49 protein-coding genes, 1 other RNA gene, 1 pseudogene and 1 riboswitch (2 of these 52 running past the window's edge) are annotated in these 57,271 nt (G+C 71.3%); of the genes and pseudogenes, 32 read left to right on the top strand and 19 right to left on the bottom strand.

Annotated elements, in window-relative coordinates:
• Both ACK8GG_RS08930 and ACK8GG_RS08925 read right to left on the bottom strand, forming a co-directional pair.
• A protein-coding gene (locus ACK8GG_RS08930) for an ABC-F family ATP-binding cassette domain-containing protein (protein ID WP_440356025.1) crosses the window boundary here: on the bottom strand, nt 1-1,222 show its 5' portion. It extends 473 nt beyond the left edge of the window; 1,222 of the gene's 1,695 nt are visible here — the first part of the coding sequence; its start codon is at nt 1,220-1,222; its stop codon lies off the left edge, out of view.
• Between the two features lie 212 nt (nt 1,223-1,434).
• Nucleotides 1,435-2,040 (bottom strand): DUF1963 domain-containing protein, encoded by a 606-nt coding sequence (locus tag ACK8GG_RS08925; protein ID WP_440356090.1) that lies wholly within the window; start codon nt 2,038-2,040, stop codon nt 1,435-1,437.
• A gap of 258 nt (nt 2,041-2,298) precedes the next feature.
• On the opposite strand from ACK8GG_RS08925, the gene ACK8GG_RS08920 reads away from it, so the two are divergent.
• Nucleotides 2,299-3,096, top strand: a complete 798-nt coding sequence (locus ACK8GG_RS08920; RefSeq protein WP_440356024.1) for an SDR family oxidoreductase — start codon at nt 2,299-2,301, stop codon at nt 3,094-3,096.
• 53 nt (nt 3,097-3,149) lie between these two features.
• On the opposite strand, the gene ACK8GG_RS08915 is transcribed toward ACK8GG_RS08920, so the two are convergent.
• Nucleotides 3,150-3,704, bottom strand: a complete 555-nt coding sequence (locus ACK8GG_RS08915; protein ID WP_440350540.1) for a TIGR03086 family metal-binding protein — start codon at nt 3,702-3,704, stop codon at nt 3,150-3,152.
• A gap of 115 nt (nt 3,705-3,819) precedes the next feature.
• On the opposite strand from ACK8GG_RS08915, the gene ACK8GG_RS08910 reads away from it, so the two are divergent.
• The 4 genes from ACK8GG_RS08910 to ACK8GG_RS08895 all read left to right on the top strand — a co-directional run bounded on the left by ACK8GG_RS08910 (nt 3,820) and on the right by ACK8GG_RS08895 (nt 6,317).
• Complete coding sequence (locus tag ACK8GG_RS08910; protein WP_440350539.1) at nt 3,820-4,374, top strand: DUF4262 domain-containing protein; 555 nt, start codon at nt 3,820-3,822, stop codon at nt 4,372-4,374.
• A 179-nt stretch (nt 4,375-4,553) separates the two neighbouring features.
• Complete coding sequence (locus ACK8GG_RS08905; protein WP_440356023.1) at nt 4,554-5,033, top strand: DUF6346 domain-containing protein; 480 nt, start codon at nt 4,554-4,556, stop codon at nt 5,031-5,033.
• A gap of 98 nt (nt 5,034-5,131) precedes the next feature.
• Nucleotides 5,132-5,812: a DUF6346 domain-containing protein gene (locus ACK8GG_RS08900; protein ID WP_440350537.1), complete on the top strand. Its 681-nt coding sequence runs from the start codon at nt 5,132-5,134 to the stop codon at nt 5,810-5,812.
• Between the two features lie 28 nt (nt 5,813-5,840).
• Entirely contained in the window at nt 5,841-6,317 is a 477-nt protein-coding gene (locus ACK8GG_RS08895; RefSeq protein WP_440350753.1) for a hypothetical protein, read from the top strand.
• Nucleotides 6,318-6,488: 171 nt separating this feature from the next.
• On the opposite strand, the gene tmk is transcribed toward ACK8GG_RS08895, so the two are convergent.
• The gene (gene tmk, locus ACK8GG_RS08890) at nt 6,489-7,106 is read right to left on the bottom strand and encodes a dTMP kinase (RefSeq protein WP_440350536.1); all 618 of its coding nucleotides are present in this window, start codon (nt 7,104-7,106) and stop codon (nt 6,489-6,491) included.
• A 169-nt stretch (nt 7,107-7,275) separates the two neighbouring features.
• On the opposite strand from tmk, the gene ACK8GG_RS08885 reads away from it, so the two are divergent.
• The gene (locus ACK8GG_RS08885) at nt 7,276-8,433 is read left to right on the top strand and encodes a polysaccharide pyruvyl transferase family protein (protein WP_440350535.1); all 1,158 of its coding nucleotides are present in this window, start codon (nt 7,276-7,278) and stop codon (nt 8,431-8,433) included.
• Between the two features lie 105 nt (nt 8,434-8,538).
• Here the strand turns inward: ACK8GG_RS08885 and ACK8GG_RS08880 are convergent, their stop codons facing one another.
• Nucleotides 8,539-8,736, bottom strand: a complete 198-nt coding sequence (locus ACK8GG_RS08880; RefSeq protein WP_440350534.1) for a DUF8847 domain-containing protein — start codon at nt 8,734-8,736, stop codon at nt 8,539-8,541.
• 112 nt (nt 8,737-8,848) lie between these two features.
• Here ACK8GG_RS08880 and ACK8GG_RS08875 point away from each other — a divergent pair, with 112 nt between their 5' ends.
• Both ACK8GG_RS08875 and ACK8GG_RS08870 read left to right on the top strand, forming a co-directional pair.
• Entirely contained in the window at nt 8,849-11,983 is a 3,135-nt protein-coding gene (locus ACK8GG_RS08875) for an SNF2-related protein (protein ID WP_440356089.1), read from the top strand.
• On the top strand, nt 11,980-12,951 hold the full coding sequence (locus ACK8GG_RS08870; RefSeq protein ID WP_440356022.1) for an SWIM zinc finger family protein: 972 nt from the start codon (nt 11,980-11,982) through the stop codon (nt 12,949-12,951). The genes ACK8GG_RS08875 and ACK8GG_RS08870 overlap by 4 nt, the downstream gene beginning before the upstream one ends.
• On the opposite strand, the gene ACK8GG_RS08865 is transcribed toward ACK8GG_RS08870, so the two are convergent.
• Entirely contained in the window at nt 12,946-13,203 is a 258-nt protein-coding gene (locus ACK8GG_RS08865) for a DUF3040 domain-containing protein (protein ID WP_440350532.1), read from the bottom strand. The two genes, ACK8GG_RS08870 and ACK8GG_RS08865, sit on opposite strands and share 6 nt — an antisense overlap.
• Before the next feature lie 493 nt (nt 13,204-13,696).
• Entirely contained in the window at nt 13,697-14,158 is a 462-nt protein-coding gene (locus ACK8GG_RS08860) for a bifunctional DNA primase/polymerase (protein WP_440356021.1), read from the bottom strand.
• Between the two features lie 460 nt (nt 14,159-14,618).
• On the opposite strand from ACK8GG_RS08860, the gene ACK8GG_RS08855 reads away from it, so the two are divergent.
• The 6 genes from ACK8GG_RS08855 (at nt 14,619) to ACK8GG_RS08830 (ending at nt 22,729) form a co-directional block, all read left to right on the top strand.
• A complete protein-coding gene (locus tag ACK8GG_RS08855; protein WP_440350530.1) occupies nt 14,619-15,848 on the top strand; it encodes a helix-turn-helix domain-containing protein in 1,230 nt (409 codons plus the stop codon).
• A 7-nt stretch (nt 15,849-15,855) separates the two neighbouring features.
• The gene (locus ACK8GG_RS08850) at nt 15,856-16,434 is read left to right on the top strand and encodes a flavoprotein (RefSeq protein WP_440356020.1); all 579 of its coding nucleotides are present in this window, start codon (nt 15,856-15,858) and stop codon (nt 16,432-16,434) included.
• A gap of 170 nt (nt 16,435-16,604) precedes the next feature.
• On the top strand, nt 16,605-17,471 hold the full coding sequence (locus ACK8GG_RS08845) for a Nif3-like dinuclear metal center hexameric protein (protein WP_440350528.1): 867 nt from the start codon (nt 16,605-16,607) through the stop codon (nt 17,469-17,471).
• A 3-nt stretch (nt 17,472-17,474) separates the two neighbouring features.
• Nucleotides 17,475-18,215: a zinc ribbon domain-containing protein gene (locus ACK8GG_RS08840; protein ID WP_440350527.1), complete on the top strand. Its 741-nt coding sequence runs from the start codon at nt 17,475-17,477 to the stop codon at nt 18,213-18,215.
• Complete coding sequence (locus tag ACK8GG_RS08835; protein ID WP_440356019.1) at nt 18,212-19,420, top strand: bifunctional RNase H/acid phosphatase; 1,209 nt, start codon at nt 18,212-18,214, stop codon at nt 19,418-19,420. The genes ACK8GG_RS08840 and ACK8GG_RS08835 overlap by 4 nt, the downstream gene beginning before the upstream one ends.
• 390 nt (nt 19,421-19,810) lie before the next feature.
• Entirely contained in the window at nt 19,811-22,729 is a 2,919-nt protein-coding gene (locus tag ACK8GG_RS08830; protein ID WP_440356018.1) for a beta-glucosidase, read from the top strand.
• Nucleotides 22,730-22,886: 157 nt separating this feature from the next.
• Here ACK8GG_RS08830 and ACK8GG_RS08825 read toward each other — a convergent pair whose 3' ends face one another.
• Nucleotides 22,887-23,834 (bottom strand): EamA family transporter, encoded by a 948-nt coding sequence (locus ACK8GG_RS08825; RefSeq protein WP_440356017.1) that lies wholly within the window; start codon nt 23,832-23,834, stop codon nt 22,887-22,889.
• 45 nt (nt 23,835-23,879) lie between these two features.
• Between ACK8GG_RS08825 and ACK8GG_RS08820 the strand changes: the two genes are divergently transcribed.
• The gene (locus ACK8GG_RS08820; protein ID WP_440356016.1) at nt 23,880-24,419 is read left to right on the top strand and encodes a MarR family winged helix-turn-helix transcriptional regulator; all 540 of its coding nucleotides are present in this window, start codon (nt 23,880-23,882) and stop codon (nt 24,417-24,419) included.
• 96 nt (nt 24,420-24,515) lie between these two features.
• Here ACK8GG_RS08820 and ACK8GG_RS08815 read toward each other — a convergent pair whose 3' ends face one another.
• On the bottom strand, nt 24,516-25,286 hold the full coding sequence (locus ACK8GG_RS08815) for a sulfite exporter TauE/SafE family protein (protein WP_440356015.1): 771 nt from the start codon (nt 25,284-25,286) through the stop codon (nt 24,516-24,518).
• 197 nt (nt 25,287-25,483) lie between these two features.
• On the opposite strand from ACK8GG_RS08815, the gene rnpB reads away from it, so the two are divergent.
• From rnpB to ACK8GG_RS08795, 4 genes and pseudogenes are all read left to right on the top strand, one after another.
• Nucleotides 25,484-25,898: RNase P RNA component class A (gene rnpB, locus ACK8GG_RS08810), an RNA gene on the top strand.
• A gap of 747 nt (nt 25,899-26,645) precedes the next feature.
• The gene (locus ACK8GG_RS08805; RefSeq protein WP_440356014.1) at nt 26,646-28,727 is read left to right on the top strand and encodes a hypothetical protein; all 2,082 of its coding nucleotides are present in this window, start codon (nt 26,646-26,648) and stop codon (nt 28,725-28,727) included.
• A gap of 428 nt (nt 28,728-29,155) precedes the next feature.
• Nucleotides 29,156-29,404, top strand: a pseudogene (locus tag ACK8GG_RS08800) (tyrosine-type recombinase/integrase); the annotation flags it as partial.
• 83 nt (nt 29,405-29,487) lie between these two features.
• Complete coding sequence (locus ACK8GG_RS08795; RefSeq protein WP_440356012.1) at nt 29,488-30,174, top strand: HNH endonuclease; 687 nt, start codon at nt 29,488-29,490, stop codon at nt 30,172-30,174.
• A 169-nt stretch (nt 30,175-30,343) separates the two neighbouring features.
• Here ACK8GG_RS08795 and ACK8GG_RS08790 read toward each other — a convergent pair whose 3' ends face one another.
• The gene (locus tag ACK8GG_RS08790) at nt 30,344-30,727 is read right to left on the bottom strand and encodes an MmcQ/YjbR family DNA-binding protein (protein ID WP_440356011.1); all 384 of its coding nucleotides are present in this window, start codon (nt 30,725-30,727) and stop codon (nt 30,344-30,346) included.
• Nucleotides 30,728-30,912: 185 nt separating this feature from the next.
• On the opposite strand from ACK8GG_RS08790, the gene ACK8GG_RS08785 reads away from it, so the two are divergent.
• Complete coding sequence (locus ACK8GG_RS08785; protein WP_440356010.1) at nt 30,913-31,608, top strand: hypothetical protein; 696 nt, start codon at nt 30,913-30,915, stop codon at nt 31,606-31,608.
• The gene (locus ACK8GG_RS08780) at nt 31,605-31,961 is read left to right on the top strand and encodes a transcriptional regulator (RefSeq protein ID WP_440356009.1); all 357 of its coding nucleotides are present in this window, start codon (nt 31,605-31,607) and stop codon (nt 31,959-31,961) included. Before ACK8GG_RS08785 ends, ACK8GG_RS08780 begins: the two co-directional genes overlap by 4 nt.
• Nucleotides 31,962-31,976: 15 nt before the next feature.
• Here the strand turns inward: ACK8GG_RS08780 and ACK8GG_RS08775 are convergent, their stop codons facing one another.
• Together ACK8GG_RS08775 and ACK8GG_RS08770 are read right to left on the bottom strand one after the other, a co-directional pair.
• Nucleotides 31,977-32,438, bottom strand: coding sequence for a hypothetical protein (locus ACK8GG_RS08775; protein ID WP_440356008.1), 462 nt, complete (start codon nt 32,436-32,438; stop codon nt 31,977-31,979).
• A gap of 33 nt (nt 32,439-32,471) precedes the next feature.
• Nucleotides 32,472-33,776 carry a YncE family protein gene (locus ACK8GG_RS08770; RefSeq protein WP_440356007.1) on the bottom strand — a complete coding sequence of 435 codons (1,305 nt, stop codon included), beginning with the start codon at nt 33,774-33,776 and terminating at the stop codon, nt 32,472-32,474.
• A gap of 181 nt (nt 33,777-33,957) precedes the next feature.
• Here ACK8GG_RS08770 and ACK8GG_RS08765 point away from each other — a divergent pair, with 181 nt between their 5' ends.
• Nucleotides 33,958-35,118, top strand: coding sequence for an RsbRD N-terminal domain-containing protein (locus tag ACK8GG_RS08765; protein ID WP_440356006.1), 1,161 nt, complete (start codon nt 33,958-33,960; stop codon nt 35,116-35,118).
• A 61-nt stretch (nt 35,119-35,179) separates the two neighbouring features.
• Here the strand turns inward: ACK8GG_RS08765 and ACK8GG_RS08760 are convergent, their stop codons facing one another.
• Entirely contained in the window at nt 35,180-35,710 is a 531-nt protein-coding gene (locus ACK8GG_RS08760) for a GNAT family N-acetyltransferase (RefSeq protein WP_440356005.1), read from the bottom strand.
• A 167-nt stretch (nt 35,711-35,877) separates the two neighbouring features.
• On the opposite strand from ACK8GG_RS08760, the gene ACK8GG_RS08755 reads away from it, so the two are divergent.
• Complete coding sequence (locus ACK8GG_RS08755) at nt 35,878-36,549, top strand: enoyl-CoA hydratase-related protein (protein ID WP_440350515.1); 672 nt, start codon at nt 35,878-35,880, stop codon at nt 36,547-36,549.
• 53 nt (nt 36,550-36,602) lie between these two features.
• Here the strand turns inward: ACK8GG_RS08755 and ACK8GG_RS08750 are convergent, their stop codons facing one another.
• Entirely contained in the window at nt 36,603-37,613 is a 1,011-nt protein-coding gene (locus ACK8GG_RS08750) for a YihY/virulence factor BrkB family protein (RefSeq protein ID WP_440350514.1), read from the bottom strand.
• 219 nt (nt 37,614-37,832) lie between these two features.
• Nucleotides 37,833-37,915, top strand: a riboswitch (ZMP/ZTP riboswitch).
• A gap of 12 nt (nt 37,916-37,927) precedes the next feature.
• Here ACK8GG_RS08750 and ACK8GG_RS08745 point away from each other — a divergent pair.
• The 5 genes from ACK8GG_RS08745 (at nt 37,928) to ACK8GG_RS08725 (ending at nt 43,036) form a co-directional block, all read left to right on the top strand.
• Complete coding sequence (locus ACK8GG_RS08745) at nt 37,928-38,815, top strand: bifunctional 5,10-methylenetetrahydrofolate dehydrogenase/5,10-methenyltetrahydrofolate cyclohydrolase (protein ID WP_440350513.1); 888 nt, start codon at nt 37,928-37,930, stop codon at nt 38,813-38,815.
• Nucleotides 38,816-38,922: 107 nt separating this feature from the next.
• Nucleotides 38,923-40,761 carry a thiamine pyrophosphate-requiring protein gene (locus tag ACK8GG_RS08740; RefSeq protein WP_440356004.1) on the top strand — a complete coding sequence of 613 codons (1,839 nt, stop codon included), beginning with the start codon at nt 38,923-38,925 and terminating at the stop codon, nt 40,759-40,761.
• A gap of 72 nt (nt 40,762-40,833) precedes the next feature.
• A complete protein-coding gene (locus ACK8GG_RS08735; RefSeq protein WP_440350511.1) occupies nt 40,834-41,259 on the top strand; it encodes an NUDIX hydrolase in 426 nt (141 codons plus the stop codon).
• Nucleotides 41,260-41,498: 239 nt separating this feature from the next.
• Complete coding sequence (locus ACK8GG_RS08730; protein WP_440350510.1) at nt 41,499-41,705, top strand: hypothetical protein; 207 nt, start codon at nt 41,499-41,501, stop codon at nt 41,703-41,705.
• 83 nt (nt 41,706-41,788) lie between these two features.
• Complete coding sequence (locus ACK8GG_RS08725) at nt 41,789-43,036, top strand: hypothetical protein (RefSeq protein WP_440356003.1); 1,248 nt, start codon at nt 41,789-41,791, stop codon at nt 43,034-43,036.
• 67 nt (nt 43,037-43,103) lie between these two features.
• Here the strand turns inward: ACK8GG_RS08725 and panB are convergent, their stop codons facing one another.
• Together panB and ACK8GG_RS08715 are read right to left on the bottom strand one after the other, a co-directional pair.
• A complete protein-coding gene (gene panB / locus ACK8GG_RS08720) occupies nt 43,104-43,955 on the bottom strand; it encodes a 3-methyl-2-oxobutanoate hydroxymethyltransferase (RefSeq protein WP_440356002.1) in 852 nt (283 codons plus the stop codon).
• Between the two features lie 97 nt (nt 43,956-44,052).
• A complete protein-coding gene (locus tag ACK8GG_RS08715) occupies nt 44,053-45,840 on the bottom strand; it encodes an NAD+ synthase (protein ID WP_440350507.1) in 1,788 nt (595 codons plus the stop codon).
• A 221-nt stretch (nt 45,841-46,061) separates the two neighbouring features.
• Between ACK8GG_RS08715 and glnA the strand changes: the two genes are divergently transcribed.
• Nucleotides 46,062-47,411 (top strand): type I glutamate--ammonia ligase, encoded by a 1,350-nt coding sequence (gene glnA / locus ACK8GG_RS08710; protein ID WP_440350506.1) that lies wholly within the window; start codon nt 46,062-46,064, stop codon nt 47,409-47,411.
• 69 nt (nt 47,412-47,480) lie between these two features.
• Here the strand turns inward: glnA and ACK8GG_RS08705 are convergent, their stop codons facing one another.
• The 3 genes from ACK8GG_RS08705 to ACK8GG_RS08695 all read right to left on the bottom strand — a co-directional run bounded on the left by ACK8GG_RS08705 (nt 47,481) and on the right by ACK8GG_RS08695 (nt 52,325).
• A complete protein-coding gene (locus tag ACK8GG_RS08705; RefSeq protein WP_440356001.1) occupies nt 47,481-48,074 on the bottom strand; it encodes a hypothetical protein in 594 nt (197 codons plus the stop codon).
• A 73-nt stretch (nt 48,075-48,147) separates the two neighbouring features.
• A complete protein-coding gene (locus tag ACK8GG_RS08700; protein WP_440356000.1) occupies nt 48,148-49,029 on the bottom strand; it encodes a S66 peptidase family protein in 882 nt (293 codons plus the stop codon).
• 143 nt (nt 49,030-49,172) lie between these two features.
• On the bottom strand, nt 49,173-52,325 hold the full coding sequence (locus ACK8GG_RS08695; protein ID WP_440355999.1) for a PQQ-dependent sugar dehydrogenase: 3,153 nt from the start codon (nt 52,323-52,325) through the stop codon (nt 49,173-49,175).
• A gap of 184 nt (nt 52,326-52,509) precedes the next feature.
• On the opposite strand from ACK8GG_RS08695, the gene ACK8GG_RS08690 reads away from it, so the two are divergent.
• The 3 genes from ACK8GG_RS08690 to mptB form a co-directional block, all read left to right on the top strand.
• A complete protein-coding gene (locus ACK8GG_RS08690; RefSeq protein ID WP_440355998.1) occupies nt 52,510-53,280 on the top strand; it encodes a type 1 glutamine amidotransferase in 771 nt (256 codons plus the stop codon).
• Nucleotides 53,280-56,354: a bifunctional [glutamine synthetase] adenylyltransferase/[glutamine synthetase]-adenylyl-L-tyrosine phosphorylase gene (locus ACK8GG_RS08685; protein ID WP_440355997.1), complete on the top strand. Its 3,075-nt coding sequence runs from the start codon at nt 53,280-53,282 to the stop codon at nt 56,352-56,354. Before ACK8GG_RS08690 ends, ACK8GG_RS08685 begins: the two co-directional genes overlap by 1 nt.
• A gap of 74 nt (nt 56,355-56,428) precedes the next feature.
• On the top strand, nt 56,429-57,271 hold the 5' portion of the coding sequence (mptB, locus tag ACK8GG_RS08680; protein WP_440355996.1) for a polyprenol phosphomannose-dependent alpha 1,6 mannosyltransferase MptB. Its footprint extends 600 nt past the window's final position; 843 of the gene's 1,443 nt are visible here — the first part of the coding sequence; it begins with the start codon at nt 56,429-56,431; the stop codon falls past the right edge of the window.

Genomic DNA, 57,271 nt, shown 5'->3' with positions numbered 1-57,271 from the left:
TGAGCAGCGTCGACTTGCCCGTCCCGTTCGGCCCGGTCACCAGCAGGCGGTCCCCGCCGTTGAGGGCCGTCGTCACCGGCTGGTGCAGCCGCCCGGTCACGGTGACGTCGTCACAGCGCAGGAGCGGTATTCCCGTACGCGTCTCCAGCGGCGGCCAGCGCAGCGGCTGCGGTGGCTCCGGCACGGTGATCCGGTGCGCTTCGAGCTCCTCCTGGCGGCGCCGCAGCGCCTGGACCACGCCCGGGGCGCGGGACTGGCGCTGGTGTTTCCCGGTTCCCTTGTCCGGGCGCCAGCCGGTGCTGAGCCGGCCCTGCGCCTCGCTCACCGAGTCGGCGAGCCGCTGGTGTTCGGCCAGCTGCGCCTCGTGGTCGCGTACCCAGTTCTCGTAGTCGCGCCGGCGCCCCTCCTGCCAGCCGGCGTAACCCCCGGCGTAGCGGCGCGGGAGTCCGTCCGCGCTGGGGTCGAGGTCCAGGAACTCCGTAGCCACGTCCTTGAGCAGGGCGCGATCGTGGGTCACCAGCACCAATCCGCCCGGATGCTCCCGCAACCGCGCGGTGAGGAACGCCAGGCTGGCGGCGTCGAGGTGGTTGGTCGGCTCGTCCAGCATCAGCAGGTCGAAACGCGCCCCCAGCAGGCACGCCAGCCGGACCCGGTACCGCTGCCCGACCGAGAGCGTCGCCAGCGGGCGGTCCCGGTCGGTGCAGGCGTCGAGGCCGGCCAGCGCCACGTCGATGCGGCGCTGCGCGTCCCACGCGTCCAGCCGGGTCGCGGCATCCAGGGCCGCGGCGTACGCGTCGTCGGCGCCCGGCCTTTCCTCGGCGAGCGTGGCCGTCGCGTCGTCGAGCGCCCGGAGGGCGCGGTCGGACTCCCGCATCGCACCCAGGACCAGGGTGCCGACGGTCTCCCCGTTGCGCGCCTCCAGGTTCTGGCGGGCGACGCCGATGGTGCCGGTGCGCTCCACCACGCCCTGGTCCGGCGTGATCAGGCCGGCCAGCACGTGCAGCAGCGTCGTCTTGCCGCGGCCGTTCTCGCCGACGAGGGCCAGGCGCGCGCCGGCGGAGACGGTCATGCTGACGTCGGAGAGGATCACCCGCCCGCCCAGTACGACGCGTACGCGGTCGGCCCGCACGTGTGCGCGGCGGCCGGCGGGGAGCGGATCGCCCCAGGTGAAGTCGGGCTCGATGGCCGTGACGGATGACAGAGACTTTTCGAGGTTTTTCAAGGTCTGCTCTTCGGCTCGTGGTGGAGCCGGGCAGCGCGGAAACACCGCCCGGCGGGAACGCCAGGACGGCGGAGCAGAGCCGTTACCTCAGAAGCCGGTGAACCCTGCCGCCGTCAGCGGAGGGACCACGGCTTCAGGATGCCGATGCCTTGATACATGTGGATCACCGTACCCGATTCGGCGCATCGGCTGCAGGCGATATCCGCCGGCGTTCACGGCTGCCACAGGAACGATGCGGTGTCGCAGGGGCGGCACCGGAACCCGTAGCCGCATCCGCCGGCGAAGTTCAGGGACGTACGGCGATCGTGGCCCTCTTCCAGCTGCACGACGAAGGTCATCGGCGCGTCGCAGCCGCCGCAGGTCGGCGTCTCGTCATCCTGCAGCCACTGCGGCGCTCCGCCAACCTGCCCGAGTACGTGGCGCAGTGGGCCGCCCGTTTCGCTGTGCCATCGCTGGCGCGCCCGTTCGTAGTGCACCTCGGGCGTCGCGGCGTAGGCGATCGCGGATACCTCCGGCAGCAGGACGACACCATCCGAGGGCACGGCGGCCGGGACGAGGTCGGACCGGAATACGAAGGCCCGGTTGCCACCCGAGTCGGGTTCCCACTCCAGGCAGAGGCCGGGTTCGTTCTCGCACATGAAGATCGAGAAGAGCCCGTGCTCGGCCGGGTCGATGTCGTCGAGCCGGATCTGGGCCTGGAACTGCATCGGCCCGTCGAACTCCGCGCACTGTGGCCACTCGAAGCCGGGCGGGGCGAGCGGAACTCCGCCGGTGCGGGTGCGGGGTGCGCCCGCGTCGGCCGGGCCCTCATAGATCATCAATTTCACCGGGGCAGGTTATGAGACCAGGGGCCGACCAGGTCCGGCGGCGCGCCAGATGACGGGCGCGCAGCTGCGGTGGTCCGCAAGGCAGGCAAGCCGCGCCGGTTTCCCGCTGCGAAACATCTTTCCACGTATGGATCCGGGGCGTAGGCTGCCTGTCGATATGCGTACGCCGGCTGCTGCCCCGGAGCCGGCGGTCCTGGGCCGGTGCGTGCGACGGACCCGCCCCCTCTCCGACCCTCTCCAGGAGCAGCCATGCGGAAGGCAGTCATCACCGGCAGCACCAAGGGCATCGGCTTCGCGCTCGCCCGCGAACTGCTCACCCGCGGCCACAGTGTCGCCGTCACCGGACGCACCCAGGACGCCGTCGACGACGCCGTCGAGCGACTGCGCCCGGCCGCGACCGGCGGGGCGGCCGTGCACGGATTCACTGTGGACGTCACGGACGCCGCGCAGGTCGAGAAGCTCTGGAGCGCCGCCGTCGATGCGATGGGCGGTGTCGATCTCTGGGTCAACAACGCGGGCGTCGCCAACACCACCCGCCCGATCGTGGAGACCAGCCTCGAAGACGTCCGCACCATGGTCACCACCAACATGCTCGGCACCGTGTACGGCTCGCAGGTCGCCGTCCGCGGCATGACCGCAGCCGGTGGCGGGCAGCTCTTCAACGTGCTCGGCGGCGGCAGCGACGGCCGGATCCGGCCCGGCATGGGCGTCTACTCGGCCACCAAGCGCGGCCTCGACTCGTTCACCCGCGCCCTGGTCAAGGAGGTCGAGGGGACTTCCGTACGGGTCGGGCAGATCAGCCCCGGCATCCTCATCACCGACGGTTGGCTGCGGGAGGCCGCCGCCGCCCCGGAGCAGGTGGCCAAGCAGCGAAAGATGCTCAACATCCTCTGCGACCACGTCGACGAGGTGGCGCCGTACCTGGTCGAGCGGATGCTCGCCAGCACCAGGAACGGCGACGCGATCGCCTGGCTGACCACCGGCCGGATGACCCGCAAGTTCCTCGTGCCCCGCAAGGACGACGTCCTCGCCCGCTACGGCCTCTGACCCCCGCCCGGCTTTCGGCCCGGTGTGGGCCGGAAGCCGGCTCCGCGGCAGGGTCAGGGGCGGCGGCCGATGAAACCGAGCAGGCGGGTCTGGACGTCGGCGTCTGCGGGGACCTCGACGCGCGCGCCGAACTGGCCGTTGCCCCGCATCGCGGCCTCCATCGGCTCCATTCCGGCCAGCAGTTGCGCGCACTTGTCCGGGTCTAGGCGCTCGTCCTGGCCGGTCGCCCGCGCCAGGTCCCAGGTGTGCATGAAGACGTCGGCGGTGTAGAACTGGTCGATCGCCCGGTCCAGCGGGATCTCGCCGAGGTGCGGGTTGTTCAGGGTGCGCTCGGCCGTCGCGGGGTCGTCCAGCAGCGCCTGCACGGCGTCGCGCTGCACCATCCACGCCCCGGCCGGATCCTCGTCGACCGAGGGGCCCTCCGGCAGCTTCACGTCCGAGCCGGCGGCGAGGAAGCCCGGCAGCCACTCCACCAGGTGCCGCACCACGTCGCGGGCCACCCACCCGTCGCAGGGCGCCGGGTTGTCCCACGCATCCGGGGCGACACCGAGCACCCGGTCGGTGAAAGCCTCCGCAGCCTTGCGATGTTCCTCTGCTTCCCGGCTCATCTCCGTGTCCCTCCCGCGCGATGAACATTCGCCTGTCAAAGGTCGCCGTCGATGCTAAGGGTGCTTGGCCGCCGTACGCGGCAAACGCGCCCGCGCGTCTCTCTAGACTGCGTGGGTGCCCGCCGACCTGACCCGTCCCTGCCACTGCCGTCTCTGCGAGCCCGCCGGCGGTGATTCCGACCCGCGCGCCGTGTCGCTGCGCGACCACGTCCAGCAGCACGGGTGGCAGGTGACCGGTGTCATCGAGGAGGACGACTTCCCGGGTTGGGCGTACACGGTGGGGCTCTGGCACAGCTACCGCAGCCCGGAGATCGCGGTGCTCGGCCTGCCGACGCGGACCTGCATGTCGATCGCCAACCTGCTCGCCGCGAAGGTCCGCGACGGCGCGGAGCTCGCGCCCGGCCGGCGGCTGGAGGACGTGCTCAAGGGGCACGCCGTGGAACTGCGCGAGGTACGCGGTGAGTGGTTCCCGGCGCTCTTCGGCCAGGCCACCGCCTTCTACCGCACGCCGCCCCTGCCGATGCTGCAGGTCTGCTGGCCGGACCCGAACGAGCACTTCGTCTGGGACGCCGAGGCGAGCGACTCCCTGCACTCCCTGCACCCGCAGCTCTGGCTGCCCCCGGCCGACCACCCTGCGAGCCCGTGGACGACCCTCGCCAAGGGGAACTGACCAGTACGCAGGCGCCGACTGTGTCCTCCAAGGACGCAGGGGGGTGCCCGTTGACAGCCGGCCCCATGATGTTTCGAGGCGCTGGCTCCGTTGAACGGGCGTGTCGGGACGTTCGCCCCGGCCAGGCGACGCGGCCTGGACAAGGGGTGCCGGTGAAATCACATCGAGATGCCGGACCTGTGGTCGGCACTCTCCGGGAACTCGCGGTCGGCATCTTGATCGCGGTCACCGCCGCCGTACTCGCACTGGGGACCAGGACGGCGGAGAGCACCTACAACGGCACCGGCCTGGGGTTCGGCGAAAACCGGGAGAACGGTTCTGCCACGCCGGATGAATGTCGGAAGACCGGTCCGCTGTCGTTGAACGGTTTCGGCTACTGGTGGTCCTGCTCCGCTCGGGTGACGATGGGGGACGGGCGGGTGGTCCACATCGAAACCCGTGCGTCTGCGCTTCGTCCGGGCGATCGCGACGTTCCGATGGTCGAGTCCTGTCAGAAAAATCTGCCGTCGAAGTGCACGTACACACGCCCTGGAAACTTCGCTCTCGCGTTCGGTGTGAGATTACTTCGACCGGTGACGGGAGCGGCGGCGCTCTTCGCTGTCGCGGCAGCGGTTGCGGTGATGGTTTCCCCCATGCTGACCCGCCGGCGACGCCGTTGATCCGTCACCGTTTTAGGGATCGGATCAGCACGTGGCCACCATGAGTTCGGACCAGATCGCGCAGATCCAGCGCGAGCAGATCACCCCGTACGAGCGGTGTGGGCCGATACTGCGTACACTGCCGTCCCGCAGATTGCCGGTGGGATGTTGGGAGGTGGATTCTAATCTTCGACAATCCGGAGCTAGCCCGTGCCGAGCGTGAAGGCAGGGCACGCGAAACGCTGGCTTGGCAACGGTACGGGCCAGTCGTTTACCGGCTCCGTCAGTTGTTCTTCATGACAATGACCCTTTTGGGGGCATGTGTGCTGGTGCTGGTATCCCAGTCGGTCCTCAGCCTGTACCCAGGCACCGGTGCGGTCCGTCCAGGGGTGACCGAGCAGCCAGTTCGGGCGAATGTGCAAGAGTGCCGTCGTGTCGGCCCGCTCAGTGGCTACGGACTGGGCTATTGGTGGGAGTGCCAGGCCGTGGTGCGGCACGACGAGGAACCCGAACGGCAGGTGGTGCTGGGCCGGTCCATCGTCGACCCGGGTGATGTCGGGCAGGTCGTCGAGCTGCGTGCAGCCTGCCGCGGGCAGGGAGAGACCGACTGCCACTACGGGAGGCCGATGGCCGGCCTCTGGGTGGCGGGCTATGTGATCGTCGAAATGGTCATCAAGGTGGTGATATTCGGCCTGCTGTTTTTAGTCGTTATCTACCTGCTCACGGCGGTCATGGGATGGCCGAGGTATTCGGCGTTCATCGATCGGTGGCTGAGAGTAAGCGGGATGAGGTATCGGTGAAATGATTTCAAGTATTGGTTATCTGGACATCATTCGGCAGCGGATGTGCGCCGACCAGTGTGCGGTGACTGATGAAAGAATCGGTTCCATGCCTGGTGTGGTCGGCTACCGGGCACAGATGCGGGCTCTGGCTAAGATGCACATCTTCGCCGTCGCCGCGCAGGCTGACCGGGTGGACGAGAAGTGCCTGAGGGGCTTCGTTGACGACGTGGTCAATCTGGCGTTGGCCCGCAAGGGGACGTGGCGCGGCATGCAGACCGGGCTGATTGTGCTGCCGATTCTGGTGACGAAGTCAGCGGATGCCGCCGCCACGGCCCTGACACAGAAGGCGTACCGGCTGAATCTCGCCGGCTTCGCGGCTATGGCCCAACCCGCCGTTGTTGATGTGCAGGCCAGCAAGGTCTGGACCTTCCGCGGCACCCGGTTGTGGGGTTACGCCTACAACTCCCTGATCAAGCAGAAGTACAACAACTACCTTCCGGATCCCACCCTGCTTTCGGACTGACTGTCGGCACAACTCCGGCTTGGCGGTCATTCGGAACGCCCGGCTGACACACGGCGCGGTGGACGGTCCGGAGGGGACGGTCCACCGCGGCGTGGCCGTGGGCCGCCCGCGCCTGTCGGCGGCGCGCCAGCTGCACCCGCTCCGCAGCCCCGCCATGGGGCACGGAGGGATTCAGGGACGGGACTTCAGGGTGGTCAGCACCAGATCGGTGGCCTGGGCCACCAGTTCGGGGACGGTCCGGTCGCCGTCGAGGAGTTCGATGCGCCAGCCCAGGCCCGTGGCGTAACCGATGGCGCGCTGGTAGGCGGCGGAGGTCTTCTGCAGCTTCGTCTCGAAGAGTTCCGGGGCGCCGGCGCGCTGCCCGATCCGCTCGGCACAGACCTCCGGGCGGGTGTCCAGGAAGATCGTCAGGTCGGCGGCGGGGACGCGGGAGTTCAGCGCCGTCAGCCACTCCAGCTCCAGCCCCTGCATGCCCTGGTACGCCAGCCCGGAAAGCAGGTGCCGGTGCGAGACGATCACCGCCGGCTCGGGGTTGTCGAGCACCGGGCGTACCCGGGTCAGGTAGTGGTCCAGACGGTTCGCGGCGAAGGTCAGCGCGAGCACCTCCGGGGCGGGCGCGGCGCGGCGGTGGCGCAGGATGTCCTCGAGGACGTCGCCGGCGAAGGACTCCGGGTCGGGCAGGCCGGTTACCTCGACGGCGACGGACCCGCTCAGCGCCGCGGCCAGTTCGGTGACCAGCGTCGTCTTGCCCGAACCGTCAAGCCCCTCAACCGCCACATGGATGCCCACGCAAAACGCCCTTCAGCCGCCGCAGATGCACTGGTCATCCTACGAACCGCGCCCCGCCTCGCCGACTCCAACCGTGCCGTACCCGGTTGTCCGGTTCCAATGGGTCGGCATGAGCAGGCGGGGCAGCGGGTAGCCAGCAGGCCGCACGCACCTGGGGAGGAGCGGCTACATGGTGGATCGCGACGGGCCGAGGGTCGGGGTACTGGGCTCCTACGGGGGACGAAACCTCGGGGACGAGGCGATTCTCGTCGCGTTGCTCGACGGAATCCGGCAACACCGCCCGGACGCCCGGCTGACGGTCTTCTCACGCGAACCGGCCCACACCCGGCGAACGCACGCCGACGTGGACGTCGTCGCGTGGGAGGGGGTCAGCCGGTCCGACTCCGGGCAGGTGCTCGACGGGCTCGACCTGCTGGTGCTCGGCGGCGGCGGAATCCTCTACGACAACGAGGCCCGCCGGTATCTGCGCCTGGTGCTGGCCGCCCAGGAACGAGGGCTGCCCGTGGTGACGTACGCGGTCGGGGTCGGCCCGCTCACCGACGCGGTCGACTGTTCGATGGTGCGCGAGGCGCTCGGCGCGTCGGCGCACGTCACAGTCCGGGACAACGAGTCGCGGCAGGCGCTGGAGGAGGCCGGTCTCACCGTGCCGATCACCGTCACCGCGGACCCGGCGTTCCTGCTCAAACCCGAGCCCTTCGAGCTGGATCTGCTCTACGCCGAGGGGGTGCCGCGGGACAAGCGGCTGATCGGGATCAGCGTGCGGGAGCCGGGCCGGGCCGCCGAGCACCTCGACGAGGACGGCTACCACCGGCTGCTGGCGCAGGTGGGGGACTTCCTGGTGCAGCGCATCGACGCGTACCTGGTCTTCGTGCCGATGGAGCGCGACGACATCCGGCACTCGCACGGGGTGCTGGCGCACATGACCGCCGCCGACCGGGGCCGGATCCTGCACGGCGACTACCGGCCCGGTCAGATCCTCGGGCTGATGCCGCACCTGGACATGGCCGTCGGGATGCGCCTGCACTTCCTGATCTTCGCGGCGCTGGCGAACATCCCGTTCCTGCCCCTGCCCTACGCGGGCAAGGTCTTCGACCTGGCCAAGCGGCTCGGCGCGCCCGCGCTCAAGGGCGTCAACCGAGAGGTGGAGGGGCCGCTGCTGGCCGAGGTCGACCGGATCTGGGACGAGCGCGAGCAGCGGTTCGCCCCGATGAGCCACCGGGTCGCCCATCTCCGCGCGGAGGCCCAGGGGACCTCGGACGCGCTGAGACCGCTGCTGCAGGCGCTCGACGGCCGGATCCCGGCCGGCGCGGGCAACCGGGCCCGCTGAGCGCCGACACCGCCCGGGTGCGCGTCACCCGGCGTCGCGTGCACCGGCGCCGCGTGCACCGGCGGCGGGTCACCAGCGGCGGGTGCACTGGCGGTGCGGCGCCGGTCAGGGGACCGGGCCGCGCCAGCGGTAGATCCAGCCCTCCGGCTCGACGGTCGTCTCGATCTCGTAGACCGTGGCGTCGGCCAGTCCGTCGCCCTGCTGATGCACGGTGAGCGGCGGGCGGCCGGAGGGATCCAGCTCCACCACCACCGAGTTGCCGTCATCCGGGCCGCCGACCAGCAGGATCTCCACGTTCGCCATGGCCCCATCGTGCCCGCTTCCGCCCCCGGGCCGCAGCGGATACGCCGGTGCGGCCAGGCGGCGTGTGCCCGCACTATCCTTGGCCGGCGGGTACGCGATCGAGGGGGCGACAGTGCTGGTCATCCACGCGGTGTGGCCGGCCGACGACGCGCCGGCCCTCTGGGCCGAGGACTCCACCCGGCCCGTCACCGCGTCACGCCGCCGTATCCGGCCACACCCCGGCGCGGCGAGCCGGGACGCGCTCGCGTCGGCGCTCGGGCCCGGGGCGGCCGAGGCGACCGCAGTCACCCTGGACCTGCTGCTCCCCACCCGGGCGGGCGTACCGCTCGACTCGCCGGAACTGGTCCGCGACACCGTCGCCGCCGCCTCGCGCGCCCCGGTCACCCTCGCCGGCTGGCAGGTGCCGGCGCTGCGGTTCGACCCCGATGCCGCGTACGTCCTGCTCCGCGCCCTCGGCGATCTGGGTGTGACCGCCGGCGCCGGGCTGCGGCACCTGGCCGCCGTCGCCGAGTTCGCCGCCGACCTGGTCGGGCGGGGCCGGCTGCTGCCGGTCGTGCGTCCCGAGCCGTACGGCGGCCGGGCGCTCTGGCGTCCGCTGCTCACCGGCGCCGACGCGCGGTGGGCACGCGCCCTCGCGCTGGCGCTGCCCCCGGCGGTCCGCGCCGCCGCGCCCGAGCGGGAGGCCGGCTCGCTCGCCGCCGCCCTGCTCGACACCCTCGTCGACGCCGCCGCCCGGGCGGCCCTGGCCGGGGTCGATCTCGCCGCCGAACCCCTCCCCGGCACGGCGACCACCGGGTGGCTGCGGGCGCTCACCGGTGAAGAGCGCACCTTCACCGCCGACGCGGCGGAGGTCACGGCGCTCGCCGCGGGGCTGGCGCAGTGGCAGCGCGACGCCGCCGGAGCCGCCGTACGCGGCTGCTTCCGCCTCATTGAACCCCCGGAACCGGCGGACCAGATGGCCGCGCAGGCCGACCGGATCGCGACGGACCGGAGCGGGGCCGACCAGCCCAATACCGGGACCGAGAGCGAGACCGAGACCGGGACCGAGAGCGAGACCGGGACCGGGACCGGGACCGGCTGGCGGGTCGAGTTCGCGTTGCAGCCGGCCGACGAGCCGGGCGTCGTCGTTGACGCCGCCGAGATCTGGGCGACCGCGGGCGTGCCGAGCGCCCTGGGGGGCCGGGTCGGCGACGCGCAGGAGACCCTCCTGGCCGAACTGGGCCGGGCGAGCCGGCTCTGGCCGGAGCTGGACGCGGCGCTGCGCACCGCGACCCCCCGCCACCTCGAACTGGACACCGAAGGGGCGCACCACTTCCTGCGCGATGGTGCGCCCACCCTGCACGCCGCCGGGTTCGGGGTGCTGCTGCCCGGCTGGTGGCGGCGGCCCGGCGCCCGCCTCGGCGCCCGGGTCCGCGCCACCAGCCGCAGCGCGCCGGGGGTGGTCGCCGCCGCGAGCAGCGTCGGGCAGTCGGCGCTGCTGGACTACCGCTGGGAGCTGGCGCTCGGCGACGAAGCGCTCAGCGCCGAGGAGCTGGCCCACCTGGCCGAGCTGAAGAGCCCGCTGGTCCGGCTGCGCGGGCAGTGGGTCGAGCTGGACGCCACCCGCCTCGCCGCCGGGCTGCGGCTGCTGCGCCGACCGGGGCAGATGACCGTCACCGACCTGCTCCGCCTGGCGCTGGCCGAACCCGACGACCCGCAGACCCTGCCGGTGCTGGAGGTCAGCGCCGACGGCGCGCTCGGGGATCTGCTCGCCGGCCGGGCCGAGCAGCACCTGACACCCCGGCCGGCGCCGCCGGAGTTCGCCGGGACGCTGCGGCCGTACCAGCAGCGGGGCCTGGCGTGGCTGGCGTTCCTGGAGTCGCTCGGGCTCGGCGGGGTGCTCGCCGACGACATGGGGCTGGGCAAGACCGTGCAGCTGCTGGCGCTGCTCGCCGGTGACCCGCCGGGGACCGGCCCGACCCTGCTGGTCTGTCCGATGTCTCTGGTCGGCAACTGGGAGCGGGAAGCGGCCCGCTTCGCGCCGACGAGACGCGTACACGTGCACCACGGTGGCGAGCGGACCCGGCGGCGCCGGTTCACCGACGCCGTCGCCACGGCCGACCTGGTGCTGACCACCTACTCGACGGCGGCCCGGGACGCGGAGCTGCTGCGGGGGGTCGACTGGCACCGGGTGGTGGTCGACGAGGCGCAGGCGATCAAGAACGCGGCGACCCGGCAGGCCGAAGCGGTGCGGACACTGCCGGCCCGGCACCGGATCGCGGTCACCGGCACCCCGGTGGAGAACCGCCTCGCCGACCTCTGGTCGATCATGCAGTTCGCCAACCCCGGCCTGCTCGGCTCCGCCGCGACGTTCCGCAAGCGCTACGCCGAACCGGTCGAACGGCACGGCGACGCCGACGCCGCGCAGCGGCTGCGCCGCATCACCGGCCCGTTCGTGCTGCGCCGGCTCAAGACCGACTCGTCGATCATCACCGACCTGCCGGCGAAGCTGGAGATGGAGGTGCTCTGCAACCTCACCGCCGAGCAGGCCGCGCTCTACCGCGCGATCGTCGACGACATGCTCGCCAAGATCGAGTCCAGCTCCGGCATCGAACGCCGCGGCCTGGTGCTGGCCACGATGACCAAGCTCAAGCAGGTCTGCAACCACCCCGCGCAGCTGCTGCGCGACGGCTCGGCGCTGCCGGGGCGCTCCGGCAAACTCGCCCGGCTCGAGGAGATCCTGGAGGAGGTGCTGGCGGCGGGGGAGCGGGCGCTGCTCTTCACCCAGTACGCCGAGTTCGGTCAGCTGCTGCGCGCCCACCTCTCGGCCCACTTCGGCCGTGAGGTGCTCTACCTGCACGGCGGTGTGGGCCGCCGGGAGCGCGACGAGATGGTCGCCCGCTTCCAGGCCGGCGCCGACGGTGCATACGCGGCCGGCCCGCAGCTCTTCGTGCTCTCCCTCAAGGCCGCCGGCACCGGACTGAACCTGACCGCCGCCAACCACGTGGTGCACGTCGACCGCTGGTGGAACCCGGCCGTGGAGGACCAGGCCACCGACCGGGCCTTCCGCATCGGCCAACGCCGGCAGGTGCAGGTACGCAAGTTCGTCTGCGCCGGCACCGTGGAGGAGAAGGTGGCGGAGCTGATCAGCGGCAAGCGGGAGCTGGCGGCGCAGGTCGTCGGCGCGGGAGAGCAGTGGCTGACCGAGCTATCCACCGACCGGCTGCGGGAGTTGTTCACCCTGGACGCCGAGGCGGTGTCGACATGAGCGCCCCGTTCCACGAGTACGGCCGCCCGCGCCGCGTCGCCGGTGGGATCCGGGCGCGCAGCGCGCGCGGGCCGATCGGGGAGTCCTGGTGGGCACGGCGCTTCCTGGCCGTGCTGGAGTCCTTCGCGCTCGGCACCCGGCTCACCCGCGGCCGGTCGTACGCGCGCGCCGGCCAGGTCCTCGACCTGACGATCGCCCCCGGGGTGGTCACCGCGACCGTGCAGGGTTCCCGCGCCCGGCCGTACCAGGTCCGGATCGGACTGGCGCCGTTCCCGGCGCAGACCTGGGAGCGGATCGAGACGCAACTGGCGGCGCAGGCGTTCTTCAGTGCCCGGCTGCTCGCCGGTGACCTGCCCCCGGAGCTGGAGCAGCTCTGCGTCGACGTGGGGGCGCCGCTCTTCCCCGCGGCGCTCGGTGAGCTGACGCAGCGCTGCGACTGCCCCGACGCCGCGGTGCCCTGCAAGCACCTGGCGGCGGTCTTCTACCTGCTCGCCGAGGCGTTCGACGCGGACCCGTTCGAGCTGCTGCACTGGCGCGGACGCCGGCGGGCGGAGCTGCTCGAGAGACTGCGGGCGCTGCGCACCCCGGACCCGGCCGATCGCGCCACGGCCGGCGCGGCTACGCCCGCGTCCGGCGGTGCGGCGCCGGATCCTGGTGCAGCCGGGGCCGAATGTGCCACGGCGAATCCCGCGGCTGTACCGGAACCGCTCGGCGCGCCCGCGCCGGGGTCGCCAGGACCGGCGGGCCGGGCCGTCGCGCCGGCGGGGCTGCCCGCCGGCCCGCTCGCCGAAGCGGACCGGTTCTGGCACGCTCCCGTGCCGTTGCCGGACCGCCGCCCGCCGACCCTGGCGACCGAGGCGGATCTGCTGTTGCGCCAGCTCGCCCCACCGGGCCGTGACCTCGGCGGCCCGGGCCTGCTGCGGCGGCTGCGCCCGGCGTACGAGCGCTTCGGCGCGGCCGGTTCATGACCAGCGGCGGCGGAATCGCCACATGAACATGGCGTTGGCGGCGATCAGCACGCCGCAGACGGCTGCCGCCGGTGGACCGCCGATGACGGCCGCGGCGGGCAGCGAAGCCCAGAGCGCGATGGCCAGCAGAATCAGAATTCGACCCCGCCGGGCCTGTGCCCGTCTGCTGAGGCGGGCCACGAAGTTCGGGTCGCTTTCTCGCAGATGTCGGATGATCTGGTCAAATCTGCGCTGATCTTCCTTGCTGAGCATGGCGATGCCTTCCCCTCAAGCGTTCAGCGGTCCGGCGGCATACCCGCTTGCGGGGCGGCTCACGCTCCTGGTTCGGCTGCTGGTTTCGCCCCCGTTCCCATCCGGGCCACCCCGGTGATCGGCTGCCCGGTAAACCGGAATGGCTTAGCGAAACCTTAAATTTCGGTACGGCAGGGGTGGGTAATGTGTGTCGCCCGCCGGTGTCCCTTGTCGTGATCACCGGTTGATGACTAGCGTCGGCGTACCAATTGCTGTCGTCAATGTCGTGTCGTGCCGGTCGTCCGCGTCCGTACGGCGGAAACGGATTTGATCTGTCATGGCCCACGCCGGGGCGTCGAGGGCCCGAGCGGGCGTCTTCGCGGCCGATCGTCGCCGTTGTCCGGCTCAGCTCCGCGTGGCCCGGCGGCGGTCAGCGGTGACCCGGCGGGGATCAGCGGTGGCCCGGCGGGGATCAGCGGTGGCCCGGCGGGGATCAGCGGTGGCCCGGCGGGGGTCAGCGGCCCTGTCGGGGCAGGGGCAGCCGCCCGGGCGTCGACAGAGCCACGGCCGGTCTCGGGGAGTTCAAGGCGTCGACCAGCAGGTTCTGCACGGCGTAGGAGTTCGGCAGGCGCCAGTGCGCGTGCTCCGGGGCGACCGCCCAGCGGACGGTGCCCTCCGGCAGCTTCGTCGGGGGAGCGGGAATCCACGAGCCGAGGCCGTGGCGGACCACGTGGAAACAGTGCTCCAACTCGGGGCGGAGCGGATGGCCGGGGCGGACCAGGAACATCCACCGGCCGGCGGGGGTGACGGCGACCGGCCCCGGCAGCTGCCCGTCGTCGTCGCCGGTGCCGCCGGCGAAGGGTTTCATCCGATCCGTCGCCCGTTGTCCGAGGTAGGCGGGCGCCTCGATGACGTCGAAGGTGCGCCCGGTCGGCAGCAGCACCGAGTGCGGGCGGCTACGCCACCAGGTCGCCACCCGGGCCGGATCGCAGCTCGCGCCCCCTGCCAGTTCTCCAGCGCCGGATGGCAGCCAACGGTCGGGCAGCCGGGCCGGCCGCAGACGAATCTGCTCCGGGCCAGGCAGGCGCCGGGGGTGACGTCCCAGCCGTGGGTGGCGTACCGGACGGCGACGCGCCGCAGCCGGACCCGGTCCAGTGGTGCCAGTTGGCCGACCCTCGGCCCGACATTTGCCCACATGGCGCCAGCTCCCTCCGGTTCATCGATGATCACCGCTGTCGAGGCGTCACCGGCGTGTCCCGTGGTCGTTTGACCGGACGAAAGGTTCGTGCAACTTGCACGAAGGTACGAGCCGGGGTCCTGGAACAGACGTACAGCAAGTGCGATCGGCCCGCCTGACCGGCCGATCGGCCAGCAAACCGCCGGAGGGCCGCCGGCGCAGACCGAGCAGCCGCGCCGGCGGGGACGAGGGGAACGACGTGGACGAACTGCCCATCGGACGACGGGTGGCGTACTGGCGCGGCCGGCGCAAGCTGTCGCAACAGGTCTTCGCCGACCGGTTGGGCAAGTCCAAGAGCTGGGTCGACAAAGTGGAGCGGGGCGTCCGCCGGCTCGACAAGTTCTCCGTGCTCTACGAGATCGCCGACATCCTCGAGGTCGACGTCCAACTGCTCGTGGGCAAGGACCCCGAGCGGCGCACCGACGCGCTCAACTGCATCGACCAGATCGAGGTCGACGAGATCCGGGCCGCCCTGGAGCGCTACGACTCGATCACCGCCTACTTCCACGCCGCGCCCTGCCCGCCGCCGCTGCCGGAGATGCGCAAGGCGGTCAACCACGCCTGGCTCACCTACCAGTACGCCCGATACGGGGTGCTCACCCGCGCCCTGCCGAAGCTGCTGCGCGAGGCCCAGGCGGCCGACGCGGCGTACCAGGGGGAGCAGGGGGCCACCGCCGCGCACCTGCTCGCGCAGGTCTACCAGATCGCCTCCTCGGTGCTGCGCAAACTCGGTGAGTGCGACCTGGCCTGGCTCGCCGCCGACCGCTCCCTCGGGGTCTCCCAGCGCGCCAACGATCCGCTGCTCGCCGGCATCGCCACCTACCGGGTCGGCAACGCGATGCTCGCGCTCGGCCGCGGCCGACCCGCCCTGGAACTCAACGTCAACATCGCCAACCGGCTCGCGCCCGGTGGCGTGAACGAGGCGACCCCGCAGCGCCTCTCCGTCTACGGGATGCTGCTGCTGCAGGGCGCGATGGCCGCCGCCCGCATCGGCGACGCCGCCACCGTGCGCGACCTGATCGGCGGCGCGGAGGAGGCGGCAAACCTGCTCGGCGCCGACCAGAACCACTACTGGACCTGCTTCGGCCCCACAAACCTGGAGCTGCACCGGGCCGCCGCCGCCGTCGAGCTGGGCGAGGGGGGCCGGGCGGTCGAAACCCACCTGCAGATCATGGGCAGCCCCGGCTTCGACGCGCTGCTGCCGGAGCGCCGGGCCCACCACCTGCTCGACACCGCCCGTGGGTACGCCCAGATCGGCGACCTCGCCAACGCCGGGGAGATGCTGCTGCAGGGCGACCGGCTCGCCCCCTCGGAGATCCGTTGCCGTCCCATCGCCCACGAGCTGATGGCGGACGTGCTGAGGCGTACCCGGGGCACGCCGCCGGCGCCGGTCGCCGAACTCGCCGCGCACATGGGCGTGGGCATATGAGCCGCCGGTGACCCGGCGCGACACCGTGGCCCGGCGCGGGGTGCTCTACGTGGTGGCGTGCGGCTCGCCCGTCAGCCGGCACGTCGGGCAGGGAGTGCGGTTGGCGCAGTGCGACGGCTGGGAGGTCTGCGTGATCACCACCCCGGCCGGGCGCAAGTTCTGCGACCCGGCGGCGCTGCGGCGCCAGACCGGCCACCCGGTGCGCAGCAGCTACAAGGAACCGGGCGACCCGGACGTGCTGCCGGCGCCGACCGCGCTGCTGGTCGGCCCGGCCACCTTCAACACCATCAACAAGTGGGCCGCCGGGATCGCCGACACCCTCGCCCTGGGGCTGGTGCAGGAGAGCCAGGGGAAAGGGCTGCCGATCGTGGCGATGCCCTTCACCAACACGGCGATGGCCGCCCACCCGGCCTTCCGGGCCAGCCTGGCGCGGCTGCGCGACTGGCAGGTCACCGTCCTCTTCGACGACGACATCAGCCCTGCCCACGCCCCGGGCACCGGCGAGGCGGTGCTGCACCGCTTCCGCTGGGACGTCGGCGTGGCCGCCCTGCGGAGCCGGACGTGCCGGGCGTACCCGGTGGTCTGAGAACCCGCCGCCGCGCCCGGCCCGCGGACGGGCCGGCCGGCTCCGGCACGGGCGCCGGACGCGATCCGGTGGCGCAGCCGGGCGGCGGTGTGGTGCGGCCCGGACCCGATCCGGTGGCGCAGCCGGGCGGCGGCGTGGTGCGGCAGCTCACGCCGGTAAGCTGAGCCGCCGTGGACACCACCGGATTCCCGCCACCCACCGTCGCCGACGTGGTGGCCGCCCTCGAACGGCGCTTCCCGCCCGCCTGGGCCGAGTCGTGGGACCGGGTCGGGCTGGTGCTCGGTGAGCCCGGCGCGCCGGTGACGACCGTCGCCTGCGTCGTCGACTGCGTCCCCGAGACCGTCGCCGAGGCCCGCGCCGCCGGCGCCGACATGATCGTGGCGCACCATCCGCTGCTGCTCAAGGGCGTCTCCTCGGTCGCGCCCGTGACGTACAAGGGGCGGATCATCCACGACCTGATCCGCAACGACATCGCCCTCTACGTCGCCCACACCAACGCCGACACCGCCAACCCCGGCGTCTCCGATGCCCTCGCCGACCGGTTCGGCCTGCTCAACCTCCGCCCGCTGCACCCGGCCCCGGCCGGCACCCCCGCCGCCGGTGACGGACGCGGCCTGGGCCGCGTCGGCGAACTGCCCCGCCCGATGACCCTGGCCGAACTGACCGAGTACGCCGCCGCGGTGCTGCCCGCCACCGTCTGGGGCGTACGCGCCGCCGGTGAGCCGCAGCGGGTCATCCGTACCCTGGCGGTCAGCGGCGGCTCCGGCGACAGCTTCCTGGCCGACGCGACGGCCTCCGGCGCTGACGCCTATCTCACCGCCGACCTGCGACACCACCCGGCCGGCGAGCACATCGCCGGGGCCGGACCGGCGCTGCTGGACGCCGCCCACTGGGCGACCGAGCGCCCGTGGCTCGACCCGCTCGCCGCCTACCTGCGTGAGACGGTGGGCGTGCGCACGACCGTGTCCGATCTGGACACCGATCCGTGGACGGTGCACGCCGCCGCACCCGCACCCCCCGAGGACAAGGAGTCCTGACAAGTGAAGGCCGACCCGCAAGCTCAGCGCCGCCTGCTGGATCTCCAGGCGATCGACACCACCCTCAACCAGCTCGCCCACCGGCGCCGCAACCTGCCCGAGCTGGCCGAACTGGAGGCGCTGGCGCGGGAGCTCTCCGCGCTGGAGGACGAGCGGGTCCGCGCCCAGGTCGCCGTCGACGACCTGGACCGGGACATCGCCCGGCTGGAGAAGGACGTCGATCAGGTCCGGGCCCGCAAGGAGAAGAACGAGAACCGCCTCGCCGCCGGCAGCGGGCCGGCCCGGGAACTGGAGGCGCTCCAGCACGAGCTGACCTCACTCAAGCGCCGGCAGAGCGACCTGGAGGACAGCGAGCTCGAGTTGATGGAGCAGCGCGAAACCGCCCAGGCGGTGCTCGACGGGGTGCAGACGCGGCTGGTTGCCGCGCGCGACAAGCGTGAGCAGGTCGAACGCCGCCGCGACGAGGTGCTGACCGACATCGCCAAGGAGGAGCGGTTCAAGACCTCCGCCCGGGTGCCGCTCGCCAACGACCTCCCGGCCGACCTGGTCGCCCTCTACGACAAGATCCGGGAGAGCTCCGGCGGGCTCGCCGCGGCGCTGCTGACCGGCGGTCGCTGCGGCGGCTGCCGGCTGGACCTGGCCGCCGGCGACAAGGCCCGGATCAGGGCCGCCGCCCCGGACGAGGTGGTGCGCTGCGAGGAGTGCCGGCGGATCATGGTCCGGACCAACGAGTCGGGCCTGTGAGCGCCGGACTCCGGGTCGTCATCGAAGCCGACGGCGGATCCCGGGGTAACCCGGGCCCCGCCGGATACGGCGCGGTGGTCCGGGACGCGGCGACCGGCGCGGTGCTCGCCGAACGCTCCGAGTCGATCGGCGTCGCCACCAACAACGTCGCCGAGTACCAGGGGCTGATCGCCGGGCTGACGGCCGCCGCCGAACTCGGCGCCACCGTCGTGGAGGCCCGCCTCGACTCCAAGCTGGTCGTCGAGCAGATGGCCGGCCGCTGGCAGATCAAGAACGCCGGACTGCGGCCGCTCGCGACCGAAGCGGCGGCGCTGGTGCGCCGCTTCGACTCGGTGACCTTCGGCTGGATTCCGCGCGAACGCAACAAGCACGCCGACGCGCTGGCCAACGCCGCGATGGACCGGGCCGCCGGCAAACCGCCGAAGGCCGCGCCCGCGCCGGAGGCACCCCGCCAGGTCGCCGCCGTCGACTCGCCGGCCCGCGCCGAGGCCCGGGCGGCCGCCGCGCGCGCCTCGGCGCGGACCGCCACCGCCGAGGAGCCGGCCACCGGCACCGGATCCTGGACGCCGCGCCCCGCCTCGACCGCCACCCGGCTGGTCCTGGTCCGGCACGGCGAGACCGACCGTACCGCGCAGCGGCGCTACTCCGGCCGCGGCGACGCCGCTCTCACCGACCGGGGGGTGGCGCAGGCGAAGGCCGCCGCCCGCCGGGTCGCGCAGCTCGCCCCCGACGCCGCAGCGGTGGTCAGTTCGCCGCTGTCGCGCTGCACCGGGACCGCGGCGACGATCGCCGCTGCGCTCGGTGGCCGGCCGGTGCTGCACGACGAGGAGCTCATCGAGTGCGACTTCGGCGTCTGGGAGGGGCTGACCTTCGCCGAGGTGCAGGCACAGTGGCCGCAGGAGATGACCGACTGGCTCGCCTCGCCGGAGGTCGCCCCGCCCAAGGGCGAATCGTTCGTGCAGGTCGGGGAGCGGGTACGGCACGCGCTGCGGCGGCTGGTCGAGGCGTATCCGGCGGAGACGGTGGTGGTGGTCTCCCACGTCTCGCCGATCAAGCTGCTGCTGCGCGACGCGCTCGCCGCCGGTGATGGCTTCCTGCACCGGCTCTTTCTCGACCCGGCCGGCATCTCGGTGGTCGACTTCTGGCCCGACGATCAGGTCGCGGTCCGCACGGTCAACGACACCGCCCACCTCGCCGGTCTCTGACGTCCGGCCCCCGCTGCCCGGTGTCGTCGATCGTGTCGGCGCCGGGCGGTCACTGCGGGCGATTTTCACCCGCCGGCTGCTTGCTGGGGTGTTTCCAGCAGGTCGTTGCGTCTTGTCCTCGTTGTCCCGTATGCCGCTCGGCGCAAGAATCGGGCATGTACCCAACTATCAGGATCTTCTCAGGCTTACCACCTGAAATCGGTCAACAGCCATATGGTGACCCCAGAGCTGATTAGTCCCAATAGGGCATCGCTGCCCGCAAGGGGGTCAAATATGTCTGTACTTCATGATTCTGGGGTGTCCCACCCCGGCCGGCGCAGACGGCAACGCCGTCGCCGGCCGGTGGTGTGGGCACTCGCGGTCGCGCTCTGCGCGTCCACGCTCGTCAGCGTGAGCCCCGCGTCGGCGCAACCGCCCGCGGACGCGCCATGGCTGGACACCAGCCTCTCGCCCGACGAGCGGGCCGACCTGCTCGCCGCGGCGATGACGCTGGAGCAGAAGGTCACGCTCCTCTCCTCCGGCGGCAGTGAAGCCCAGGCCATCCCGGAGGTCGGCATCCCGGCCCGCCGGGAGATCGACGGCGCCACCGGCGTCATCACCGGCGGGCAGCCCACCACGGCGTTCCCGGCCGGCAGTTCCATCGCCTCCACCTGGAACCCGGCGCTCGCGCGGGCCTTCGGCCGGCAGGCCGGCCAGGAGGCGTACCTGCTGGGTTGGTCCGGCTGGGCCGGCCCCGAGGCCGACATGGTCCGCAACCCGTTCTTCGGCCGCCAGTACGGCAGCTACGGCGAGGACCCGCTGCTCGGCGGCATCATGCCCGCGGCGGTCGTCAACGGCGTCAACCAGAACTCGGGCGTCTACTCGCTCTCCAAGCACTACGTGGCAAACACCCAGGAGACTCAGCGCCGCACGTTGAACAACGTGATGGACGAGCGCACCCTGCGGGAGATCTACGTCCGCCAGTGGGAGCCGATCGTCGCCGCCGAACCCGGCGCGGTGATGTGCGCGTTCCCGAGATTCCGGGGCGAGTACACCTGCGAGAACGAGCACCTGCTCCAGGACATCCTGAAGGGTGATCTCGACTTCGAGGGCTGGGTGTCGTCGGACTTCAACGCCTGCACCTCCTTCGAGGCGTTCCTGGCCGGCGCCGACGTCTGCGGACCCGGTGAGGAGTTCTCCGGGGAGAACCTGCTCAACGCCGTGGAGAACGGCACCATCCCGATGGCCCGCTTCGACGACATGATCCACCGGGTGCTGCGTACCTACTTCGCGCGCGGGCTGATCGACAACCCGCCGCCGGGCAGCCTGGTCAACCCCAGGCCGGTCCCGGACCCGCTGCCCGACGACGTCGTGCAGGCCGGCCGGGACACCTCCTACCGGATCGCGGTGGACGGCTCGGTGCTGCTGCGCAACCAGCGGCGCGCCCTGCCGCTGAACCCGCGCCGGCTGGACTCGATGGCGCTGATCGGCGAGGGCGCCGACCGGTACATCACCGGCTTCGGCAGCGACATCGTGATCAACCCGACCTCGGTGACGACCGTCCTGGAGGGGCTGCAGGACCGCGTCGGCGACGACGTCGACATCGACTACGTCGAAGGCATGGACCCGGTCCGCATCGGTGACACCCTGCCCGGCCCGCAACCGGTGCCGTCGTCGGTGCTGCAACCTGCCGAGGGGACCGGCAACGGCCTCACCGCGCAGTGGTTCACCAACCCGGACTTCGCCGGCACCCCGAACACCACCCGCGTCGAGGACCAGGTCAACTGGGGCCAGGGCCTCGGCGGCACGTTCGCCACCTTCGGGTACGACCCGTCGCCGGCGCCGAAGCTGCCGGACGCGTTCCTTGGCACTCCGAACCCGTCGGTGCGCTGGACCGGCACGATCAACCCCGTCGCGGGCGGGACCTACCCACTCGGGGTCACCTACCTCGGTGAGGTGACCGTCTTCATCAACGGTGCGGAGGTCTTCAGCGGCTCGACCGACACGGTCACCAGCGAGACGTTCGACGTCGACCTGGAAGCCGGTGAAAGCTACGACGTGCGCATCGACTACATCGCCAACGCGCCGGACCAGTGCTGCCCGGCGAGCACGAACATCGGCCCGGCGATCCGCTTCACCTGGGACCCGCCGGTGAACAACGCCTCCCCGCAGATTCAGGAGGCGGTCGAGGCCGCTCGCAACTCCGACGTCGCGGTGATCGTGGCGAACGACTACCTCGGTGAGTCCCTGGACCGCGGCAGCCTGACGCTGCAGCAGAACCAGGACGATCTGATCCGGGCGGTGACCGCAGCCAACCGGAACACGATCGTGGTCCTGACCACGGGGGCTCCCGTGCTGATGCCGTGGCTCAACCGCACCGCCGCGGTCTTCGAGTCCTGGTACCCGGGCCAGGAGCAGGGCGCTGCCATCGCGGCGCTGCTCTTCGGTGACGAGAACTTCTCCGGCCGTACGCCGCTGAGCTGGCCGCGCTCGGAGGAGCAGGTCACGCAGGGACCGGGCGTCGGTGAGGGGCTCGGCATCGAGAACCCGTACTTCGACGTCAACAAGCCCAACCCGGAGGTGGTGTACCGCGAGGGAGTCTTCATCGGCTACCGCGGTTACCAGCAGTTCGATCTCGACCCGCTCTTCCCGTTCGGGTACGGCCTGTCGTACACCAACTTCCGGCAGACCCGCCTGCAGATCCAAGACCCGGTGCTCGCTGTCTCGCGCGGTGGGAACTCCACTGCGGAGACCGTCACCGCCGAGGGAGACCGCGGTCGGGACAAGTGCAAGGACCGAGGTGGCAAGGACCGGGGTCGGCACAAGGACAAGTGCAAGGACCGGGACAAGAAGTGCACCTGGGGCAAGGGCGCGGGCCATGACCGGAAGAACGGCATGGGCTGGGACAAGGGCGCGCACCGGGACAAGTGCAAGGGCCGGGACGGCTTTGTGCGGGTCAAGGTGCGTAACACCGGCCGGGTGACGGGTACCGAGGTGGTGCAGGTCTACAACGGCCGGCTCCCCACCGACGAGGTCGACACCCCGCCGCGTCAGCTGCTGGGCTGGGAGCGGGTCACCCTGCGCCCGGGCCAGAGCCGCTGGGTCACCATCCCGATCCGGCTCAACACCCCGGAGCACCGCCTGGCGTACTGGTCGGAGGAGCAGGACCGCTGGGTGACACCGACCGGACGGGTTCGCATCTACGTGGGTGAGAACTCCGAGGATGTCGAGCTGCGGGGCACCATGACCGTCCGGCAGGCCCGGTACGTCCCGGGCCGGGGCCACGGTCACGGCAATGGCCACGGCCACTGGTACGGGCATCAGATGTAGCAGCAGCTAGCTGCCGCCGCCCGGTGTCGTCATCTGCTGACGGCACCGGGCGGCGTCTTTCTGAAGATCCGCGCAGCTCCCCAACACCTGCCCGCACTTTCAAGATCCGCGCAACTTCCCTGAAGTTGCTGTCATCAGCGGACCGGATGCCGCAGTTTCAGGGAAGTTGCGCGGACTCTGTGCGGGCGCGGCCCGGAGAAGTGGGCTCGGGAGAGGGCTTGCGGTGGCGGCGCGGTGGGCGGTGCGGGGCGCAGCGGTGGGCGGTCTGGGCGGTGAGCAGCGCGCCGAGGACGACGGCCGCGCCGATGCCCTGGGCGAGGGTGAGGCGCTGGTCGAGCGCGAGCCAGCCGATGGCGGTGGCGACCAGCGGGCTGAGCAGCCCGAGGAAGGAGACCTCGGTGGGGGAGAGGGCGGCGATGCCGCGGAACCAGAGGGTGTACGCCAGCGCGGCGCCGATCAGCGACAGGTAGGCGTACCCGGCGAGGTTGCCCGTGGTCATCGCCGCCGGCGGTGGGCCTTCGACGACGAGCGCGATCGGCAGCAGGAAGAGGCCGCCGGCGACCAGCTGCCAGCCGGTGGTGACCAGCGGCGGCGCCGGGGAGGGCCAGCGCTTGCTCAGCACCACGCCGAGCGCCATCACCGCGGTCCCGCCGAGGGCGGCGGCGACGCCGAGGCCGTCGAGGCGGGCGTCGGCGCGCAGCACCAGCAGGCTCACTCCGGCGACGCCCGCCAGTGCGGCGAGAACCGTCCGCAGGGTCATCCGCTGCCCGAGCAGCAGTTGGGAGAGGCCGGCGACCAGCAGGGGACCGATGGCGCCCATGGTGGCCGCGACGCCACCCGGCAACCGGTACGCGCCGACGAAGAGCAGCGCGAAGAAGGCCCCGATGTTGAGCACCCCGAGTACGGCGGCGCGCCACCACCAGTCGCCGGTCGGCAGCCGGTGGGTGAGCGCGACGAGGAGGAGGCCGGCCGGCAGCGCGCGGATCGTCCCGGCGAGAAAGGGCCGGTCGGGCGGCAGGAGTTCGGTGGTGACGACGTAGGTGGTGCCCCAGATGGCAGGGGTCAGCCCGGTGACCAGCAGGAGTAAGACTCGATTTCTTAGCACTAAGAGAAATTATCTCAGCGCTAAGGGATTGGCTAGAGTTGCGGCATGGATCACGGCAAACAGGCGGAGCGCGCCGACCAGACGACCGAGGTTGGCCGGGTGGATCACGTGGACCGGGTGCTGGCGCAGTGGGCGCGGCAGCGGCCCGACCTGGACGTCTCGCCGATGGCGGTGATCGGGCGGCTCTCCCGCGCCACCCGGCTGATCGACGCCGAACTGCGCCGCACCTTCGCCGCGCACGGCCTGGACGCCGCCTCCTTCGACGTGCTCGCCACCCTGCGCCGCAGCGACCCGCCGCACCGGTTGACCCCGGCCGCGCTCATGCGTTCGGCCATGGTCACCTCGGGGGCCGTCACCCAGCGCCTGGACCGGCTGGAGGAGCGGGGTCTGGTCACCCGTACGCGCAGCGCCACCGATGCCCGCAGCGTCGAGGTCACCCTCACCGCCCAGGGGCGGGACCTGATCGACCGGGCGCTTCCCGATCACGTCGCCACCGAGGAGCGGCTGCTCGCCGGGCTCGACGCGCAGGAGCGGACGGACCTTGCCGCCGGCCTGCGGCGACTACTCGAATCGCTCGACGGCTGAGGCGCCGCCCATCGCCGTGGTGCCCCGGGCAGCCGGCGGTACACGGGCCCCGGCCGGTCCGTACACGCTGGTCCTGGCTTCCGGGCGGGGCCGACGCTAGCCGCGGCCGGTGATCGCCGACCAGAGCAGGTAGAGCCCGATCGTGGTGCCGAAGACGACGATCGCGGCTTTGAGCACGCCGCCAGGCACGCGCCGGGCGATCCGGGCGCCGACCTGCCCACCGACGATCGTGGCGGGGGCGACCACCAGCGCGGCGAGCCAGTCCACCGGCCCGAAGAGCGCGAACACGACAACGGCGGTCACCCCGACCACCGCCGAGATCAGGTTCTTGAGGGCGGAGACCCGGGCCATCGTCTCGTCCAGCACCAGCGCCAGCCCGGCGACCAGGATGACGCCGAGGGCGGCGTTGAAGTAGCCCCCGTAGAGCGAACCGATCGCCACCATCACGTGCGCCCGCACGGCCGGCCGGCCGCCGGCCAGCGCCCGGGGTTGCCCGACGACCCGGCGCAGGCGTACCTGGAACGCCAGCACCGCCGTGGCGCCGAGGACAAGGAACGGCACGACGAAATCGAACGCGTCCTCCGGCGTGACCAGCAGCAGTGTCGCCCCCGCGAGCGCGCTGACCGCGGCGGTCGGCAGCAGCGGCCAGAGCGTACGGCGCTGCGGCAGGTCAATCCGGCTGGCCGCGACGCTGGATAGGTAGCCGGGCAGCACGCTCACCGAGTTGGTGACGGTCGCCGAGATCGGGGGCAGCCCGACCGCCAGCAGCGCCGGAAAGCTGATCAGGGACCCACCGCCGGCGATCGCGTTCACCGTCCCCGCCGCCAACCCGGCAGCGATCAGCAGCACAACGTCACTGAACCCCACCGCCCAGACCCTAGCCCCACCACCGGCCCGATTCGCCCCCCACACCCCACTGCCCTCCCGGCCCAGGCCCAGGCTCAGACCCAGACCGCGATCATGGCGTTGTGTGCACGACACGCCGTACGGGATGGCAATAACGTCATGATCGACGGCGTTGGGATGGGTGGACGGCGGCACCGCTAGACTTGGCGGGCGACGGACGAGTTGGCTGGGCGGTCGCGTCGGCGGGTCTTGTGCCCGTCGCCGAGGAACGTCCGGACTCCGTAGGGCAGGGTGGTTGCCAACAGCAACCCGGGGTGACCCGCGGGAAAGTGCCACAGAAAACAGACCGCCGGGCTTCGGCCCGGTAAGGGTGAAACGGTGAGGTAAGAGCTCACCAGCATTCCGGGTGACCGGAGTGGCTCGGTAAACCCCACCCGGAGCAAGGCCAAGAAGGGCCGCCACCGCGAGGTGACGGTCCGCGCAGACGCTTGAGGGCTGCCCGCCCGATGTCTGCGGGTAGGCCGCTCGAGCCTGCCGGCAACGGCAGGCCTAGATGGATGACCGCCGCCGGCGTTGTGCCCCCAGACGGCACGGCGTCGGAGACAGAATCCGGCGTACAGGCCGACTCGTCCGTCGCCCTGCAGCTCAGAGCCGTGGTCAAGGCTCTGAGCTGGCCGTTTATCTCGTGCTGTTGGTTGACCTTGGTCATCGTTGGGTGGCGTTTGACGGCCTAGGCACGGCCTGAGACGGCCTGGAGATGGCCTGAGCGAGGGCCAGCGGAACCCGAATACGGCCGCGTGCCCCGCCTCGTCCTGAGGGCGTTCCGGTGGCGGGTGGCTCTGCCGCTGTTCCGCCGGCTGTCGCGGATGCGGGGCACGTCCTGGCGGTGGAACTGCTGGGTGACCCTGCGACACGGTGGCAAGCCAGTCCCGGGGTTGGGGCTGGCGCGGCAGTCGGAAGCCCCGACCACCCGACCAGAGCGACCCACAGGCGTCCGTCACGGCCTCGCTGGAGCTGCTTCCTCTCCCTGTGGGGGCGGTATCCCGGCGGCTGTCGGTGGCTCGCCGCCGGCCGGGCTTGCCGCCCTGCACCGCGCGGAGCGCGGTGCCTTGATTCTTAGTAGAACGATTCGGCAGATGCAAGCCAAGACGCCTAAGGGTGCAGGGTTTTATTCCCGCTGGGGTGTACGACGGTGGCATCAGTGGCCATGGCTCGCTACAGTCATGACGGTCGCTAGCTCGCTGCCTTGGTGGATATGACCAGTGAAATCGCTAGCGACACCCGTAAAATTGCGATACCGACCTGGGGTGGCGTCGATTGCGAAATCGCTTTCTTAGTGGCTCGTGGCTGACGCTCGTCGGCCTCCTCGGATTGTTATTAATGGCGATCTTCTTGCCCGTCAAATCGTGGATAGTTCGCCACAACCCAGAAGAATTCAATGGCCAAGTGGGTTGGGCGAATATTTTGGCGTTCTCTGTCGGTGTGATTGGGGTAGTCCTCGTCATTGCCGATAGGCGTAAAGTAGATTCCAAGCCAACTGCGGAGCGACTGCAAGAGGTGGCGGAATTTCTTTCGATGGAGATTCTCCGGCGAGAAGGTCGCCAATTGGCGCATCTCCTGAGCACTGATGGTCTTGAGTCGCGCTCGGCCGTCCTCCGATTTTCCGTCAGCCGTAGACCCGACAATGGTAAGAGGAAGAGGGTCCGGCTACCTAGGAGTGGGAACACTGATGAGATAGTGCCGTACTTCCTCGAGCATACGCGTGGGCGGCTTTTGATTCGAGGGAGCGGGGGTAGCGGAAAGACGGTGCTCGCCTTAGCGCTACTCGTTGGGCTAATACAGGAGCGGCAATCCAAGTCGGGCAATTCCGATTCACTGCGAGCGCTCGGGGTGCCTGTCTATTTCAACCTTACCTCGTGGGATGTTGAAATCGAGCTAACTGATTGGATGATCGGCCAGCTTTCTGAGCGATACCGCCTTGCCTGGGGTATCTGTGCCCGGCTAGTTCATCACGGCATGGTGATTCCAGTACTCGACGGCTTGGATGAATTGCATGTGGCTGGCTCAGAACGTGCTTATTTGGCCGCTCGTGGTATCAATGATTTCATAGCGCAGACTCCAGGGGTAAAGATTGTAGTCGCTTGTCGATCGGGGGAGGATGTCTACGATCAGGTGGTGCGGTCCATCCGAGACGCAGACGAAATTACACTTTTGCCGTTAACGGCTTCAGAGGTAGTTAAGTACATTACAACCCAGTGTTCAGCTGAACCGAGCATGGAGGAGTGGTCGCCGGTTTTCGAGCGGCTGCGGCGGGGAGCCGGATCAACCGCTCTGCTTGCCGCACTCAGTACTCCCTGGCGGCTGACTGTGGCTGTGGCTTTTTATCGTAGTGGTGGTTCTACACGTGAGCTTCTACCCGCTGCTGACGTTGATGAGGATGGGCAGCTCAGGGTTGAACCACGCACGGCCTATGGGCGCCGCCTTGAAAACCTCTTGATTGGCAGCTTCGTCACGGCTAAAACTTCCATCTTCAAAGTCGGATGGATGAATCCTGTTTCGGCTGAAGTTTACCTACGTCGCCTCGCGCTTATGCTTGGCGTCGCAGAGCGACCAAGGTCTGAGATCATGTTGCACGAACTGCATGTTCTAGTTGATCAAAAGAGCTACCTGCGGGCACATAGATGGGTTTTCTGGATGATAGCTCACATCCCTTTCACTCTCTATGGGTTGATAACCTTCCTTGGTTACGAGGAGCGAAAGTCCGAGGAGTTCGTCGGGTGGTGGTGGGTGGGGACGTTCTTTCTGAATTTCATTTTGCTCGTCATGCTGATCTTGCGCCGCAGCTCCATTATGGGGCGGACTCCCCATCGACTAAGCGTCGGACGCTTCAGGTCTCGGCGCGCTCTATCTAGGATTTCTGCAGGATTGCTAATCGGTGCCGTTCTTAGCTTCTATGGCTGGAAAGTAATGGGATGGTACGGGTTGGGTATGGGTGCAGCCGTGGCGATTGTTTTCTTTGTGTCGGCAATGGGAGAAAGGTTGGAGGATGCCGATGTCCTTGAGCCTCGTGATGTCGTTAGGTATGACGCCGTTTATACGGTAATTGGAGGGGTGGGGGTCGGATTTTTCTCCGCCTTATACATCGGTGAATTGCTCGGTTTTTCCGCTGGCTTCATGCTGGGTGGGCTGGCTTTCATTGGCTGGCTCTACTCCTCCTCGGCTTCTCGCTATTTGGTCGCGGCATATGTCGCGGTAAATCATCATCTCTTGCCATTTCGGCTGGGGAGGTTTTTGGAATGGGGGCGTGCGGCGGGTTTGATCCGGGTTGCTGGCCTTGGTTACGAGTTTCGTCACGTCGAACTACAGCGCTTCCTTGCGAATGACGCAGTCTCGGTAAAGGGTGTCGACCATGACGAGTTGTTGACGGACGCAAACGTTATGCCCGTCAAGCCATCGGGTTAGGGTCGCTTCATAGCTCTGTTGTTGCGCTCATGCCTGGAGCAGCGGCATGGTGAACGTCAGCCTACTGATACGTATTACTTTCTACGGGAACGGCTAGACCGTATTTCAGTTCGCTGATTCGCACCCCTTCCTTCTGGGCGAAGACAGTTCGTCGGGCGGTGGCGTCGCCTTTGCGGTCGAGTTGGTAGCCGTCGAGCCATACCCAGTGGTCGTAAGTGACGTCCAAGTACGTCGACTGCGTCGAGCCTCAGCGCCCTTTGGCTCCTCACGCGCACTTCGCCATCCTGGGGACCATCCCCCGGGACATCCTGCGCACCGTGGCGGCGGCGACGTATCACAAGGTGTGGTGGCCCTCGGTCGACGTTCAGCGGTACACCGCTGACCGACCCCCGGTGTGGGAGGAGGACGCCTCTGCGTGGGTCGACCCCACCTTCGACGGCAAGAGCTGGCGTCCAGCGGTGGAAGCGGCCGGCATCGTCCCCACCCGGGCGACCGGGATGCACGCGCTGCGCCACTTCTACGCCTCCGCGCTTCTCGACGCAGGGGAGAGCATCAAGGCCCTCGCGTCGTACCTCGGGCATTCCGACCCCGGCTTCACGCTCCGGGTCTACACCCACCTCATGCCGTCTAGCGAGGAGTGGACACGCCATGCCATAGATGACCTGCTAGGCCGCTAGTGCTGCCAGCAGGCAGTAGCTGGATGGTTTAGCACGCTGATTCGAACGAAAGTCGCGCCGATGGTCGGCCTGGAGTGTCATAGGTGGGCGTTACTGTGCGTGCCGCGGTTGGTTTTCGTGAGGAAAGGATGAAGCTGGTGGGCGGTAGCCGTCGCGGCATGCCAACTCTCTACGGCATCGTGCAGTACTGGAGGGGCAGGTACGGTGAGGTCTTCCCAAACCTGCAAGCCTCCTACATCGGCTGGGGCGAGCCGTTCTGTTTCAGATGTGGCTGGTTGGCGCCGGTGGACGATACCCAGACAACCCTTGCTGCCGTTTGGAACTCCGCCCGAGGCTGGCTTGACCGCGCACACTTGCAGGACCTGGCCCTCGGTGGCTCCAACGGGCCGGAAAATCTCGTTCCGCTGTGTCGACAGTGCCACGACATCATGGACCCCTGCGAAAGCAGGGCAGAAGCGATCGCATACGTCAATGACGGGATTCTGGCCGATAGCTGGTGGCAGATACACACCGATGCCGTCTTCGGCTCTGAGGCGAATCTCGGCGTTCCCCGCAAGACGAAGATCATGCGGGACACGTACACCCGGTGGGTCGAGCAGATGCGCGTGATGGAAGCTGCCAAGCGTGGCGATCCGCAGGCGGTGAAGCGGCTAGAGAACATCCTGGAGTCGGCTAGACGCAGGGCGGAACACGAGGGCCGGAGCTTTGCGGTCACCATCGATGACCTGAGGGCAGCCAACCTCGTTGGAGATCGGACCTCGACCGGGTGACGGCCTGGAAACGGCCTGCACGGCACGTCGGCAGGCTCCACCCCTGTTCAGTGAGTGTGCGTTGATCTTAATCCGGCGTACAGGCCGACTCGTCCGTCGCCCTGTAGCTCAGAGCCGTGGTCAAGGGCTGGTCGCCCATCTGGTGCCGTTGGTCGACCTTGCGGAGTGCTCAGGGCCGTCGGGCGTCGAGCAGCGCGATCCTGCGTGCCCCGGCCGTATGTCGGTAGCTGGCGTCGAGTAGCTCCTCGACCTCGTCCCAGCCGTTGTCATCACTGAGGTCCACCCCGACCCATCCAGATGGGCCCAGGTAGGCCGGCGCGAAACAGCGGTCTTCCGCCAGCAGTGCCGCGCGCTCCTCGTGGTCAACCAGCACGATCACCGACTGGTCGTGCTGGTGATGGGCGCCGTCGACTTTCACCGATGCCCCGTAGTAGGCGAAGACTTTGGTGGTGTAGAAGGCGGGGCGCCCATGGGAGATCTTCTCGGCCGCGTCGGGGAAGGCCAGGGCGAGCGCCCGCACCCGTCCCAGAAGTGGGTCTGCCTCGTCAAACATGATGGGATGCGGCATATCAGAAGGTAAGCACATTCTGGGTCGCCACGGTGCCCTGCGCCCGCCTACGACGCCGTCGAGGGGGGCGGTGGCGATCACCGCCGGGCTCGCCGGCGCGGAAATCAGCGATCGATGCAACCTCGGCGATTTTACTAGCGCCAATCGGTTTGTCGTGCAAACCTATCTGCATGACTTCCGATGCGGTTCCTGCCGGCGGCGATCCCCGCCGGCTACTGGCTGATGTGCGCGGCCTCGCGCGCCGGGTCCGTCTTGCCCAGCGGGTGACCTGGCTGCCGTTGCTCGTGCTGGCCCTGGTGACGTTCGGGGCGATCCTGGTGTACCGGTCTAGCCAGCCGGTCCTCAGTGACTGCCGTGCGGTGGGCGAGGGTCAGGTGTGCAGGGCCTGGTACCAGACCGCACAGCTCTACTGGTGGTCGGCGCTGGTGCTCGCGTACGTGGTGATCAGCGCCGGGTACCTGCGGGTCGCCCGGGCCCGGGGGCTGGGTGCCCGGGTGCTGCCGTACGTGCTCACCGGTGTGGCGCTCGTCGTGCTGTCCGCCGCCGTCTCGGTGGTGTGGATGGCCCTCGGTGATCCGCATTACCCGGACGAACCGTCCACCTCAGCTCAGTTGCTGCTCCGTTTGCTCGATCCGACCGGCGTGATCGGATTGGCTCTGCTGATGCTGGCCTGGCTGGAGCGTCGCCGCGCGCTGCTGCTGTTCGCCCTCGGGTACCTGGCGGTGGTGCTGGTGCCGATCAACTTCGGGTGGGGGGCCGGCTGGGGGGACAAGTGGGGATTCGCGCCACAGTTGGTCATCAACGGCGGTCTGCTGCTGGGCAGCGCAGGCTTCGCGCTGGCGTCGCGGCTGAGGCGGCCCCGGTGAGCGGCGCCTTGGACAGCCCGGAGCCGGACGAGACTGATTCCCCGCATCCGGTCACCGGACTCGACGAACGGGTGCACCAGCGGGTTCGGCTCGGCATCCTCACCATCGCGCACGAGGCGCGCCGGGTCGAGTTCGGCTACCTGCGCACCCAGCTGGAACTCACCGCCGGCAACCTTTCCCAGCACCTCGCCGTGCTGGAGACGGCCGGCCTGGTCGAGATCGAGAAAGGCTACGCCGGCCGGCGCGGGCGTACCTGGATCACCCTCACCGCAGCGGGGAGCGCCGCCCTCGCCGAGGAAATCGCACGACTGAAGCTGCTGATCGCCCGGGTCGAGACGGCCGGTGGCCAGTAGTAGGGACGTTGCGGCTCACCTGCCGCCGGTGAAGGACTTCGCCGGTACGAAGAGCCGGTGGCCGGTCGGATAGTCCAGCCAGACGCCGTCACTGGTCCACAGGACGGTCAGCTGCGTCGGATCGGCTCCGCCCGCCTCGATGCGGATCGGGTGGCCGTACCCCGCGCCCGGGTCCCGGCCGATGACGATCTCGTAATGGTCGAGGGCCGAGGTGCCGTCCCCACCCAACCCGAGGGCGGCGATCGGCGCGCGTACGCGTTGCAACACGACGTAGTGCGTGCCGCCGTCGGCGTAGGTGACTTCCGCCGCCTGGGGGAACGACGCGACAGTGCTCCGTTGCGGCGTCCAGAGGAAGAGTCCCAGGACGACGAGGAGCACTGTCGCGCCACAGATGGCGATGACGGCGAGGCGCGAGGTGCGGGTGCGCGGCGCGGTCGCAGGTGTGTGCCGGCCGGCCGGGGTTGGCACGTGATTCATAGCCGGCAGCATCCACCCAGGAGTCAAACTCGGTCAGGGCGCGGTCCACCCCTCGCGGACGTGGCCGACGCGTACGCGCTGCGGGTGGTCGCCGACGGCGATGCTGGCGACCCGCTCGCCGGTGGCGAAGCTGATGGCGCTGACCCGGTCGGCGGCGGACTCGGAGATCACGCAGTCTCGGCCGTCGCCGCTGACGGTGGCCCAGTAGGGCTTGGCGGCGCTGACCAGCGGACCCTCCTGCAACGACGCGCGGTCCACGATGGTGGCGTAGTTGTCGACGGTGCCCGCCACGCAGAGCTTGCTGCCGTCGGGGCTCATCGACATGCCGTGGTGACGGGAGTCGTTGACCCAGGTGGTGCGGTCCGGGTTGGTGTCGGGGTTCATCGGCAGCGTCTTGACCCGGGTGATCCGGTCGGTGGCGATGTCGTACTCGAGGAAGCCGTTGAAGAACGACACCTGGAAGTAGAGCTTCGACTCGTCGGGGGTGAAGACCGCCGGCCGTACGGCGTCGGAGAGGTCGTTGCGCCCGTACGCGTCGAGCCGGTCCCGCATGTCGATCACGCGCGTCTGCCAGGTGGTGGTGTCGGCGACGGTGATGCGCCGGTCGCCCTTGGTGAAGTCCCAGAACGGGTCGTCCAGGTCGGTGGTGACCTCGCCGATCGACATGTTCCACAGGTAGCGGCCGTCGGCGCTGAAGATGTTCTCGTGCGGCTTGTCGCCGGTGGCGAAGTTGCCGAGTTCCCGGCCGGTGAAGATGTCGAGCACGTGCACCTTGTTGGAGGTGGAGGCCGAGATCGCGACCCGGGTCCCGTCGGGGGAGACGGCCATGTGGTCGGCGCGGAAGCCGGAGACCGGGAAGCGCCACTTCACCTTGCCGGTGGCCAGGTCGATGGAGACGACGTCGGCGAAGCTGGGCCGGGAGGCGACCAGGGCGCTGCCGTCCGGGGTGCTGTAGAGGTCGTCGACGAACTGGTCGTGCCCTTCGCCCGGGCCGAGCCGGATGCCGAGGAAGAAGGCCAGCCGGATCGGGTTCAGGTAGATCTCGGCGAGCCGCTTGTTCTTGTCCGGGATCACGTTGATCCGGCCGATCCTGGCGTAGTCGCCGCTGGATTCGATGACGTCGGCGGTGCCGTCCCAGTTGTTGCCGACGAACATCACCTGGTGCAGGCCGGCCGGCGCGGCGGCGACCGCCGGGACAGCGGCGACGGGAGCGGGAGCCGCGGCGGCAGCGACCGGGACGACGGCGACGGTCAGTGCGGTGAGGACGGCGAGCAGGCGGCCCCGGGCGCGGGCACGAGCGGGAACGGCGGGGACCGGTGGTGGGGAAGCGGGGACCATGGTGCGCTCCTGACTGCCGTGATGATTGGCGTTTCTCGATGCCGTCGGTGGTGTTACTTTGCGGTAACGGCAGCAAATCAACGCCGCGAGCACCCCTGATAGAGCACGAGAGCCAAAAACCCCACAGGTTTGTTGTGCCCCGGCCACAACCTCCACGGCCACGACTCGGAAGGGGCGGCGGATGGCGGTCACCGATCAGCGGGCCACCTTCGAGGCACTGCTCTGCGAGCTGCTGACCGACCCGCAGGTGGTCGAGGAGATCGTGGCGGCGGCCCGGTCACACGCGCCCGAGATCGCCCGGCTCTCCCCGGCCGAGAGTCGCCGGCACGTGACAGCGGTGCTCGCCGCCGGTCGCGGATCGGTCGGGGCGCGCCCGGGTACGCGGGAGCCGGACTTCGCCGCCGCCCGGCGCCTCGGTGCCGACCGGGCGGACCAGGGCATCTCGCTGGCGGGTCTGCTGCGCGGCGTGCAGGCCGGCCGGCGGCGGGCGGTGGAGACGGCCGTCGCCCGCGGCCGGGACGCCGGGATACCGGACGCCCTGCTGCTGGAGGCGCTGCTCGACCTCGACCGGTACGCCGACGCGCTGCAACGGGCGCTGGTCGAGGGCTACCGCCGTGCCGAGCAGGAGCTGCTGCACTCCCGGGAGGCCGCCGGTGGCCGGCGGCTGCTGCACCGCCTGCTGCTCGGTGAGGCGGCCGCACTCCGTCCGGAGGAGCTGGCCCGGTACGGGCTGCGTCCCGACGGCCTCTACCACTGCCTCGTCGCCGACGCTGCCGATGCGGTGGCGGCCCGGCTGCTGGAGCGCCGCCTGACCGGGCGCGGGGCACTGGCCGGGGTCGTCGAGGGCCGGCTGGTGGCGCTGGTGGCGAGGCTGCCCGCCGACGGGCTGGCGGACGCGCCGATGCTCGTGGTCGCCGCGCCGGCGCGGCCGCTGGACCAGGCGCCGCTGCTGCACCAGCTCTGCGTGGCGGCCCTGCGCGCGGGGCCGTCCGAGCCGGCCGGGCTGCACCGGCTCGTCGACCTGGCAGCCGAGACCGCGCTCGCCGCGCAGCCGGTCCTGGCCGAGCTGCTCGGCGACACCCTGCTCGGCGACCTCGACCCCGCCGACGAGTTCCACCGCGAACTCGCCGCGACCGCACTGGCCTATCTGGACCACGGTCAGCGCCTCGACCACACCGCGGTCGCGCTGCACGTGCACCCCAACACCGTCCGGTACCGGCTGCACCGGATCCAGCAGATCACCGGCATGCCGCCCACGCCCGCCGAGCCGGGCGCGCGGTGGAGCGTGCCACAGACCGTACGGTGGTGGTGGGCGCTGCGGACCTGGGTGCGGCGAACCTGACGCCGGCGCCGGGGCAGGCGGTTCGCCGCGGGCCTGTCCGTCTGCCCCGCGCCGGCCCGCGTTACGCGGACAGGTCGATCCAGTAGCGGCGGATCAGGCCGATCTCGGTCTCCCGGACGTCCTCCAGGACGCCACCGTGGTGGGCGATGACCCGCGCCGAGGCGGTGTTGTCATCGGCGCAGGTGACCAGTGCCCGGTCGATTCCCCGTCTGCGGGCGTGGGGGAGCACCGCGCCGAGCGCCCAGGTCGCCACCCCGCGCTTGCGCGCCGAGGGCCGTACGCCGTATCCGATGTGGCCGCCGGCGCGGAAGAGGAGATCGTTGAGGTGGTGCCGCAGTGCGATCGCCCCCAGCACCTCGTCGCCCTCGGTGATCCACCAGTACGTGGCGTGCACCCGGCCGTCGGGGGCCGGGAAGGACTCGTCGCCCTCGCGGCGCAGCCGCTGCACCCAGGCCTCGAACCCGGCCGCCGAGTCGACGTCGTCGGTGGCGAGCAGTCCGCTGCCGTCCTGGTGGGCGTCGCGGCCCCAGTCGTCGCGGGCGGCGAGCCAGGCGTGACGCAGCCGTACGGTCGGGGTGATCAATTCGGGCATGGGGTGACGGTAGCCATGGGCCGGCGGTCGTGGCCAGCGGTTTTAGCGGTGCGCGGGCGCTGCGGCGTATCGTGTCCGGCACCCCTCGCCCGAAAGTTACCAGTGAGTAATATGGTGCCGGTCACCCCGCGACCGCGAAGGTCACGCCACCGCACGAAGGAGCAGCAGTGCCCACTCTTGAGCGCCAGGACGACGTCTTCATCCTCGACATCGGTGACGGGGAGAACCGCTTCCACCCGGACTGGGTGACCGCCGTCCACCAGGCGCTCGACGAGGTGGAGCAGGCCGACGGCCCCCGGGCGCTGGTGACCGCCGCGACCGGCAAGTTCTTCTCCAACGGCCTGGACCTGGACTGGCTGATGGCCAACGCCGACCGGACCAAGGAGTACGTCGGCTCCGTGCAGTCGATCTTCGCCCGGGTGCTGACCCTCCCGGTCACCACCGTCGCGGCGCTGCAGGGGCACACCTTCGCGGCCGGGGCGATGCTCTCGCTGGCGCACGACTTCCGGGTGATGCGCGCCGACCGCGGTTTCTGGTGCCTGCCCGAGGTGGACATCCAGATCCCGTTCACCCTCGGCATGTCCGCCCTGATCCAGGCCCGGCTGGCCCCGCAGAGCGCCCACGAGGCGATGACCACCGGCCGCCGCTACGGCGGGCAGGAGGCGCTCGCCGCCGGCATCGTCGAACACGCCGTCGACGAGCAGAGCGTGCGGCGCACCGCCGTCGAGATCGCGCAGGCCCATGCCACCAAGGCCGGCCCGACCCTCGCCACCATCAAGACCCGCATGTACGCCCCCGTGCTCGAGGCGCTGGCCCGCAACGACGCCTCGCTGACCTGAGCCCGTCCACCTTCGGGTGCGCCGCCCCGGCGGCGGCGCACACCTGAACCGTCCTACCCGGCGTCGGGGGCGGTGGTGGCCGGAATGCGGTGGCGCATGCGCTGGATCTCGGCGTTGAGCACGCCGCCGGCGAGGATGACGATGCTGCTCAGCCAGAGCCAGAGCACCCCGGCCAGCACCGCACCGACGGCCTGCGCGGCGGCCCGTACCGCCTCGTCGGCCTGGCCCACGTCGATGCCGGCCGGGCCGGCCACGTCCAGATAGAACCGGAAACCGACGGCGATGCCGATCAGTCCCGCCATGCCCGTCACCGCCCCGGGCAGACAGTGCCGCCAGGTGGTGTCGATGTTCGGCCCGTACCGGTAGAGCACGGCGAGGAACGCGACGCAGACCGCGACCACCGCCGGCCAGCGCAGCACCCCCCAGAGCAGTTCGAAGCTCTCCTGCTGACCGACCTGGCGGGCCAGGGACTGCGCGCCGCCCAGCAGCGGCCCGACCACCACCATCGCGAGCAGCACCACCAGTGTCACCACCGCGGCGAGCGCCAACGCCAGGCCCAGCCCCCACTGGGCGAACAACCCCCGGCGCTCCGGAACGCCGTACGCGTCGTCGAGGGCGCGGATCGCGGCGCGGAACATCCGGCTCGCCAGCCAGAGGGCCACGGCCACACCGCCGAGCGCCACGCCCGCCCGTTCCTGGCTCAGCAGGCCGCGGACCAGCGGCGCGAACACGTCCTCGGTGAGCTGCGTGTCGAAGACCGCGGCGAGCGAATCGATCAGCCCGTCCTCGATGTCACGCACCTTCGCCGGGCCGATGAGGCGTTCCAGGAAGCCGAGGGTGGCGGCGAGCGCGGTCAGCAGCGGCACCAGGGAGATGAGGGCGTAGTACGTCATCTCGGCGGCCAGCCCGGTGATCCGCACGTCGACGATCCGGCGGACACTGCGCACCGCCAGCAGCGGCAGGCCGTACCGGCGGATCCGCGGGCCCAGTCCGGCCGATACGGACTCCAGCCGGTCGAACCACATCTCACCGGGGGCGTCCTCGAGTTTGACTGCCCGGATCATCCTGCGAACGGTGTTCACGCCCACGTGCCGGTCGCCGACCGTGCTGCCTGCTGCATGTGCGGGACGGTAGTCGCCGCGTGCACCGCGCCCGGCACCGGCCGGACGCCGGGACACCCAGCGACGGGTCGAGCAGGGCCACAGAGAGGCGGGTGCCTGCGGCGCCGGGGCGCCCCGGCAAGCGGGGGCGGTTGGCGTCGGGGCGGCGCCATCGGGCAAGCTTTCACCCGACGCGACTGGCGGCACCGAGGATGGCATTGACCATCGGGGAGCTTCCGTGGGGGTCGACCGCCTGGGCACCCACGCGGAGGAGACGTATGTCCGTCGCGCCCGAACACACCGCCACCCTGCTGCCCGGCAAGCCGGTCGCCGAGGCGATCCTCGCCGACGTCGCCGAGCGGGTCGCCCGGCTGAAGGCCGCCGGCGTGCAGCCCTCGCTCGCCACCGTCCTGGTCGGCGACGACGACGCCAGCGCCGGCTACATCCGCATCAAGCAGCGACAGGCCGAGGAGCTGGGCTTCGTCTCCCCGCACCGGCACCTGCCCGCCGACGCGACCCAGGCCGACCTGCACCGGGTCATCGAGGACTTCAACGCCGACGCGGGCGTGCACGGGCTGCTCGTGCAGTACCCCGTCCCGGGACACCTCGACTACGACCTCGCGCTGGCCGCCGTCGACCCGGACAAGGACGTCGACGGCATGCACCCGCTGAACATGGGGCGGCTCGCCCTCGGTCTGCCGGGGCCGCTGCCCTGCACCCCGGCCGGCATCGAGGCGCTGCTGGCGCACTACGAGATCCCGGTCGCCGGACGGGAAGTGGTGATCCTCGGCCGGGGCGCGACCTTGGGCCGGCCGCTGTCGATCCTGCTGGCCCAGAAGCGCCCCACCGCCAACGCGGCGGTCACCGTCGTGCACACCGGCGTACCCGACTGGGACCGCTACACCCGCCGCGCGGAGATCCTGATCGCCGCCGCCGGCGTACCCGGGATCATTCAGCCGGAGCACGTCAGGCCCGGCGCGGTGGTGATCGGCGGGGGAGTCCGCTACGAGGGCCGGCGGCTGCTGCCCGATGTGGACGAGTCGTGTGCGACGGTCGCCGGTGCCATCACGCCGCGCGTCGGCGGGGTCGGCCCGACCACGGTCGCGATGCTCTTCCGCAACGCCGTCGCCGCCGCCGAACGGCAGACCGGGCGGCGCTCCGGTTAGCCACCGCCTGAGGTGAATCCGCGCCGTGCGGTTTTGCCGATCCCGCACCCGGGCGCTGGTCCGGTTCCCAGAATGAGGGGAATCGTCCAGCGCACCGGGGGTTAGCGATGAACGCGGAAGGTCACGTCAGCGAGGACGGGAAACTGCGCCGCGGCGCCACCGTCGCCGACCACGTCGTCGCCCGGCTGGCAGCCTGGGGTGTGCACGACTACTTCGGTTACCCGGGCGACGGCATCAACGGCATGACCTCGGCGCTGCAACGGGCGCCGGGCCGCGCCCGGTTCATCCAGGTCCGCCACGAGGAGACCGCCGGCTTCGCCGCCTGCGCCCACGTCAAGTACGGCGGCGGCCCGATCGGCTGCGCCCTGGTAACCAGCGGCCCCGGCGGCGTCCACCTGCTCAACGGCCTCTACGACGCCAAACTTGACCGCCAGCCGGTGGTGGCGCTGGTGGGGCACACAGCGCTCACCGCGGAAGGGGGCAGCTACTACCAGGAGGTCGACCTGCTCGCCCTCTACCGCGACGTCGCCGGGGCGTACCTGGCGAAGCTCGACGACCCGTCGCAGGTGGGCCACCTGGTGGACCGGGCCTGCCGCACGGCGCTCGCCCGGCGCACGGTGACCGCGCTGATCCTGCCGCTGGACGTACAGGACAAGCCGGCGTTGCCGCAGCCGCCGTTGGCACACGGCTACTTCCACACCAGCGCGGCGCCGAGCAGCCCGGTGACCGTGCCGCCGGCCGCGGAGATCAGCCGCGCCGCCGACCTGCTGCGCGGCGGCGAGCGGGTGGCGATGCTCGTCGGCCAGGGCACCCTCGGCGCCACCGACGAGGTACGCCGGATCGCCGACCGTCTCGGGGCCGGGGTGGCGACCGCGCTGCTCGGCTTCACCGCCGTCGACCACCGCGAACCCTGGGTGACCGGGGCGATCGGGCTGCTCGGCACCCGGCCGAGCTGGGAGCTGATGCGCGACTGCGACCGGCTGCTGATCGTCGGCAGCAACATGCCCTACTCGGAGTTCTACCCGAAGCCCGGCGTGCCGGCGGTGCAGATCGACATCGACCCGGCGCAGCTGGGTCTGCGGTATCCGACGCAGGTGAACCTCACCGGCGACGCCGCGCCGACCCTGCGGGCGCTGCTGGAACACCTGGGCCCCGGTGATCCCCCCACCGCCTGGCGGCGGACCGTCGCCGCCAACACCACCGCCTGGCACGACGCGCAGGAGCGGATCGCGGGGCAGTCCGCGAACCCGGTCAACCCGCAGGCTGTCTTCGCCGCGCTCAACCGGCGCCTGCCCGACGACGCGATGCTCGCCGTCGACTGCGGCACCGCCACCGCCTGGTACGCCCGCCACCTCCGGGTACGCCCCACGATGCTGGCGAGCCTGTCGGGACTGCTGCTCTCGATGGGCGGCGGGATGCCGTACGGGATCTCGGCGAAGTTCGCCCACCCGGACCGGCCGCTGATCGCGCTGATCGGGGACGGCGCGATGCAGATGAACGGGGTGAACGAACTCGTCACCGTGGCGAAGTACTGGCGGCAGTGGGCCGATCCGCGGTTCGTGGTGCTGGTGGTCAACAACCGGGACCTGGCGTTCGTCAGCTGGGAGCAGCGCTCCGGCGAGGGCACCCCGAGCTACGCCGAGAGCCAGCCGGTGCCCGATGTCGCCTACCACGAGTGGGCGCGGATCCTCGGCTTCGACGGGATCCTCGTCGAGCGGCCGGATCAGATCGAGGATGCCTGGGACCGTGCCCTGAGCGCCGACCGCCCGACGGTCATCAACGCGGTGGTCGACTCGGCGGAGCTGATGGTGCCGCCGCACTTCACCTACGAGCAGGCCCGCAACACCGCCGCGGCGGTGCTGCGCGGCGACGCCGACTGGGCGGGCATCATCCGCCGCGGCATGCCGACGATGGCGCGGACCCTGCTCGGCAGCCGGCCTTCCTGATCCGGCGCACCCAGCCCGTGCCGGGAGGTCGCCGGGCGGTGCCGAAGGCCTCGGCGGACTAGGGTGTGCGGCATGTCCGGTGCCCTCCTGCCCATCGCGGTGATGCTGCTGGTGGACCGTGCGGGCCGGTTGCTGCTGCAGTTGCGTGACGGCAACGGTCCCCATCCGCACCTCTGGTGTCTGCCCGGCGGGCACGGCGAGGCGGGGGAGAGCCCGGTCGAGACGGTGGTGCGGGAACTTCGGGAGGAAACCGGCCTGCGGCCCGACACGGACCCGTTGCACTTCGCCACTCAGGAACTGCCCGCCCTGGAACGGGTGATGCACTACTTCTGCGCCGCCACGGACGCCCGACAGGAGGACGTCGTCCTCGGCGAGGGCGCCGCGATGGTTTTCGTCGCGCCGCACGAGATTCTCGCCCGGCCCTTCACTCCGGGTACGGCCGAAACGCTCGTCGCGTTCCTCGCATCCCCCGAGTACACCCGCCTGCGCGAGCGCTGACCCGACCCGTCCGGCAAGCGTGCACGGGCGCGACGCGGGTACCTGGTCAGTGCGCGATGCGGCCTTTTCGGCACGTGCGACACCGACGGAAGCGGCGTCTCGCATGGACTGTCGGCGGTCGATGAGAATCGGCCGCCGCTTCACATTTCCCCGGCGCCACCGGCCTCCACAGTGGAAGCGTAATGGCGATTTGGGGGAACCGGTGGCGCGTGCCCGTTTCTCGGTGCACAGTGATTGCCATGAACGACAGGGGAGGAAAGCCGCATTACTACTGGTGCATGCGGCATCAGCGGGTAGAGACCGACGAGAACGCCTGCCGGGTCCGGCACCTGCTCGGCCCGTACGCCTCGGCCGCGGACGCCGAGCGGGCGCTCGAGCTGGTGGCGGAGCGCAACGAGGCCTGGGAGGCCGAGGACAAGCGCCTGGCCGAGGAAGAACAGAGCTGACCGGCCCGGCGACAGCCGGTGCCGAACGAGGGGGGTCCCCATCCCGAGGACCACCAGAGGAATTCCCCGAGGAGGGAACCGAGATGGCCGAAGCACGAAAGGCCACCCGATCGGCTGCCGGCACGACGGCTGCGAAGAAGAGCACCACCAGCCGGGCAGCCACCAAGGCCACACCGGCGCGCAAGAACGCCGGCACCGCGAAGGCCACGCCGGCGAAGAAGACCGGCCCGGCGCGTACGACCACGGCCGCGAAGAAGGCCGGTCCCGCCGGCACGACCCGGCCGGCGAAGAGCGCGACCGCGAAGTCCACCGCGGCGCGCAAGACGGCGGCGGCGAAGAGCACGACGGCCCGCAGCACCGCGGCACAGCGGTCGGCGCAGGTCGCCAAGAACGCCGCGGCCACCGCGGAGAAGGCGGCGGCGACGACGCGGAAGACGGCGGCGACCGCGAAGAAGACGGCCGCCACGGCGCAGCGGGCCGCAGCTACGGCGACGAAGACGGCGGCTCCGGCCAGGGCCGCGACGGCCCGGAAGTCGACGGCGACGAAAACAGCTGCGGCGAAGAAGGCCACGCCGGCGAAGAAGTCCACGGCCGCGGCGAAGAAGGCTGCGCCTGCCAACAAGGCCGCGGCCAAGAAGGCTGCACCGGCCAAGAAGGTTGCGCCGGCAAAGAAGGCCGCGCCGGCGAAGAAGTCGACGGCGACGAAGAAGTCCACGGCCGCGAAGAAGTCCACGGCCGCGACGAAGGCTGCGCCGGCCAAGAAGACCACTGCTGCGAAGACGACAGCGGCGACGAAGTCGGCGGCGCCTGCCAAGAAGACAGCGGCGCAGAAGACGACGGGCGCGAGGACGGCGGCGGCCAGGAAGACCCCGACCCGTCCGGCTGGCACCCGGGCCGGAGCCGGCAGCGCCCCAGGGCGCAAGACTGCCACGGCCGGGGCGACGGCGGCCCGCAAGGCGGCGGCTCCGAAGCGGACTTCCGCCGCGGCCAGGACGACCACCGGGTCGGCCGCTGCCAAGCAGGCGCCCGCGACGACCGCAGCCGCTGCCCGAGGTGCGGCGAAGACCACGACCAGAGGCGCGGCGAAGGCGGCCGGTACGACAAGGGCGGCCGGTACGACGAAGGCGGCCGGCGCGACCAGGGCGACCCCGGCGAAGACGGTGCCCGCGAAGCGCACCACCCCGGCGAAGGCCACCGCCACCGGGGCGGGCACGGGGACCAGGGCGGCGAAGAAGGCGACCGGTCGCAAGGGGCCGGCCGTCGCGGCGGTCAGCCGGGCAACGGCCGGGCGCAACAGCGCCCGCGGCAGCGCGCTGCGCGCCGCCCACTGACACCCCGCCGGCAGGACCGGCGAACGATTGAGGCGGGCGGCGCCACGGCGCCGCCCGCCTCAGACGATCAGAAGGTGTGCTCGGCGGCGGGGAAGCTGCCGCCGCGGACCTCGTCGGCGAACTGCCGGGTCGCCGTGGTCAGCGCCCCGGCCAGGTCGGCGTAGCGCTTGACGAAACGCGGCGCCTTGCCGGTGCGCAGCCCCGCCATGTCCTGCCAGACCAGCACCTGCCCGTCGGTGTCCGCCCCGGCGCCGATGCCGACGGTCGGGATCGGCAGCTCGGCGGTGACCCGCTTGGCGACGTCGCCCGGCACCATCTCCAGCACCACCGCGAACGCCCCCGCCTCGGCGACCGCGCGGGCGTCGGCGAGTACCTCCTCGGCGGCGTCGCCGCGGCCCTGCACCCGGTAGCCGCCGATGGCGTGCTCACTCTGCGGCGTGAAGCCGATGTGCGCCATCACCGGGATGCCGGCGCCGCTGATCGCCGCGATCTGCTCGGCGCAGCGCCGGCCGCCCTCCAGCTTGACGGCGTGGCAGCCGCCCTCCTTCATGAAGCGCACCGCCGTCCGCAGCGCCTGCGTCGGCCCCTCCTCGTACGAGCCGAAGGGCAGGTCGCCGACGATCAGTGAGTGCTTCGTGGCGCGCACGACGGCGCGTACCAGGGGGAGCAGCTCGTCCACGGTCACCGGGACGGTGGTCTCGTAGCCGAAGACGTTGTTCGCCGCGGAGTCACCGACCAGCAGCACCGGGATGCCGGCCGCGTCGAAGATGCCGGCGGTGTACTGGTCGTAGGAGGTGAGCATCGGCCAGCGCTGACCGCGTTCCTTCGCGGCGATCAGGTCGCGGGTGCGGACCCGGCGGGTGGCCGGACCCCCATAGAGCGCCTGCACCTCGTCCGGTGACGACTCGTTCGTGGTCACGGTTGTCTCCCTTCTCCTCGAGGCCGCCCATGCGGTCCCCGGGTTCCCCGCATCGTCGCACCGGGCCCGGCGGGCGGGCAGGACCCAGTGGAAGATTTCACAGGGGACGATCCGTGGTGCCGTGCTCGCGCCAGCGGCTGGTGATCGGCAGCCGGCGGTCCCGGCCGAAGGCCTTGATGGAGATCTTCGTCCCCGGCGCGGACTGGCGGCGCTTGTACTCGGCGATGTCCACCATCCGAAGGACCCGGTCGATCACCGCCGGGTCGTGGCCGGCCTCGACGAGGCCCTCCCGCCCCAGGTCGCCGTCGATGTAGCCGCTGAGCATCGGGTCCAGCAGCGTGTAGTCCGGCAGGGTGTCGGTGTCGAGCTGCCCCGGGCTCAGCTCCGCGCTCGGCGGCTTGCTGATCGAGTTCTCCGGGATCGGCGGGGTCTGGCCGCGGCGTACCGCCTCGGCGTTGCGCCAGCGGGCCAGCTCCCAGACCATCGTCTTCCAGACGTCCTTGATCGGGTTGAAGCCGCCGACCGAGTCGCCGTAGAGGGTGGAGTAGCCGACCGCCAGCTCGCTCTTGTTGCCGGTGGTCAGCACCAGGTGGCCCTCCTGGTTCGACAGCGCCATCAGGATCACGCCGCGGACCCGGGCCTGGAGGTTCTCCACCGCCACCCCCGACAGCGACATGTTCGCCAGGAACGAGTCCACCATGGGCTGGATCGGCTCGGTGCGGTAGTCCAGACCGGTCCGCTCGGCCAGCTCCTCCGCGTCGCCACGGGAGTGCGCGGAGGAGTGCTGGCTGGGCATCGAGACACCGACGACCCGGCGCGGGCCGAGCGCGTCGACCGCGATCGCCGCCACCACCGCCGAGTCGATGCCGCCGGAGAGGCCGAAGACCACCGACGGGAAGCGGTTCTTGTCGACGTAGTCGCGCAGCCCCAGCACCAGCGCGTTCCAGACCTCCGCCAGGTCCGGCGAGGGCTCGACCACGCCGCCGACGGCCGGCGGACCGGCCGGCGGCGCGAGCTCGCCGGTGACCGTGATCCGCTGCACGCGCAGCCCGGCGGCGACCTCGGCGGGCGCGTCCGCGTCGGGGCGGGCGGCGGTGGCCGAGGGCACCTCCACGTCGTGCAGGAGCAGGTGCTCGACGAACTGCGGCGCCCGGGCCAGCAGGGTGCCGTCCGGCGCCACGATCATCGAGTCGCCCTCGAAGACCAGCTCGTCCTGACCACCGATCATGTTCACGTATGCGATGGTGGCGCCGGCCTCCGCGGCGCGACGACGCACCAGCGGCAGCCGTACGTCGTCCTTGTTCAGCTCGTACGGCGAGCCGTTGATGTTGGCGACCAGCCCGACTCCGGCCTGGCCGGCGGCGGCGAACGGGCCGCCGGCCTGCCAGAGGTCCTCGCAGATCGTCAGCGCCACGTCCACCCCGCCGATGCGCACCACCGTCAGGGTGTCGCCGGAGACGAAGTAGCGGTCCTCGTCGAAGACGCCGTAGTTGGGCAGGTGGTGCTTGAAGTAGGTGGCGGCCACCGCACCGCCGTGCAGCACGGCGGCGGCGTTGCGCGGGCCGCGACCCGGCTGCGCGTCGGCGTGCGAGGGCGGCGGGCCGTCGCCGTCGAGGTAGCCGACCACCACCGGCAGCTCGCCGAGGCCGTCGGCGGCCAGGTCGGCGGCGAGCTGCGTGAGCGCGGCGCGGGAGGCGGTGACGAACGACTGCCGGAAGACCAGATCCTCCACCGGATAACCGGTGAGCATCATCTCCGGGAAGAGGACCAGCTGGGCGCCGGAGCCGGCCGCATCGCGGCTGATCCGGCGCACGGTCGCGGCGTTGCCGTCGAGGTCACCGACGGTCGGGTTTACCTGGGCGAGTGCGAGGCGCAGGGTCGGCATAGGGCAATCTTGCCCCGAAGCGGCCCGTGGCATTCGCCAGGGGGACTCCCACCGTCGGCCGCACTCAGACGCCGTATGTTAAGGGGCGTGCGGATCGGGCCAGCTCAGCGCGGATCCGGCCGAGGACGCACGTAATGTCGGTGTAATGAGGCCGGTGTTGACTGGTCGGCCAGACCGAACCGGCTCGGCCGGCCTCGATGGCAGCGTCGCAAGGGGTGGAAGTGGACCGTCAGCAGGAGTTCGTGCTCCGCACGCTGGAAGAGCGTGACATCCGGTTCGTCCGGCTCTGGTTCACCGACGTCCTCGGGACGCTCAAGAGCGTCTCGGTGGCCCCGGCCGAACTGGAATCGGCCTTCGACGAGGGGATCGGCTTCGACGGCTCCGCCATCGAGGGCTTCGCCCGGGTCTTCGAGTCGGACATGGTGGCCATGCCGGACCCGACGACCTTCCAGGTCTTCCCCTTCGAGGGGGGTGCGAGCGGCGAGAGCGCCCGGATGTTCTGCGACATCCTGCTCCCCGACGGCTCCCCCTCCTGGGCCGACCCGCGCCACGTGCTGCGCCGGGCGCTCTCCAGGGCCGCCGAGAAGGGCTTCACCTTCTACACCCACCCGGAGATCGAGTTCTTCCTGGTCGAGGATGCCCCCGCCGACGGGCGGCTGCCGGTGCCGGTAGATGCGGGCGGCTACTTCGAGCACACCACCCACTCGGCGGCCCGGGACTTCCGCCGCCAGGCGGTGCTCGCCCTGGAACGCATCGGCATCTCCGTGGAGTACAGCCACCACGAGGTCGCCCCCGGCCAGCAGGAGATCGACCTGCGCTACGCCGACGCGCTGACCACCGCCGACAACATCATGACCTTCCGGCACGTGGTCAAGGAGGTGGCGCTCTCGCACGGCGTGCAGGCCACCTTCATGCCGAAGCCCTTCAGCGACCAGCCCGGCAGCGGCATGCACACCCACCTGTCGCTCTTCGAGGGCGAGCACAACGCCTTCCACGACGCCGGCGACCCGATGAAGCTCTCCAAGGTCGGCCGGGCCTTCATCGCCGGGCTGCTCACCCACGCCCGCGAGTACACCGCGGTCACCAACCAGTGGGTCAACTCCTACAAGCGCCTCTTCCCGCAGCCGCTGGCCGACCGGATCACCGAGTCGCCCGCGTACGTCTGCTGGGGTCACCTGAACCGCTCGGCACTGGTGCGGGTGCCAGCGTACGGCAAGCCGAACTCGGCCCGGGTGGAGATCCGCTCACCCGACTCGGCCGCCAACCCGTACCTGGCCTTCGCGGTGATGCTCGGCGCGGGCCTCAAGGGCATCGAGGAGGGCTACGAGCTGCCCCCGGGCGCCGAGGACGACGTCTGGTCGCTCTCCAACGCCGAGCGCAAGGCGATGGGGTACGAGGCGCTCCCCGAGGACCTCGCCGAGGCGATCGACGTGATGGCCGGCAGTGAACTCGTCGCCGAGATCCTCGGTGAGCACGTCTTCGACTTCTTCCTGCGCAACAAGCGCGCGGAGTGGGAGGAGTACCGCCGGGTCGTCACCCCGTACGAGCGGCAGCGCTACCTGTCGCTCTAGACAGCCCGCCACACGCGTGCTGCCCGCCCCGACGGCAACCCGGGGCGGGCATCACGCGTTGCTGGGGGACTACTCGGTGGTGCTGCCGCCGGTGCTCTCGTCGCCGGACTGCGATCCGGTGCCGCCCTGGTCGGTCTGCGGGCGGTCGCCGCGCTCACCGTGGTGCTCACCGTGGCCGTGGCCGTGGCCGTGGCCCTTGCCGTGGCCGTGGCCGTGGCCGTGGCCGAGGCCGAGGACGCCGGCCTCCTGTGCGGTGGTCACCGCGTCGGCCTGCTCCTGGGTGAGGGTGCCCTCCTCGACCGCCTCCGCGAGCCGTTCGGCCAGCCGTTCGGCGCGGTCGGTGTCGGCGGGCTTCTCCGCCGCCCGCTCGGCGCGCTCCGCCTCGTGCACGGCATCCAGCGCCTCGGTCACCTTGGCGACGTCGACACCGAGCGCGTCGGCGAGCTTCTGGGCATGCTCCTGCCGGTGCTGCTCGTGCCGGCTGTCGCGGCTCTGCTCCCCGGTCGCGGTGGTGCCACCGCTGTCCGCGGCGTCGTCGGCCATCGCGATGGCCGGCACGGCGATGCCGGCGCCGAGGACGCCGGCGGTGGCCAGACCGGCGAGGAAGGTCTTCTTCGTCAGACGTCGAGTCATGTTCTCCTCCGGTTGTGCTGGCGTGCTCATGACTCGACGATGACCCGCCCGGCTAGGCGCAGCCCTTGACGAAGCTGTCCGTTGGCTGAGAGTTGGGCGAGTCTCAACGGGTGGCGGGGGCGACGGTCAGGGTGCCCGCGTTGGCGTCGAGGACGGCCGGCACCCCGACCGGGACGGTGAGTGGAGCGACCCCGTGCCCGATCGGCAGTCCACCCAGCACCGGCACGCCCAGGTCGCCGAGCCGTTCGGTGAGCACGTCCGCCGCGCTGACCTCCCAGTCGTCGGCGCAGTTGGTGAACTGCCCCACCGCGACCCCGGCGACCCGGGCCAGCACACCGGCGCGGCGCAGCTGGGTGAGCATCCGGTCGATCTTGTACGGCGGCTCCTCGACCTCCTCGATCAGCAGGATCGCGCCGGTCAGATCGGGCATGTCGGGGGTGCCCAGGGAGGCGGTGACCAGGCAGAGGTTGCCGCCGAAGAGTGGACCCCGGGCCACACCGGGCACCCGGACGCCGAAGGTCTCCGCGCCCGGGGCCGCGCACACCGTGACCGGGTCGGTGGTCATCAGCGCTCTGCGCAGCGACTCGGCCGAGGCCGGCGGGGCCGCCTCGTGGTGCCAGGCGGCCGCGGCCATTAACCCGTGCACCCCGGCCAGGCGGGCGCCGCGCCAGAGCGCGAAGTGCAGCGCCGTGATGTCGGAGAAGCCCGCCACCATCTTCGGGTCGGCCCGCACCAGCGACATGTCGATCATGTCCACCACCCGCTGGGCGCCGTAACCGCCCCGGGTGCAGACGATGCCGCGTACCGCCGGGTCGGCGAAGGCGGCGTTGAGGTCGGCGGCGCGCAACTCGTCGCCCCCGGCCAGGTAGCCCTGCCGGGCGAAGGCGTTCGGACCGAGCACCGGCTTCAGTCCCCAGCCGGTGAGCAGTTCGAGGCCGCGGGCCACCCGCTCGGCGGTCGTCGGGCCGGCGGGAGAGAGGAGCATGACGGTGTCCCCGGGGCACAGGGCGGACGGGCGTACGGCATCGGTCACAGCGCCTGAGCCTACGGGGCTGCCGGGACCGGCCGGTCCGGTAGCGGCACTCCGGGCGTCGGCACGGGAACCCGTCCGGCCGCGCCCGGCCGGACTCAAAGGTCGCCGGTGCGGGTGAAGCCGAAGCGGGCCACCGCGGTGCCGGCGTTCTCGTAGTACTCCACCCGGAAGGTGTGCGCACCGCCGGTCAGGGCCACCTCCGTGGCGTACGGCGTGGGGGACTGATCGCGCCAGAGGTTGATCACCGGCACGTTGTCGACGAAGACCCGGATGCCGTCGTCGCTGACGCCGCTCAACCGGTACCTCCCGGCGGGCAGGGTCTGTGTCCGGGTCCACCGGACGACGAAGTGGTCGGCGCCGACCCGGGGCGCGGGTGCGCCCCGGCCCCAGTCGAAGTCGATCGCGGCATCGTCGCGGATCACGTCCGGCGAGCGGGTGGGGATCGCCGGGGCGCTCCCCGCCGCCGGGGTCGACCAGTACTCGGCGGCGTAGCCGGCCGGTGCGGGCGGATCACCCACCCGCGTCCAGTCGAGTTTGGCGATGGCGCCCTTGGTGTTCTCGTAGTACTCCATCACGATCGTGTGGATTCCGCCGCTGAGCAGGACCCGTCTGGTGTGCGTGGTGACCCGCTGGTCCACCCACCGGTCGATCTCCCGCAGACCGTCGATGACGAGCCGGACGCCGTCGTCGGTTGTGGTGGCGAATTCGTAGACCCCCGCCTCCAGGCTCACCGTGGTCGTCCACCGGGCGACGAAGTGGTCGGCCGAGATGCCGGCCACCGGCGCATCGGATCCCCAGTCGTGGTCTACCCGCGGCTCCTGGCGGCGCACCGCCGGCGCGGTCGTCGGGAACACTGGTGAACTGCCGGCGCCCGGGGTGTTCCAGTACTGGGCCAGGAACGACGCGCCCGGCTGCTCGGTGGTGCTGTCCCAGCTCAACTGGGCAATGGCGCCCTTGCTCGCCTCGTAGTACTCCATCCGGATGGTGTGGTTGCCCGCCTCCAGGTCGACCAGGGCGGTGTGGGCCGTACCGGCCTGCGGACGCCACTGGTCGATGACGAGCCGGTTGTCGATGTAGAGCCGGACCCCGTCGTCGGTCACGGTGGTGAAGCGGTACCGGGCCGGGGCGAAGTACTGCGTCCTGGACCACCGCACCGAGAAGTTGTCCGCGGGCAGGCCGGCGGCGGGCGCGCCGTGGTCCCAGAGAAAGTTGATCTGCGGGTCCTGCCGGGTCAGCGCCGGGGTGCCGGAGAGGGTCGGGTTGGCGAAGTACTGCCCGGTGAAGGCCGGCGACGGTGCGTAGGTGGCGGTGTAGGTGGTCGTGCTCTCCGGGGTGACGATCCGGTGCCGGATGGCCCCGCCGTCGGACCAGCCGGTGAAGTGGAAGACCCGGCCGTCGGGCGCGATGGCGGTGGGCGGCGCGGCGATCTCGCGTTCGAACCCGATGACACCCTGCACCGTCGTGGGTGTGGCCACCGGGGTTCCGTCGAGCAGGACTCCCAGCCCCGCCGGTTCGGTGGCGAGCCGGAACTGCGACGTACGCGGATGGATGTTGACGCTCTCGGTGGTGGCGAGCCCGTTGGTGTCGGTGGCGGTGACGACGATCTCGAACCAGGTGTCCGCCGCCGCCTCGCCGGTGGTCGGGATGGTGAACGATCCGGCGCGGCCGGTCAGCGGGCCGAGGAACGGATGAAAGTGTGTGCCGTGGTGCAGCAGTACCTCGGTCTGGATCGCGGCGTCGTCCAGGTCGAAGCCGGCGGCGTCGGTGGCGAAGGCGGTGTAGTTGATGGTGTGGCCGGCGCGGTAGCGGGCACCGTCGGCGGGGGCGCCGATGGTCACCGTCGGCGGGCTGCCGACCTGGATCACGATGGGCTGGGCCTGGCTGCTGTTCCGTCCGTCGGAGACGGTCAGCTGCGCGATGTAGACGCCGATGTCCGGGTAGGTCTTGGTGGGATTGGCCGCGGTGCTGGTGGTGCCGTCGCCGAAGTCCCAGCGGTAGGTGAGCGGATCCCCGTCCGGATCGTTGCTGCCGGCGCTGGAGAAACGCACCGTCAGCGGCTGCACGCCGGTCGTCCGGTCGGCCGTGGCGTTCGCCACCGGAACACGGGAATCGGTGTCGTAACCGATCCGGTAGAGCGCCCCGGGAAAGTAGGTGAGGTAGTAGAGCGAGCCGTCCGGGGCGACCTTCAGGTCCACCACACTGCCGGCGTTGACGTCGAAGTCGTGCACGGCGGTGACATTGCCGTCGGCGTCGAGCACAGCCCGTTTGATGAAACCTTTGGCGTAGTCGCCGAAGAAGAGGTTGCCGCGGTACGCGGCCGGGAAGAGGCCGCCCCGGTAGACCGGTCCGCCGGTGACCGCGGCGCTCTCCCCGTCGTGCGGGTAGGCGCGGATGGGGTTGACGTAGCCGGCGCAGCCGCTGGTGCAGACTCCCTCGTGTACCGGCCAGCCGTAGTTGCCACCCCGGACGATGCGGTTGAGCTCCTCCCAGGAGAAGTTGCCCACGTCGCCGCCGAAGAGACGTCCGTTGCTCTGGTCGAACTGGAATCGCCACGGGTTGCGGAAGCCGTACGCCCAGATCGCGCCGAAGCGTCCCGACTGGCCGTAGAACGGGTTGTCCGACGGCACCGAGCCGTCCTTGTTGATCCGCAGGATCTTGCCGTGCGGGTTGCTCAGGTCCTGGGCGTTGGGGGCGTAGCCGTTGTCGCCGACGGCGATGTAGAGCTTGCCGTCCGGGCCGAAGGCGAGACTGCCACCGACGTGCAGTTGCTGTGAGGGCGTCTGGGTCCGGAAGATCTCGACGGGCCCGGCGCTGCCGACGTCGGCGGAGGCGTCGAAGCGGACCACGTGATTCAGCAGGTCCCGGCCGGTGTAGTAGAAGTAGGCCCAGTGGTTGGTGGCTCCGAAGTCCGGGTCGAAGGTGACGCCGATCAGGCCCCGGTCGCCGGAAGGATCGGCGGGGAGGACGGCGAAGGGCCGGGGGAGTAGCCGCCCGTCCTTGACGAGTTGGATGGTGCCGGCGCGCTCCAGGATGAAGATGCGCCCGTCCGGGGCGATCTCGAAGCCGGTCGATCCGGTCAGCCCGGTGCCGACGACCAGGGAGGTCTGGAAGTCGTCCGGTGGTGCGGCCTGGGCCGGTGCCGGGTTGGTTGCGGAGAGGACGCCCGCCAGCAGGCACGCGGCGATGAAACCCGCCAGGGTGCGCGTACGTCGCGCGAGCCGTCCGATGCGATGACCGTGAGGGATCATGGCACTCCCGTACGAGTGGTGTGAATCGCCCGGCGGGCACCGGGTGTCGCGAGCTGTTGGAGAGCAGCCTAATGGCACAGTATGACCATAAAGTCACTTTCTGTTACTAGGTCCGCGACGGTCGGTGAACGCGACAGGCCGGGTGGGTCGGGTGGGCCTCCGGGACGCCGGATAGCCTCGAAGCGTGGCAATCGCGCTGGTGATCGAGAATGATCCGCTCCACGACGCCCGACGGTTGGGGCGGTGGTTGACCGAAGCCGATCTCGAGCTGCACGTGCTGCGGCCGTACGCCGGTGACGACCTCCCCGCAGAGCTGACCGGATACGACGCGCTGGTGGTGCTCCCCGGTGTGCAGAGCGTCAACCCCGCGCCGGGCGGTGCGCTCGACGCGCCCTGGCTGCCCGCCGTCGAAGGGCTGCTGCGCAAGGCGGTCCGAAACCGCACAGCCACCCTGGCGATCGGCCTCGGCGCCCAGCTGCTCGCCACCGCCCACGCCGGTTTCGTCGAGCCGGCGGCGGCCGGGCCGCAGATCGGGCCGGGGCTGGTCGGCAAGCGCGACGCCGCCGACGACGACCCGCTCTTCCGCGTCGTGCCGCTGATGCCCGACGTGCTCCAGTGGCACTGCGACGAGATCACCGAACTGCCGCAGAAGGCGACGCTGCTGGCGGCCGGGACCCGGGTCGCCAATCAGGCGTTCCGGATGGGGCACCGGGCCTGGGGGCTGATCTTCCACATCGAGTGCGATCCGGCGATGATCGCCGAGTGGGCCTCGGCCGACAGTGCGCTGCTGGACCGGCTCGACTACGACCCGGACCTGGTGACCGAGGTCTGCGCCGCGGCGCTCGGCGACATCGAGGAGGCCTGGCAGCCTTTCGCCGCCCGCTTCGCCGAGCTGGCCCGTGGTGAGCTTGCCGACGGCTCGCCCCGGCGGAACCTGCCGCTGCTGGGGCAGTGATGACCCGCCCGACGCGTACCCATGCCCGGCTGGCCCGCTACGGCTTCGGGGCCGCCGACGGTGACGGCGGGGCGCGCGCCGCCGATCTGCTCGGCCCGGACGGGCTGGGGCTCTGGCTGCCGCAGACCCAGGAACCGGCCGGGGAGGGCGGCGTCGAGCTGCTCACCGCGCTGGCGCGCGCCGCCGACCCGGACCTGGCGCTGCGCCAGCTGCACCGGACCGTGGAGGCCGAACGCCGCCATCACGCCGCGGCCGACGGCGGGTCGCCGCTGCTGACCGCGATGCGCCGCGACCCGGGGCTGCGCCGGCGGCTGGTGGCCGTGCTCGGCGCTTCCTCCGCCCTCGGCGACCACCTGGTCGCCAACCCCACCCACTGGACGGTCCTCTCCACCTGCGCCGACCAGTCGGCCCCGGTCGCGGACGGCCGGCTGCGCCCGGCGCCCGCACCCGGCGCTGCCGGCGTCGACCCGGACGCGCCGCCGGTGTGGACCGTCGCGGGCCTGCGGGAGGCGTACCGGCTGGCGCTGCTGCGCATCGCCGCGGCCGACCTGACCGGTGGGCGCACCCTGGAGCAGACGATGGCGGCGCTCTCGGCGCTGGCCGACAACACCCTGGGCGCCGCCTACGACCTGGCCGTGACCGAGCTGCCGGCCGGCACCCGCGCCCCCCGGCTCGCCGTGGTGGCGATGGGCAAGTGCGGCGGCGGGGAACTCAACTACGTCTCCGACGTGGACGTGATCTTCGTGGCGGCCGAGGACGAGGACCTGGCGCCGGCCACCGCGATCGCCACCCGGCTGATCCACGTCTGCGGGCTGGTCGCCTGGCCGGTCGACGCGGCGCTGCGACCCGAAGGCAACCGGGGGCCGCTGGTGCGCACCCTCGCCAGCCACCTCGCCTACTACCGGCGCTGGGCCCGCACCTGGGAGTTCCAGGCGCTGCTCAAGGCCCGCCCCGCCGCCGGGGACCTCGCGCTGGCCCAGGAGTGGATCGACGAGCTGGCGCCGCTGGTCTGGCGGGCCGCCGAGCGCCCGGAGGCCGTCCAGGACGTCCGCGCGATGCGGCGCAAGATCCTCGACAACATCCCGGCGAAGGAGCAGGACCGGGAGATCAAACGCGGCCCCGGCGGGCTGCGCGACATCGAGTTCGCGGTGCAGCTGCTGCAACTGGTGCACGGCCGCGCCGACGAGACGCTGCGGGAACCGGGCACCATTCCCGCGCTGCGGGCACTGGTCGGCGGTGGCTACGTCGGCCGCGCCGACGGCGAGGCGCTGCTGCGCGGCTACCTCTTCCTGCGCGCCGTCGAGCACCGCCTGCAACTTCAGGCGCTGCGGCGTACGCACACCGTGCCGACCGACCCGGCGGCGCTGCGCTGGCTGGCCCACGCCCTCGGCTACACCGCCACCCCGGGCCGCGACGCCGTCCAGGCGTTCCGCGCCGAGTGGGTCACCCACGCCGCCGAGGTACGCCGGCTGCACGCCAAACTGCTCTACCGGCCGCTGCTGGAGTCGGTGGCCCGGGTGCCGGCCGACGGGCTGCGGCTGACCCCGGCGGCGGCCCGCAACCGGCTGGAGATCCTCGGCTTCGCCGACCCGGCCGGGGCGCTGCGCCACATCCAGGCCCTCACCGGCGGGGTGAGCCGCACCGCCGCCATCCAGCGCACCCTGCTGCCGGTGCTGCTGGAGGAGTTCGCCGACGCCCCCGAACCCGACCGGGGCCTGCTCAACTACCGCAAGGTCTCCGACAAGCTCGGCAGCACCCCGTGGTACCTGCGGCTGCTGCGCGACTCGGGTCCGGTGGCCCGCCGGCTCGCCCGGGTGCTGGCGCTGTCCCGCTACGCCGCCGACCTGCTCAGCCGCGATCCGGAGGCGGTCCGGCTGCTCGCCGAGGAGAGCCAGCTGGTGCCCCGGCCGGCGCAGACCCTGCACGACGGCTTCGCCGCCGCGGCGGCCCGCCACAGCGACCCGGTCGAGGCGATCCGGGCCGTCCGGGCCCTGCGCCGCCGGGAACTGCTCCGCCTCGCCTGCGCCGACGTGCTCAGCCGGGCCGGCGACCTCGCTCCCGCGCCGGCCCGCGGCCCGCGCTCGGGTCCCGGCGCGCCCGTCGAACGGCCGATGACGCTCTCGGACATCACCGTCGCCGCGGCGGCGATCTCCGACGTCACCGACGCCACGCTCGGCGCGGCGCTGCGCATCGCCCGGGCGGCGCGCCCCGCCCCGGCCGGCCTGCGCTTCGCGGTGATCGGCATGGGCCGCCTCGGCGGGTACGAGTCGAACTACCTCTCCGACGCCGACGTGCTCTTCGTCTACGACGCCCCGGCCGGCACCGACGAGAGCGCCGCCGCCGAGGCCGCGCACGCCGTCGCCGAGGAGCTGCGGCGGCTGCTCGGGATGCCCGCCCCGGACCCGGCGCTCGGTGTCGACGCCGACCTGCGCCCGGAGGGCCGGCAGGGCCCGCTGGTGCGCAGCCTCGCCGCGTACGCCCAGTACTACGCCCGCTGGTCGAAGGTCTGGGAGGCGCAGGCGCTGCTGCGGGCCCGTTTCGTCTGCGGCGACGCCGACCTCGGTGCGGAGTTCGAGGCGATGGCCGACCGGATCCGCTACCCGCAGGGCGGCCTCAGCCGCGAGCAGATCGTGGAGATCCGGCGGATCAAGGCGCGGGTGGAGACCGAGCGGATGCCGCGCGGCGCGGACCCGATGACCCACACCAAGCTCGGCCGGGGCGCCCTGGCCGACGTGGAGTGGGCCGTGCAGCTGCTGCAGCTGCGGCACGCCGCCGAAATCCCGCAGCTGCGCGGCACCCGTACGTTGGACGCGCTGGCCGCCGCCCGCGACGCCGGCCTGGTCGACCCGGTCGACGCGGCGGCGATGTCGGCCGGCTGGTCGCTGGCGGCCAAGGCCCGCAACGCGCTGATGCTGGTCCGCGGCCGCGACGGCGACCAGCTGCCACGGCAGGGCGTGGAGCTGGCCGGGGTGGTGGCGCTGCTCGGCGGGGACGACCCCGGCGAGTTCGTCGACGACTACCTGCGGATCGGCCGGCGCTCCCGGGCCGCGATGGAGCGGGTGCTGGAGGGCTGAACGGCCGTCAGCCGCCGGACGCCACACCCCGGCGCGCACCAGCAGCGCCGGGGCGACCTGGCAGCATGGTCGCCATGTCCCAGCACCGTCTCGCCCGCTGCCTCGGCCTGGCCGGCTCGATCATGATCGCGGTGACCGCGTTCTTCGGCGGCGCGCTGCCCGCGATGGGGGACGACCCGACCCCGGTGGGGCTGTGGCGCAGCGACGGCGGACCGGCGGCCATCGGGCTCTGGTTCGCCGGACTCGCGGCGCTCGGCGGGGCGTGGTGGATGCTGCGCCGCAGCGTGCCGTCGCTGCGCTGGGCGTACGTGACGATCGCGCTCTGGAGCCTGCCGCTGTTGGTCGCGCCGCCGCTGGCCAGCCGGGACGTCTACGCCTACGCGTGCCAGGGCGCCACCTGGGCGGCCGGGTTCAACCCGTACGAGCAGGGAGTGGCGGCGCTGCCCTGCCCGTGGCTGGAGTCGATCTCGCCGATCTGGCAGGACACCCCCGCGCCGTACGGGCCGTTCTTCGTGCTCATCTCCGGCCTGCTGGTCAGCGCCGGCTGGTCGCTGGCGGCGAATGTGGTGCTGTTCCGGCTGGTGGCGGTCGCCGGGGTGGTGCTGACCGCGGCCTGCCTGCCGGCGCTGGCGCGCCGCTGCGGGGTGCCGCCGCAGCAGGCGGTCTGGGTGGCGCTGGCCTCCCCGCTGGTCGGGGTGCACCTGATCTCCGGCGCCCACAACGACGCGTTGATGATCGGGCTGCTCGTCGCCGGGCTGACGGTGATCGTCAGCCGGCCGGGCCGGGCCGGTCCGCTGCTGGCCGGCGGGGCGCTGCTCGGACTCGCGGTGGCGATCAAGGCGACCGCGGTGGTGGTGGTCCCCTTCGCCGTCCTGGCCGGTCTCGCCGGGAGCCTGCGGCTTGCGAAACTGCTGCGC

This window comes from Melissospora conviva, from assembly GCF_049523535.1.
In the GTDB taxonomy this organism is placed as follows: Bacteria; Actinomycetota; Actinomycetes; order Mycobacteriales; family Micromonosporaceae; genus Melissospora; species Melissospora conviva.
This window is presented reverse-complemented; position numbering and strand designations above follow the sequence as displayed.

Bases quoted from the DNA above. Each gene is read 5' to 3' on its own strand.
- ACK8GG_RS08925 (WP_440356090.1), bottom strand. From the start codon at position 2,040: ATGATCTATGAGGGCCCGGCCGACGCGGGCGCACCCCGCACCCGCACC.
- ACK8GG_RS08920 (WP_440356024.1), top strand. From the start codon at position 2,299: ATGCGGAAGGCAGTCATCACCGGCAGCACCAAGGGCATCGGCTTCGCG.
- ACK8GG_RS08915 (WP_440350540.1), bottom strand. From the start codon at position 3,704: ATGAGCCGGGAAGCAGAGGAACATCGCAAGGCTGCGGAGGCTTTCACC.
- ACK8GG_RS08885 (WP_440350535.1), top strand. From the start codon at position 7,276: ATGGTGGATCGCGACGGGCCGAGGGTCGGGGTACTGGGCTCCTACGGG.
- ACK8GG_RS08880 (WP_440350534.1), bottom strand. From the start codon at position 8,736: ATGGCGAACGTGGAGATCCTGCTGGTCGGCGGCCCGGATGACGGCAAC.
- ACK8GG_RS08870 (WP_440356022.1), top strand. From the start codon at position 11,980: ATGAGCGCCCCGTTCCACGAGTACGGCCGCCCGCGCCGCGTCGCCGGT.
- ACK8GG_RS08865 (WP_440350532.1), bottom strand. From the start codon at position 13,203: ATGCTCAGCAAGGAAGATCAGCGCAGATTTGACCAGATCATCCGACAT.
- ACK8GG_RS08820 (WP_440356016.1), top strand. From the start codon at position 23,880: ATGGATCACGGCAAACAGGCGGAGCGCGCCGACCAGACGACCGAGGTT.
- ACK8GG_RS08805 (WP_440356014.1), top strand. From the start codon at position 26,646: ATGGCGATCTTCTTGCCCGTCAAATCGTGGATAGTTCGCCACAACCCA.
- ACK8GG_RS08790 (WP_440356011.1), bottom strand. From the start codon at position 30,727: ATGTTTGACGAGGCAGACCCACTTCTGGGACGGGTGCGGGCGCTCGCC.
- ACK8GG_RS08785 (WP_440356010.1), top strand. From the start codon at position 30,913: ATGACTTCCGATGCGGTTCCTGCCGGCGGCGATCCCCGCCGGCTACTG.
- ACK8GG_RS08775 (WP_440356008.1), bottom strand. From the start codon at position 32,438: ATGAATCACGTGCCAACCCCGGCCGGCCGGCACACACCTGCGACCGCG.
- ACK8GG_RS08770 (WP_440356007.1), bottom strand. From the start codon at position 33,776: ATGGTCCCCGCTTCCCCACCACCGGTCCCCGCCGTTCCCGCTCGTGCC.
- ACK8GG_RS08765 (WP_440356006.1), top strand. From the start codon at position 33,958: ATGGCGGTCACCGATCAGCGGGCCACCTTCGAGGCACTGCTCTGCGAG.
- ACK8GG_RS08760 (WP_440356005.1), bottom strand. From the start codon at position 35,710: ATGCCCGAATTGATCACCCCGACCGTACGGCTGCGTCACGCCTGGCTC.
- ACK8GG_RS08750 (WP_440350514.1), bottom strand. From the start codon at position 37,613: ATGATCCGGGCAGTCAAACTCGAGGACGCCCCCGGTGAGATGTGGTTC.
- ACK8GG_RS08745 (WP_440350513.1), top strand. From the start codon at position 37,928: ATGTCCGTCGCGCCCGAACACACCGCCACCCTGCTGCCCGGCAAGCCG.
- ACK8GG_RS08740 (WP_440356004.1), top strand. From the start codon at position 38,923: ATGAACGCGGAAGGTCACGTCAGCGAGGACGGGAAACTGCGCCGCGGC.
- ACK8GG_RS08735 (WP_440350511.1), top strand. From the start codon at position 40,834: ATGTCCGGTGCCCTCCTGCCCATCGCGGTGATGCTGCTGGTGGACCGT.
- ACK8GG_RS08730 (WP_440350510.1), top strand. From the start codon at position 41,499: ATGAACGACAGGGGAGGAAAGCCGCATTACTACTGGTGCATGCGGCAT.
- ACK8GG_RS08725 (WP_440356003.1), top strand. From the start codon at position 41,789: ATGGCCGAAGCACGAAAGGCCACCCGATCGGCTGCCGGCACGACGGCT.
- ACK8GG_RS08715 (WP_440350507.1), bottom strand. From the start codon at position 45,840: ATGCCGACCCTGCGCCTCGCACTCGCCCAGGTAAACCCGACCGTCGGT.
- ACK8GG_RS08705 (WP_440356001.1), bottom strand. From the start codon at position 48,074: ATGAGCACGCCAGCACAACCGGAGGAGAACATGACTCGACGTCTGACG.
- ACK8GG_RS08700 (WP_440356000.1), bottom strand. From the start codon at position 49,029: ATGCTCCTCTCTCCCGCCGGCCCGACGACCGCCGAGCGGGTGGCCCGC.
- ACK8GG_RS08695 (WP_440355999.1), bottom strand. From the start codon at position 52,325: ATGATCCCTCACGGTCATCGCATCGGACGGCTCGCGCGACGTACGCGC.
- ACK8GG_RS08685 (WP_440355997.1), top strand. From the start codon at position 53,280: ATGACCCGCCCGACGCGTACCCATGCCCGGCTGGCCCGCTACGGCTTC.